At 60.6% G+C, this 53,600-nt stretch carries 56 protein-coding genes, 1 tRNA gene and 4 pseudogenes (1 of these 61 running past the window's edge); 35 read left to right on the top strand and 26 right to left on the bottom strand.

Annotated features, from left to right (window positions below):
• Positions 1-194, bottom strand: a pseudogene (locus GUY40_RS28375) (SDR family oxidoreductase) (its annotated part extends 25 nt beyond the left edge of the window); the annotation flags it as partial.
• A gap of 396 nt (positions 195-590) precedes the next feature.
• Here GUY40_RS28375 and GUY40_RS16985 point away from each other — a divergent pair.
• Positions 591-677, top strand: a tRNA-Leu gene (locus tag GUY40_RS16985).
• Between the two features lie 103 nt (positions 678-780).
• Here GUY40_RS16985 and GUY40_RS16980 read toward each other — a convergent pair.
• Entirely contained in the window at positions 781-1,071 is a 291-nt protein-coding gene (locus GUY40_RS16980; protein WP_166570067.1) for an addiction module antidote protein, read from the bottom strand.
• A gap of 1 nt (position 1,072) precedes the next feature.
• Entirely contained in the window at positions 1,073-1,372 is a 300-nt protein-coding gene (locus tag GUY40_RS16975; RefSeq protein ID WP_166570066.1) for a type II toxin-antitoxin system RelE/ParE family toxin, read from the bottom strand.
• A gap of 274 nt (positions 1,373-1,646) precedes the next feature.
• Between GUY40_RS16975 and GUY40_RS16970 the strand changes: the two genes are divergently transcribed.
• A complete protein-coding gene (locus GUY40_RS16970) occupies positions 1,647-2,207 on the top strand; it encodes a UPF0149 family protein (protein WP_166570065.1) in 561 nt (186 codons plus the stop codon).
• A 295-nt stretch (positions 2,208-2,502) separates the two neighbouring features.
• Here the strand turns inward: GUY40_RS16970 and GUY40_RS16965 are convergent, their stop codons facing one another.
• The 4 genes from GUY40_RS16965 to GUY40_RS16950 all read right to left on the bottom strand — a co-directional run bounded on the left by GUY40_RS16965 (position 2,503) and on the right by GUY40_RS16950 (position 4,487).
• Complete coding sequence (locus GUY40_RS16965) at positions 2,503-2,709, bottom strand: hypothetical protein (RefSeq protein WP_166570064.1); 207 nt, start codon at positions 2,707-2,709, stop codon at positions 2,503-2,505.
• Between the two features lie 33 nt (positions 2,710-2,742).
• The gene (locus GUY40_RS16960; protein WP_166570063.1) at positions 2,743-2,967 is read right to left on the bottom strand and encodes a hypothetical protein; all 225 of its coding nucleotides are present in this window, start codon (positions 2,965-2,967) and stop codon (positions 2,743-2,745) included.
• Between the two features lie 178 nt (positions 2,968-3,145).
• A complete protein-coding gene (locus tag GUY40_RS16955) occupies positions 3,146-3,349 on the bottom strand; it encodes a hypothetical protein (RefSeq protein ID WP_166570062.1) in 204 nt (67 codons plus the stop codon).
• A 118-nt stretch (positions 3,350-3,467) separates the two neighbouring features.
• Entirely contained in the window at positions 3,468-4,487 is a 1,020-nt protein-coding gene (locus GUY40_RS16950; RefSeq protein ID WP_166570061.1) for a branched-chain amino acid aminotransferase, read from the bottom strand.
• A gap of 221 nt (positions 4,488-4,708) precedes the next feature.
• Here GUY40_RS16950 and GUY40_RS16945 point away from each other — a divergent pair, with 221 nt between their 5' ends.
• The gene (locus GUY40_RS16945; RefSeq protein WP_166570060.1) at positions 4,709-4,930 is read left to right on the top strand and encodes a hypothetical protein; all 222 of its coding nucleotides are present in this window, start codon (positions 4,709-4,711) and stop codon (positions 4,928-4,930) included.
• A 17-nt stretch (positions 4,931-4,947) separates the two neighbouring features.
• Here the strand turns inward: GUY40_RS16945 and GUY40_RS16940 are convergent, their stop codons facing one another.
• Positions 4,948-5,220 carry a DUF6555 family protein gene (locus GUY40_RS16940; protein WP_166570059.1) on the bottom strand — a complete coding sequence of 91 codons (273 nt, stop codon included), beginning with the start codon at positions 5,218-5,220 and terminating at the stop codon, positions 4,948-4,950.
• Between the two features lie 142 nt (positions 5,221-5,362).
• Here GUY40_RS16940 and GUY40_RS16935 point away from each other — a divergent pair.
• From GUY40_RS16935 to GUY40_RS16920, 4 genes and pseudogenes are all read left to right on the top strand, one after another.
• Positions 5,363-5,584 (top strand): annotated as a pseudogene (locus tag GUY40_RS16935) (PAS domain S-box protein); the annotation flags it as partial.
• A 96-nt stretch (positions 5,585-5,680) separates the two neighbouring features.
• Positions 5,681-5,797: a hypothetical protein gene (locus GUY40_RS28835; RefSeq protein WP_371924838.1), complete on the top strand. Its 117-nt coding sequence runs from the start codon at positions 5,681-5,683 to the stop codon at positions 5,795-5,797.
• Positions 5,798-5,869: 72 nt separating this feature from the next.
• Positions 5,870-7,312 (top strand): ATPase domain-containing protein, encoded by a 1,443-nt coding sequence (locus tag GUY40_RS16925; protein ID WP_166570058.1) that lies wholly within the window; start codon positions 5,870-5,872, stop codon positions 7,310-7,312.
• 23 nt (positions 7,313-7,335) lie between these two features.
• Entirely contained in the window at positions 7,336-7,692 is a 357-nt protein-coding gene (locus GUY40_RS16920; RefSeq protein WP_166570057.1) for a response regulator transcription factor, read from the top strand.
• Between the two features lie 36 nt (positions 7,693-7,728).
• Here GUY40_RS16920 and csrA read toward each other — a convergent pair whose 3' ends face one another.
• The gene (gene csrA, locus GUY40_RS16915) at positions 7,729-7,926 is read right to left on the bottom strand and encodes a carbon storage regulator CsrA (protein ID WP_166570056.1); all 198 of its coding nucleotides are present in this window, start codon (positions 7,924-7,926) and stop codon (positions 7,729-7,731) included.
• Positions 7,927-8,120: 194 nt separating this feature from the next.
• A complete protein-coding gene (locus tag GUY40_RS16910) occupies positions 8,121-8,795 on the bottom strand; it encodes an HAD family phosphatase (RefSeq protein WP_166570055.1) in 675 nt (224 codons plus the stop codon).
• 142 nt (positions 8,796-8,937) lie between these two features.
• On the opposite strand from GUY40_RS16910, the gene lexA reads away from it, so the two are divergent.
• Genes lexA through GUY40_RS16890 form a run of 4 tightly spaced genes read left to right on the top strand, consistent with a single transcriptional unit; the run spans position 8,938 to position 14,666 of the window.
• Positions 8,938-9,555 carry a transcriptional repressor LexA gene (gene lexA / locus GUY40_RS16905; RefSeq protein ID WP_166570054.1) on the top strand — a complete coding sequence of 206 codons (618 nt, stop codon included), beginning with the start codon at positions 8,938-8,940 and terminating at the stop codon, positions 9,553-9,555.
• Complete coding sequence (imuA, locus tag GUY40_RS16900; RefSeq protein WP_166570053.1) at positions 9,555-10,172, top strand: translesion DNA synthesis-associated protein ImuA; 618 nt, start codon at positions 9,555-9,557, stop codon at positions 10,170-10,172. The genes lexA and imuA overlap by 1 nt, the downstream gene beginning before the upstream one ends.
• A 7-nt stretch (positions 10,173-10,179) precedes the next feature.
• Positions 10,180-11,595: a DNA polymerase Y family protein gene (locus tag GUY40_RS16895; RefSeq protein ID WP_166570052.1), complete on the top strand. Its 1,416-nt coding sequence runs from the start codon at positions 10,180-10,182 to the stop codon at positions 11,593-11,595.
• On the top strand, positions 11,592-14,666 hold the full coding sequence (locus tag GUY40_RS16890) for an error-prone DNA polymerase (protein WP_166570051.1): 3,075 nt from the start codon (positions 11,592-11,594) through the stop codon (positions 14,664-14,666). The genes GUY40_RS16895 and GUY40_RS16890 overlap by 4 nt, the downstream gene beginning before the upstream one ends.
• Here the strand turns inward: GUY40_RS16890 and GUY40_RS16885 are convergent, their stop codons facing one another.
• Together GUY40_RS16885 and GUY40_RS16880 are read right to left on the bottom strand one after the other, a co-directional pair.
• Positions 14,667-15,488: an aldo/keto reductase gene (locus GUY40_RS16885; RefSeq protein WP_166570050.1), complete on the bottom strand. Its 822-nt coding sequence runs from the start codon at positions 15,486-15,488 to the stop codon at positions 14,667-14,669. It lies immediately after the preceding gene.
• 26 nt (positions 15,489-15,514) lie between these two features.
• Positions 15,515-16,411, bottom strand: coding sequence for a LysR family transcriptional regulator (locus GUY40_RS16880; protein ID WP_166570049.1), 897 nt, complete (start codon positions 16,409-16,411; stop codon positions 15,515-15,517).
• Between the two features lie 120 nt (positions 16,412-16,531).
• On the opposite strand from GUY40_RS16880, the gene GUY40_RS16875 reads away from it, so the two are divergent.
• Together GUY40_RS16875 and GUY40_RS16870 are read left to right on the top strand one after the other, a co-directional pair.
• Entirely contained in the window at positions 16,532-17,230 is a 699-nt protein-coding gene (locus tag GUY40_RS16875) for a CoA transferase subunit A (protein WP_166570048.1), read from the top strand.
• A 32-nt stretch (positions 17,231-17,262) separates the two neighbouring features.
• Complete coding sequence (locus GUY40_RS16870) at positions 17,263-17,919, top strand: CoA transferase subunit B (protein WP_166570047.1); 657 nt, start codon at positions 17,263-17,265, stop codon at positions 17,917-17,919.
• 121 nt (positions 17,920-18,040) lie between these two features.
• Here GUY40_RS16870 and GUY40_RS16865 read toward each other — a convergent pair whose 3' ends face one another.
• On the bottom strand, positions 18,041-18,355 hold the full coding sequence (locus GUY40_RS16865) for a chorismate mutase (protein WP_166570046.1): 315 nt from the start codon (positions 18,353-18,355) through the stop codon (positions 18,041-18,043).
• A gap of 36 nt (positions 18,356-18,391) precedes the next feature.
• The gene (gene mobA / locus GUY40_RS16860; protein WP_166570045.1) at positions 18,392-18,979 is read right to left on the bottom strand and encodes a molybdenum cofactor guanylyltransferase MobA; all 588 of its coding nucleotides are present in this window, start codon (positions 18,977-18,979) and stop codon (positions 18,392-18,394) included.
• A gap of 116 nt (positions 18,980-19,095) precedes the next feature.
• Between mobA and GUY40_RS16855 the strand changes: the two genes are divergently transcribed.
• Positions 19,096-19,905 (top strand): AraC family transcriptional regulator, encoded by an 810-nt coding sequence (locus GUY40_RS16855; protein WP_166570044.1) that lies wholly within the window; start codon positions 19,096-19,098, stop codon positions 19,903-19,905.
• Here the strand turns inward: GUY40_RS16855 and GUY40_RS16850 are convergent.
• Positions 19,887-20,474 carry a LysE family translocator gene (locus tag GUY40_RS16850; protein WP_166570043.1) on the bottom strand — a complete coding sequence of 196 codons (588 nt, stop codon included), beginning with the start codon at positions 20,472-20,474 and terminating at the stop codon, positions 19,887-19,889. The genes GUY40_RS16855 and GUY40_RS16850 overlap by 19 nt on opposite strands.
• 270 nt (positions 20,475-20,744) lie before the next feature.
• Here GUY40_RS16850 and ilvA point away from each other — a divergent pair, with 270 nt between their 5' ends.
• Positions 20,745-22,316 (top strand): threonine ammonia-lyase, biosynthetic, encoded by a 1,572-nt coding sequence (gene ilvA / locus GUY40_RS16845; protein ID WP_166570042.1) that lies wholly within the window; start codon positions 20,745-20,747, stop codon positions 22,314-22,316.
• Positions 22,317-22,482: 166 nt separating this feature from the next.
• Positions 22,483-23,994 carry an MFS transporter gene (locus tag GUY40_RS16840; protein WP_166570041.1) on the top strand — a complete coding sequence of 504 codons (1,512 nt, stop codon included), beginning with the start codon at positions 22,483-22,485 and terminating at the stop codon, positions 23,992-23,994.
• Between the two features lie 314 nt (positions 23,995-24,308).
• Here GUY40_RS16840 and GUY40_RS16835 read toward each other — a convergent pair whose 3' ends face one another.
• The gene (locus tag GUY40_RS16835) at positions 24,309-25,661 is read right to left on the bottom strand and encodes a GntP family permease (protein WP_166570040.1); all 1,353 of its coding nucleotides are present in this window, start codon (positions 25,659-25,661) and stop codon (positions 24,309-24,311) included.
• 76 nt (positions 25,662-25,737) lie between these two features.
• Positions 25,738-26,274 (bottom strand): gluconokinase, encoded by a 537-nt coding sequence (locus tag GUY40_RS16830; RefSeq protein WP_166570039.1) that lies wholly within the window; start codon positions 26,272-26,274, stop codon positions 25,738-25,740.
• Positions 26,275-26,480: 206 nt separating this feature from the next.
• Here GUY40_RS16830 and GUY40_RS16825 point away from each other — a divergent pair, with 206 nt between their 5' ends.
• The 3 genes and pseudogenes from GUY40_RS16825 to GUY40_RS28825 all read left to right on the top strand — a co-directional run bounded on the left by GUY40_RS16825 (position 26,481) and on the right by GUY40_RS28825 (position 29,010).
• Positions 26,481-27,500, top strand: coding sequence for a LacI family DNA-binding transcriptional regulator (locus GUY40_RS16825; RefSeq protein WP_166570038.1), 1,020 nt, complete (start codon positions 26,481-26,483; stop codon positions 27,498-27,500).
• A gap of 190 nt (positions 27,501-27,690) precedes the next feature.
• Positions 27,691-28,473 (top strand): annotated as a pseudogene (locus GUY40_RS28830) (PAS domain-containing protein); the annotation flags it as partial.
• Positions 28,474-28,515: 42 nt separating this feature from the next.
• On the top strand, positions 28,516-29,010 hold the full coding sequence (locus GUY40_RS28825; protein WP_371924839.1) for a methyl-accepting chemotaxis protein: 495 nt from the start codon (positions 28,516-28,518) through the stop codon (positions 29,008-29,010).
• On the opposite strand, the gene GUY40_RS16815 is transcribed toward GUY40_RS28825, so the two are convergent.
• On the bottom strand, positions 28,985-29,278 hold the full coding sequence (locus GUY40_RS16815; RefSeq protein ID WP_166570036.1) for a hypothetical protein: 294 nt from the start codon (positions 29,276-29,278) through the stop codon (positions 28,985-28,987). The two genes, GUY40_RS28825 and GUY40_RS16815, sit on opposite strands and share 26 nt — an antisense overlap.
• A 246-nt stretch (positions 29,279-29,524) precedes the next feature.
• On the opposite strand from GUY40_RS16815, the gene GUY40_RS16810 reads away from it, so the two are divergent.
• Positions 29,525-29,932 (top strand): cytochrome c family protein, encoded by a 408-nt coding sequence (locus GUY40_RS16810; protein ID WP_166570035.1) that lies wholly within the window; start codon positions 29,525-29,527, stop codon positions 29,930-29,932.
• Positions 29,933-29,988: 56 nt separating this feature from the next.
• Positions 29,989-30,354: pseudogene (locus GUY40_RS28820) on the top strand (IS5/IS1182 family transposase); the annotation flags it as partial.
• 26 nt (positions 30,355-30,380) lie between these two features.
• Here the strand turns inward: GUY40_RS28820 and GUY40_RS16800 are convergent.
• The 6 genes from GUY40_RS16800 to glaH form a co-directional block, all read right to left on the bottom strand.
• Positions 30,381-31,757, bottom strand: coding sequence for an aspartate aminotransferase family protein (locus GUY40_RS16800; RefSeq protein WP_371924837.1), 1,377 nt, complete (start codon positions 31,755-31,757; stop codon positions 30,381-30,383).
• 62 nt (positions 31,758-31,819) lie between these two features.
• Positions 31,820-33,232, bottom strand: a complete 1,413-nt coding sequence (gene gabP, locus GUY40_RS16795; protein WP_166570034.1) for a GABA permease — start codon at positions 33,230-33,232, stop codon at positions 31,820-31,822.
• 110 nt (positions 33,233-33,342) lie between these two features.
• Positions 33,343-34,623 (bottom strand): 4-aminobutyrate--2-oxoglutarate transaminase, encoded by a 1,281-nt coding sequence (gabT, locus tag GUY40_RS16790; RefSeq protein WP_166570033.1) that lies wholly within the window; start codon positions 34,621-34,623, stop codon positions 33,343-33,345.
• A gap of 74 nt (positions 34,624-34,697) precedes the next feature.
• Entirely contained in the window at positions 34,698-36,146 is a 1,449-nt protein-coding gene (gene gabD, locus GUY40_RS16785; protein ID WP_166570032.1) for an NADP-dependent succinate-semialdehyde dehydrogenase, read from the bottom strand.
• A 13-nt stretch (positions 36,147-36,159) separates the two neighbouring features.
• Positions 36,160-37,428, bottom strand: a complete 1,269-nt coding sequence (lhgO, locus tag GUY40_RS16780) for an L-2-hydroxyglutarate oxidase (protein ID WP_166570085.1) — start codon at positions 37,426-37,428, stop codon at positions 36,160-36,162.
• Positions 37,429-37,523: 95 nt separating this feature from the next.
• Positions 37,524-38,501 carry a glutarate dioxygenase GlaH gene (glaH, locus tag GUY40_RS16775; RefSeq protein ID WP_166570031.1) on the bottom strand — a complete coding sequence of 326 codons (978 nt, stop codon included), beginning with the start codon at positions 38,499-38,501 and terminating at the stop codon, positions 37,524-37,526.
• A 194-nt stretch (positions 38,502-38,695) separates the two neighbouring features.
• Here glaH and csiR point away from each other — a divergent pair, with 194 nt between their 5' ends.
• The 3 genes from csiR to GUY40_RS16760 all read left to right on the top strand — a co-directional run bounded on the left by csiR (position 38,696) and on the right by GUY40_RS16760 (position 41,238).
• A complete protein-coding gene (csiR, locus tag GUY40_RS16770; protein ID WP_166570030.1) occupies positions 38,696-39,394 on the top strand; it encodes a DNA-binding transcriptional regulator CsiR in 699 nt (232 codons plus the stop codon).
• Positions 39,395-39,650: 256 nt separating this feature from the next.
• Positions 39,651-39,854 (top strand): 4-oxalocrotonate tautomerase, encoded by a 204-nt coding sequence (locus tag GUY40_RS16765; protein ID WP_166570029.1) that lies wholly within the window; start codon positions 39,651-39,653, stop codon positions 39,852-39,854.
• Positions 39,855-39,927: 73 nt separating this feature from the next.
• Positions 39,928-41,238, top strand: coding sequence for an FAD-binding oxidoreductase (locus tag GUY40_RS16760; protein WP_166570028.1), 1,311 nt, complete (start codon positions 39,928-39,930; stop codon positions 41,236-41,238).
• 8 nt (positions 41,239-41,246) lie between these two features.
• On the opposite strand, the gene GUY40_RS16755 is transcribed toward GUY40_RS16760, so the two are convergent.
• Positions 41,247-41,912 carry a GntR family transcriptional regulator gene (locus GUY40_RS16755; RefSeq protein ID WP_166570027.1) on the bottom strand — a complete coding sequence of 222 codons (666 nt, stop codon included), beginning with the start codon at positions 41,910-41,912 and terminating at the stop codon, positions 41,247-41,249.
• A 153-nt stretch (positions 41,913-42,065) separates the two neighbouring features.
• Between GUY40_RS16755 and proC the strand changes: the two genes are divergently transcribed.
• The 7 genes from proC (at position 42,066) to GUY40_RS16720 (ending at position 49,077) form a co-directional block, all read left to right on the top strand.
• A complete protein-coding gene (gene proC / locus GUY40_RS16750) occupies positions 42,066-42,860 on the top strand; it encodes a pyrroline-5-carboxylate reductase (RefSeq protein WP_166570026.1) in 795 nt (264 codons plus the stop codon).
• A 111-nt stretch (positions 42,861-42,971) separates the two neighbouring features.
• Complete coding sequence (gene dctA / locus GUY40_RS16745; protein WP_166570025.1) at positions 42,972-44,291, top strand: C4-dicarboxylate transporter DctA; 1,320 nt, start codon at positions 42,972-42,974, stop codon at positions 44,289-44,291.
• Positions 44,292-44,384: 93 nt separating this feature from the next.
• Positions 44,385-45,233, top strand: a complete 849-nt coding sequence (locus tag GUY40_RS16740; RefSeq protein WP_166570024.1) for a VOC family protein — start codon at positions 44,385-44,387, stop codon at positions 45,231-45,233.
• 360 nt (positions 45,234-45,593) lie between these two features.
• Positions 45,594-45,893 (top strand): DUF1778 domain-containing protein, encoded by a 300-nt coding sequence (locus GUY40_RS16735; RefSeq protein WP_166570023.1) that lies wholly within the window; start codon positions 45,594-45,596, stop codon positions 45,891-45,893.
• Positions 45,851-46,369, top strand: a complete 519-nt coding sequence (locus GUY40_RS16730) for a GNAT family N-acetyltransferase (RefSeq protein ID WP_166570022.1) — start codon at positions 45,851-45,853, stop codon at positions 46,367-46,369. The genes GUY40_RS16735 and GUY40_RS16730 overlap by 43 nt, the downstream gene beginning before the upstream one ends.
• 534 nt (positions 46,370-46,903) lie before the next feature.
• Positions 46,904-48,577 carry a nitrite/sulfite reductase gene (locus GUY40_RS16725; protein ID WP_166570021.1) on the top strand — a complete coding sequence of 558 codons (1,674 nt, stop codon included), beginning with the start codon at positions 46,904-46,906 and terminating at the stop codon, positions 48,575-48,577.
• Entirely contained in the window at positions 48,574-49,077 is a 504-nt protein-coding gene (locus tag GUY40_RS16720) for a DUF934 domain-containing protein (RefSeq protein ID WP_166570020.1), read from the top strand. The genes GUY40_RS16725 and GUY40_RS16720 overlap by 4 nt, the downstream gene beginning before the upstream one ends.
• A gap of 62 nt (positions 49,078-49,139) precedes the next feature.
• Here GUY40_RS16720 and GUY40_RS16715 read toward each other — a convergent pair whose 3' ends face one another.
• The gene (locus GUY40_RS16715) at positions 49,140-50,438 is read right to left on the bottom strand and encodes a cytochrome P450 (protein ID WP_166570019.1); all 1,299 of its coding nucleotides are present in this window, start codon (positions 50,436-50,438) and stop codon (positions 49,140-49,142) included.
• Positions 50,439-50,681: 243 nt separating this feature from the next.
• Between GUY40_RS16715 and GUY40_RS16710 the strand changes: the two genes are divergently transcribed.
• The 4 genes from GUY40_RS16710 to GUY40_RS16695 all read left to right on the top strand — a co-directional run bounded on the left by GUY40_RS16710 (position 50,682) and on the right by GUY40_RS16695 (position 53,405).
• The gene (locus GUY40_RS16710) at positions 50,682-52,046 is read left to right on the top strand and encodes an aminotransferase class III-fold pyridoxal phosphate-dependent enzyme (RefSeq protein ID WP_166570018.1); all 1,365 of its coding nucleotides are present in this window, start codon (positions 50,682-50,684) and stop codon (positions 52,044-52,046) included.
• A 51-nt stretch (positions 52,047-52,097) separates the two neighbouring features.
• Entirely contained in the window at positions 52,098-52,730 is a 633-nt protein-coding gene (locus GUY40_RS16705; RefSeq protein ID WP_166570017.1) for a malonic semialdehyde reductase, read from the top strand.
• A 74-nt stretch (positions 52,731-52,804) separates the two neighbouring features.
• Positions 52,805-53,113 carry a hypothetical protein gene (locus GUY40_RS16700; protein ID WP_166570016.1) on the top strand — a complete coding sequence of 103 codons (309 nt, stop codon included), beginning with the start codon at positions 52,805-52,807 and terminating at the stop codon, positions 53,111-53,113.
• A gap of 10 nt (positions 53,114-53,123) precedes the next feature.
• On the top strand, positions 53,124-53,405 hold the full coding sequence (locus GUY40_RS16695) for a DUF2218 domain-containing protein (protein ID WP_166570015.1): 282 nt from the start codon (positions 53,124-53,126) through the stop codon (positions 53,403-53,405).
• The last annotated feature ends 195 nt before the right edge of the window (positions 53,406-53,600 follow it).

The raw sequence follows: 53,600 nt of genomic DNA, 5'->3' as shown, positions 1-53,600 counted from the left end.
GCGTAACGCGATCCCGAGATATAGCTGGACTCGTCCGAGCCCAGCAGCACATAAATCGGCGCCACCTCCACTGGTTGGCCTGGCCGACCCAGTGGTGCGTTGACCCCAAAGTTTTTCACGGTTTCTTCCGGCATGGTCGACACGATCAGCGGCGTCCAGATCGGCCCGGGCGCCACGCTGTTAACCCGTATGGGGTAGAGCTCCATTTTAATCTGGATGCCCGGTACCCGTTGGGCCCGGGAGGGGGGCGGTGGTTTGGGGTAGTCGGTCATGGTGCTGCTCCCAACGTGGAGGATGAAAACAAAAGCCTGTTGGGAAGTGGACTCGAGCTAGTCGAGCAGAGTTCAGGTAGATGTGTCATGGCTCGCAGATCCTGCGGGCTTGAGCTACACGCGATTGATTTTCAAGGAATTTATTTCAATGTCTGAGCGGGGTTGGGGGAGGCGCGATAGCAGATTTGGGCTTGATTCATGGCGTTCATCTGTATATATTCGAGCGCTTGTCACGCGCACGGCGGATCTTCCTAATCGTTATTAGGAGTGATCGCCACATTCATCGCAGAATGCGTCTGACCGCTGTACAGCGCTACCGCCCGAATGGCGAAACTGGTAGACGCATGGGACTTAAAATCCCCCGCTCGTAAGGGCGTGCCGGTTCGATTCCGGCTTCGGGCACCATACATATCAAGGGCTTGCGTGAGGTTTCTCATGCAGGCCCTTTGTGTTTTTGGGGCAATTTATCGAGCAGAGTGCGCTTCTCAGGTGCGCCCTCGATACCCGCTCAACTGTGCGCCACGGCCGCGTGCAATTCGATACCCATCGCCCGCATCACCTTGACAACCGTATCGAAGCGAGGCTTGGCTCCAGGTGCGAATGCTTTGTACAGGCTGGCCCGACCCAAGCCAGAATCTTTGGCTATTTGCGCCATTCCACGCGCTTTGGCTACATGGCCAACTGCACGAATCAGCTCGTCGGTGTCTCCATCAGCCAGAACCTGGGATAGATACTCGCTCACGGCTTCGTCGTTATCGAGTAGCGCCGCCATGTCGAACGGAATAAGGGTATCAGGCATTTCAAACTTCCTTCGCCATCGTTTTCGCCTGCCGGATATCGGCAGACTGTGTGGATTTGTCACCGCCGACGAGCAAAACGATGATCAAGCCGTCGCGCATGGTGAAATAGATGCGGTAGCCAGCGCCCACATCCACGCGCATTTCAGACACGCCTCCACCCACGGTCTTTATATCTCCCAGATTGCCGATCGAGGCTCTGTCAATTCGTCTAGCTATCGCAATCCTGGCTCGCAAGTCACGGACTGATGCGTGCCATTGGGTAAAGATCCTTGTTTGCTGGATGATGTAGGTATCATGCATGAGTGTATCCAATCGGAGACTTAATGCAATCCTGCACCATCGTTGCACTTAGCAGGCATCAGCCTCCCGCGTCGCGGAGTAGCTCTCCTTTTCTAATTTCAGGCGAGAAAAATCAAAAGATAGCTGGGGCGCCCAAGTCGGGCCCCTCATGCGCCGTTTGCCTGTCCATCGTCTCTTGGTCATTGCCGCCACTGGATAAAAGCGCCATCCTTCCCGCCTTTTTCAAGCGCACTCCAAGCTTTCGCGCTGCGCCCAGCAAGCCAAGGAACATTCCATGCAAAACTCCCCGCTCGATGCCTACGATTTTGAGATCATCGAAGACACGCTGCTCAGATACGGCGACGATCACTCCGTTCTCAATCCTTCCGAGCTTGATGGTTACTTCACTGCGCTGGTGTCCGGCCCTGCGCCGGTGGATATTGCGGATTGGTTTCCAGGCATTTGGGGTGGGCAGAATCCTGAGTGGGAGAGCTCAGAAGAATGCGAACAGTTCATCGACTTGACGGTTCGTCACATGAACGCGCTTGCCATCCAGTTGGCCGATGATGCGCGCGGTTTCAAGGCGTTTTTCGAGCAGACCGATTACCAGGGGCAGGTGCTTGCCCTGGCTGAAGAGTGGTGTTTCGGTTACCTGCGTGGTGTCGCGGTGGGCAACTGGCCAGAGCTTCCGGCTCCCCAGGCCGCCGAACTGGAAGCGATCGCTTGTTGCGCCGAGCAAGACAACTTCGAACTCCCGGCTGATCTGGATGTGGCACGGCATAGCCAGAGCGTCGCGGCGATCGAGCCGGCGGCTCGTGCCTTGTATGCGTATTGGGTGACGCAGCGCCAAGGGTGAGCGGTTTCGCTGTTCTGATCTGTAGTTTTATTCGTTATCTGAATCTGTTTCCAGAACAGCCACCCTCCGACAATGACTCACAGTTAAGTGATCATCACGTAGGAGGCCCAATGGCCAAGCTTGCGATTTTCCTGTTTGGATTTATTTCGTTAACCATCCTGATTGGTGCCTTGGCGACAATCTCTCCGGTTTAGGGGGGCTCCCCCTGAAGGCTCGCTGTGGCTCATTTTGGCGATAACGGCAAGACCCGTTTGCAGGAGCGGCTTGCGCCGCGAACGGCCGTATGGCGGCCCCGTCATTCATTCATCAACTCCGCAATACCGCGCGTGATGTGCTCCAGATTGCCGTCTATCTTGGTCAGGGCTTCTCGCACGTTCTGCGCTACGTCAACGGAGCCGCGCTGCTCGACCCACAGCGACAGTTCTTCGACTGCCGCTGCAATGGCCAGCTGGTTCTCGTTGAGCTTGAACAGCAAGGAGGGGATGAGCTCGTTGGTCGGCATGACATTCTCCTCCTGCGAGGGCTGGCAAGCGCGTTATCGGAAGCGGGGCAATGGTCGCTCGACATTCAGCGAAGTCAGGGTTTTTTTCACCAGCACTTCGTCCGCCTCGACCGCCTTGAGGCTGTCACGGATCTTGCCGGCCACGGGCACGTCGCCCTGTCGGTCGATCCAGTCGGCAATTTCCTTGCAGGCAGATGCCAGCCGATCCTGGCGGTGATTGATCAGTGAAAGCAGGGTGGTGAGTTCTTTATCGGCCATTTGGAATTCCTCCGTTTAGCGAGGAAAGTGTAGCAGCAGGTTATCAATGTGCTTGTGGAACTGCTGAAGCGTTCCTATGCCGATGCTTTGGTGCAGACCAGTGGCAACAATCCCGAGCGCAAAAATGCCTGGCAACGCTGGCGGGTCAGTATTTGAAGGAGTTCAAGGCTCAGCTGCCTTAGGGTTTATCGTCGGGAGTGGGCTTGTCAGGCCAGGCGAGCTCATCATCCAGCGCTCGCTGGCGATTACCGAGAGAACTGACGCATTCGTGCAGCAGTTCTTCACACAGCGGTTCGCCGAGGGCGTTTGCCTCCTGCAACCCTTCATCGACCAGTTCGTCGCGCGGTTCGTGGACCGAATCCTCAGGATCATCCCAGCTCATCAGCGGGCTCCAGTGATGGACGGATCCATCACTGTAACCGCAACCTCTATCAATCGGGATGAGAGCCGATTGCCGGTCGATTGGCCAAATGCCCTGGAAGAGCATCTGGCCCATCAGGTCAGACCTTGACGATCCAGCCTTCTGGCGCTTCAACATCGCCTTTCTGGATACCGGTCAGTTCGTTGTACAGCCGCTGGGTGACTGGGCCCACTTCGGTCTCGCTGTAGAACACGTTCAGCTTGTCCTGGTACTCGATACCGCCAATTGGGGTGATGACCGCGGCAGTGCCGCAGGCGCCGGCTTCCTTGAAGTCGCCCAGCTTATCGATATACACATCGCCTTCGACCACTTCCAGGCCCAGGCGCGATTTGGCCAGCTCGATCAGCGACAGGCGGGTAATGCCTGGCAGGACCGACGGAGACTTCGGCGTCACGAACTTGTCGTCTTTAGTGATCGCGAAGAAGTTGGCCGAACCGACTTCCTCGATCTTGGTGTGGGTCAGCGGATCCAGGTAGATGCAGTCGGCGAAGCCTTTTTCCTTGGCTTTCTTGCCCGGCAGCAGGCTGGCGGCGTAGTTGCCACCGACCTTGGCGGCACCGGTGCCCTGCGGCGCGGCGCGGTCGTAGGTGGAGATCAGGAACTTGTGCGGTTTCATGCCGCCTTTGAAGTAGGCGCCCACCGGGATGCAGAAAACCGAGAAGATGAACTCGGGTGCCGTGCGCACGCCGATGTTGTCACCCACGCCAATGACGAACGGGCGCAGGTACAGGGCGCCGCCAGTGCCGTAAGGCGGGATGAATCGCTCGTTGGCCTTGACCACTTCTTTACAGGCTTCGATGAACTGCTCGATCGACACACCCGGCATCAGCAGGCGGTCGCAGCTGCGCTGCATGCGCAGGGCGTTCTGGTCCGGGCGGAACAGGTTGATCGAACCGTCCTTGCAGCGGTAGGCCTTCAGGCCCTCGAAGCATTGCTGACCGTAGTGCAGGGCGGTCGAGCCTTCGCTGATGTGCAGCTGATTGTCATCGGTGAGCGCACCTTTTTCCCACTCACCGTTGCGCCAGTGGGCAAGGTAGCGTTTGTCGGTCTTGATGTAGTCGAATCCCAACGTGTCCCAATTAATGCTTTCGTTACCCATGACATCCTCGATCAATTGACATCGCCTGGCGCTCCAGACGTCTTGTTCGCCAAGAAAGCATGATCATACCTGCAAGCCTTGCCCAATTTGCACCCCTTTTATCGTCGTAGTGCAGGCGAAGGTGGCGCTCAGTCATTCAAATTCGGATTTGTACTACAGAAACCCCGACTAAGATGAGGTAAATCTGAGTCCAACGCAGCTGAAAGACACAGGGCACGCGCATGCAAGTCATCCTCAAGTTCATCCGTTCGGGCCAACTCAGAACCCTGCATTGCAGCAGTATTGAGGATGCCTTTTTTGTCTATGACGACTTGGGTGCCGCCCAGACCCTGGTCGATGCCGAGCTTCTGTGCCCGCAAAAAGGAACACGTGCCCGGATTACGCCGGGGGCGTGCAGACAGGCGATCGCTCAAGAGCTGGCCATTGGCCTTGAGTGGGGTTGATGGGCCTGGCTGCAAGCTCACGGTTGCCGTTTGTCGCTTAAATCCATGGCTGCAAATTCATCGGTGTCGCTTAAACGCCAACGCACGTCCTCCACGCCAAACTTCTCTGCGCACGGCCGCGTGGTCTTTTTGACCTTCTCCCGGCCATAGCGGCCAATCCTGCCAATACCCGCATCGCAAGCAGCCCAATGCCAGGCCTCGTTGTTGTCCATGGCTTCGGCGCGGATGATGAATGACTTGGGCGCACCGTGCAGCCGATAGTCAATCACATAGAGTTTTGCGTTAATCATGAATCGGTCATCCCTCCCGGTAGTCTTCAAGTGAGTCGCCGGGGGAGAAAAAATTCAGTTGGATTGGCTGACAGAGGGCACGGGTTTAGTCTTATGCTTGCTTTTATCAGCTCGCGCGGCGCTCGCTCCAGATGGAGTTTCAATGGAACAGTCCAGCCGGTCTCCGCTTGATTCGCTGCATGAAAGCCCTTATGAGCAGCTGGTCCAGACCGTCGTGGACTACGCCATTTACATGCTCAATCCAAAGGGCGAAGTGATCTCCTGGAATGCCGGTGCCGAGCGCATCAAGGGTTACCGCGCCGAGGAAATCATCGGTCAGCACTTTTCAGTGTTCTTTACCCCTGAAGACCGGGCACAGAAGCGATAACGGCCGCGGCATCGACGCCACGACCTTGCCGCGGATCTTCGAGCCGTTTTCACGACCAAGAGTTTTGGCAAGGGCACGGGCACGGGCCTGGGGTTGAGTCAGGTATATGGTTTTGCCAAGCAAAGCAATGGCTGCATCAATGTTCAAACGGTACCTGGGAAAGGAACCCGCATGACCTTGTGTCTTCCTGCATGGAGCGACGGCGGTTAACTTGCGGCGTGATGCGGACAAGGGTTCGATCACTGCCAGACCCATCAACACATTCATCAAGGCAGGCCAACTTTGGAACAGCTAAAGCGTGTTCGAAGCGGGATCGAAGGGCTCGATTCGCTGCTCAAGGGAGGGCTGGTGGTCGGCGCTTCCTACATTATTCAAGGCCGCCCGGGGTCGGGCAAAACCATTCTGGCCAACCAATTGGCATTCAACCATGTGAAGGAAGGCGGGCGTGTGCTGGTTGCGACCATGCTGGCCGAATCCCATGAGCGGTTGTTCCAGTTTCTATCGACGCTGAACTTTTTCGATGCCTCGTGCGTCGGTAACGAAATCCAGTTCGTCAGCGCCTTCGATACCCTGGAGCAGGAAGGCCTTGATGAGGTGGTCAAGCTGCTGCGCGGGGAGATCAGCCGGCACAAGGCCAGTGTGCTGATTGTCGATGGGCTGCTCAACGCCCGCTCCAAGGCGGAATCTGCGCTCGATACCAAGAAATTCATCGCCCAATTGCAGGGGCATGCCGCCTTTGCCGGTTGCACGGTGCTGTTTCTCACCAGTTCGCGGCTGGAGGACGGCAGCCCGGAACACACCATGGTCGATGGTGTGATCGAACTGGGCGAAGAGTTGGTCGGCAACCGTTCGATACGCCGCATACATCTGCGCAAGACCCGTGGCAGCGCAGCCTTGTCGGGCCTGCACGAGTGCGAGATCACGGATCATGGCCTGGTCGTGCACCCGCGTCTTGAGAGTCTGTTCAGCCATCCCTCGCGGCCCGACAATTCGGATATGAGCCGTACCACCAGCGGCATTGCCACGCTGGATCTGCTGATCGGGGGTGGCCTGGCACGCTCGTCGGTGTCATTGGTGATGGGGCCATCAGGGATTGGCAAAACATCGCTGGGCATCAGCTTTCTGGCTGCCTCGACCGTGGCGGAGCCTGGCCTGCATTTCGGCTTTTATGAATCACCCACTCGCCTGCAGATCAAGGCCAAGGCCTTGGGCCATGACTTTGAAAGCCTGCAAAAAAGTGGGGCGCTGCACGTTGCCTGGCAGCCGACGACTGAAGGACTTCTCGACGGCCTTGGGATTCGCCTGCTCAAGCGGGTGGACGAGCACCGGATCAAGCGGGTGATGATCGACAGCTTGGGTGCGCTGGCGCGCATTACCACCAGTCCGGCGCGCCTGAACGAGTTTTTCAGTGCCCTGACCGGTGAGCTTCGCGCCCGTGGGGTGACTGTATTTGCCACCTGGGAGATGCGCGATATTTTCGGCTCGGAAATCAATGCGCCGGCACCGGGCCTGTCCAGCATTGTCGACAATTTGTTTTTAATGCGCTTTGTCGAATATGAATCTGAACTTAAACGCCTGCTGTCCATCCTTAAGATAAGGGACAGCCTTTACGATCCAGCATTAGTAGAGGTCGTCATCAACGATCATGGAATTGATCTGAAGAAGGCGTTCAAGCATGCAACCGCCGTTTTGTCCGGCACTCCCGATCCCGCCAGCAAGCCTTGACGCTTTTGACCGGGCCGCCTGAGATGAGCACCATTCTGATAATCGACGATGAATACCTCATTGCAGAGATTCTCGGCATGGCGTTGGAGGATGAGGGCTATGAGGTGGTCAAGGCGGCGAATGGGGCCAAAGGTCTTGAGCTTATCGAGCAGGCGCAACCGCATCTGGTGATCACTGACTACATGATGCCGGTGATGAACGGTCTGGAGTTCGCGCAAAAGCTTCGGCAAAGTGACCAGCGCGTGCCGATCATTTTGATGAGCGGGGCTCAAGCCAACCAGTTCCGCGATGATCCGCTCTTTGCGGCTGTGTTCGACAAACCCTTCAGAACTGAAGATATCATCGCCACGGTGCGCAGTTTCATCCAACCTGCAGCGTGATCTGGCCTACCGCTGGCAGGCCATTACGGTCTTTCATTATTGCTGGCTGTGATCCTTTTCCGGGGGCGGGCTGCCGGCCTGAATACGTTTGTAGATTTCCTCGCGATGGACCTGAACATCCTTTGGCGCGTCGATGCCGATTCTCACCTGCATCCCTTTGACCCCCAGAATGGTGATCTTGATGTCATCGTTGATGACAATGCTTTCTCCAACCTTGCGGGTGAGTATCAGCATGAATAACTCCTTGAGTGCTTGACGAACCTGGCCAGTCGCTCCTTGCGGATATCAACCTGGCAGGTCCCTGGATTCCGGATAGCATCCGTCTTTCTCTTCATTAAAGACGCATCCTGAAACTTTTAATTCCCGCCGATGCAAATAGCACAAACAAGCCCTGACATTTTTTCCAGTGTGGCACGCTTGACGGGCTTTTAGAAAGTGTGGCTGCTCTGGGGCGCCATTCGCTCGATCAATTGCCACAGGCGCTCATCGTTGAAGTCATCGACTACCAGCTTTGCACCGGCCTCTATCAACACCGGGTGTGACTGACTGGTAGCGATGCCGACGGTGAAAATCCCGGCGCCGCTGGCGGCCCGGACACCGGGGATCGAGTCCTCGAAAGCCAATGCCTGATGGGCTTGCGCCTGAAGGTGTGCAAGGCCGGTCAGATAAGGCAGCGGGTCGGGTTTGGCGCGTGGCAGTTCTTCGGCCACCAGCACGCTTTTGAAACGACCGGTCAGGCCCAGGGCGGCAAGCATGTGGTTGGCATTGGCGCGCGGGGCGTTGGTGACCACGGCCATGCCCAGTTGGCGGCTGTCGGCGAAGTCGAGCAAGCGCAGCAAACCCTGGACCGGCTGCAGGGTCGGCGACAGGGCGCGGAACAGCGCTTCCTTGCGATCGGCAAAGGCCTGATGGTGTTCAACGTCGCGATCCGGAAACAGATAGCGACACAGCTCGGCATTGGCGCGCCCGCTGACATGCTGGTCGAACTCGTCTTCAGTGAATACCCGGCCTTCTTCGAGCAACAGCTGTTGCATGGCCAGCAAGTGGATCCTGTCGGTATCGGTCAAGGTGCCGTCGAGGTCGAACAGCAAGGCATTGAGCATGAGGGAGTCCGTGATGTGGGCGAAAAAACGACGATCATAGCGAAATTTTTCTGACTGCTGCGATGGGGCATGAGTCTGTCGGTCCTACGGGATGGTCGTCTGACCAGGGGGGGCTAGCCATATGTTCTCCAGAAGAGTACAAATGTACTCCATGACGACCTTATCTCCCCGCCGTAGTGCCATCCTGACCTTTATCCGCGACCGCATCGCGCAACAGGGCCAACCGCCGAGCCTGGCTGAAATCGCCGAGGCCTTTGGCTATGCCTCGCGCAGCGTCGCGCGCAAACACATCCAGGCCCTGATCGAGGCCGGTTTTATCGAGGTAACACCGAATCAGGCCCGTGGCATTCGCCTGGTGCGCTCGTTGCAACGCGCCGAGCCGCTGGACATTCCGGTGCTTGGGCAAGTGGCCGCCGGTGCACCGATCGGGCCTGATGCCCAGGTGCATGAACGCCTGCTGCTGGACCCGCACCTGTTCAACCGCTCTCCCGACTACCTGCTGCGCGTACGCGGCGACTCGATGATCGAAGACGGTATTTTCGACGGTGACCTGGTGGGCATCCTGCGCCAGCCCGAGGCCCGCGAGGGGCAAATCATCGTCGCGCGCCTGGACGGTGAAGTGACCATCAAGCGCTTCGAGCGCATCAAGGGCGGTTACCGCCTGCTGCCGCGCAACCCGGCGTACTCGCCGATTGAAGTCGGCCCGGACCGCGACTTCGTGATCGAAGGCGTGTACTGCGGCCTGGTGAGGCGCGACTGATGGGCGCTGTGGTCAGCCTCGATGGCCTGCTGGATGAGCGCCGGGTCTGGAAGGGCCGTGCGCCGGTCCGGCCTGTGGGCGTGCACCCGACCGGGCATGCGGCCCTGGATGCCGTCTTGCCCAGCGGTGGCTGGCCAGCGGCAGCCCTGACCGAACTGCTGTTGGCCGCCGATGGCTGCGGCGAGCTGCAACTGTTGTGGCCAAGCCTCGCCCGACTGACCGCCAGCAGCGAGCGGGTGGTGCTGATTGCGCCGCCGCATATTCCCTATCCACCGGCCTGGCAGGGAGCCGGTATCGACCTGCGCTGGTTATCCGTGATCGACGCCAGCGAGCGCGACACGCTCTGGGCGGCCGAGCAGTGCCTGCGCTCAGGCAGTTGTGGCGCGGTCCTGTGCTGGCTGCCCAAGGCCGATGACCGGGCGCTGCGGCGCTTGCAGGTGGCGGCCCAAACCGGGCAGACCCTGGCCTTCGCCTGCCGCCCGCAGCAGGCAGCATTGAACCCTTCTCCAGCGGCCTTGCGCCTGGCCATCGATGCTCAGCCTGCGCAGTGGCGGGTGCTCAAGTGCCGAGGTGGCCTGGCCCCCGCGATGCCGATCCCGTTCAGCGGGCGAGGGTGATGCGGTCATGTTGTGGGCTTGTATCCTGCTGCCGCAATTGGCACTTGAAGGCGTGTTGCGCCATCGCACCGATCCACAGGCGCCACTGGTGCTTCTCAGTGGGCCGCCCCAGCGCCGCATTCTGCAAGCCGTCAACCCGGCGGCGCGGGCTTTGGGCTTGCGTCGTGGTCAGGCACTGACGACCGCCCAGGCGCTGGCAGGCGACTTTGCCTGTGTCGATGAAGACTCGGCGGCGGTCGAGCAGCTGCAGCAATTTCTTGCCGCCTGGGCCTATCGCTTCAGCTCGAACGTCAGCTTGCACTATCCGCGCGTGTTACTGCTGGAGGTGGGCTCGAGCCTGAGCCTGTTCGGCCCTTGGCCACAATTCGAGGCGCGCTTGCGCCAGGAGCTGACTGCGCTGGGCTTCAGCCACCGTATCGTGCTGGCCAGCAACCCCATCGCGGCGCGCATGCTCGCCAATGTCCACGATGGCCTGGCCGCGACCGATGCCGAACAGACCCGTCAGGCCCTCGGGCAGATGCCGCTGGAGCGCATCGGCCTGCCGCCGGAGGCCGCTACCGCACTGGCGCGCATGGGCTTGCGCAGCGTGCGCGAAGTGTTGGCCTTGCCCCGCGACAGCCTGGCCCGGCGCTTCTCGGCCAGTGTGCAACTGCACCTGGACCGGTTGTTGGGGCTGCGCGCCGTGGCGCTGGCCTGCTACACACCGCCGGATCGCTTCGACGTGCGCCTTGAACTGAATTTCGATGTCGAATCCCATCAGGCCCTGCTGTTTCCCTTGCGGCGTTTGACGGCTGACTTGTCAGCCTTTCTGGCCGGTCGCGATGGCGGGGTGCAGCGTTTTACCTTGCACCTGGAGCATGCTCAGGCGCAGGACACCTGCGTGGTGGTTGGTCTGTTGGCTGTCGAGCGGGAGGCGGCGATGCTGTTCGAGCTGGCCCGTGGGCGGCTGGAACAGGTGCGCATCCCCGAGCCGGTGCGCACTGTGCGGCTGGTTGCCGATGAGCTGCCCGCCTTCGTGCCGCTGCGGGGCGAGTTGTTCGCGGCCAGGCCCCAGCAGACTCAACCCTGGGAGCAGTTGCGCGAGCGCTTGCGGGCCCGGCTGGGCGATGAGGCGGTGCGTGGCCTGCAGGCGCGTGCCGACCACCGCCCCGAATGTGCCTGGCAGGCCGGCACACTCAGCCCGGTCGCCATTGCGCTGCCGGGTGTGCCGCGCCCCGGCTGGCTGCTGGCCGAGCCCTGTGCGTTGGAAACCCCTGTGCTGCGGGTCTTGGCCGGGCCTGAGCGTATCGAGTCCGGTTGGTGGGACGGCGCTGACGTGCGCCGCGATTATTATCTGATCGAAACCGTCCAGGGCCAACGGGGCTGGGCGTACCGGGCGGTGGGTGAGGGCGGGCCGCTGATCCTGCAAGGGTGGTTTGCATGAGCCAGGGCTATGCCGAGTTGCACTGCCTCTCCAACTTCAGTTTCCAGCGCGGCGCCTCCAGTGCCCGGGAATTGTTCGAGCGTGCTCGCCAGCAGGGCTACGAAGCGCTGGCGATAACCGACGAGTGCACCCTGGCCGGTATCGTCCGGGCCTGGCAGGCGGCCAGGGAGGTGGGGTTGCCACTGATCGTAGGCAGTGAAATGCGCCTGGACGATGGGCCGAAAATCGTCCTGCTGGCAGAAAGCCTTGCCGGGTATCAGGCTCTGTGCAGGCTTATCACTCTGGGGCGGCGTCGCGCGCCCAAGGGTGAATACAGTCTGCGCCGTGAAGACTTCAGCGGCCCGCTGGAGGGGCTGCTGGCGCTGTGGGTCCCGGACGATGACGATAGCCCGTCAGCCGGCCAGTGGCTGCGCGAGGTGTTCGACCAGCGCTTGTGGCTGGCCGTGCAGTTGCACTGCGGGCCGGATGACCGCCAGCGGCTCGCACGCCTGCTGGGGCTGGCGACGGCGCTGGCCATTCCGGCGGTGGCCTGCGGCGATGTGCACATGCACGCCCGGGGTCGGCGGGCACTGCAAGACAGCATGACCGCGATTCGGCATCACACCACCGTGGCCGAGGCCGGCCACCGCCTGTTCGCCAACGGTGAGCGCCACTTGCGGCCCTTGCCGCAGTTAACGCAGCTGTACCCGCCCGAGCTGCTCGAGGCATCGCTGCAGATTGCCCGGCGCTGCCAGTTCGACCTGGGCCAGTTGCGTTACCAGTATCCCCGCGAGCTGGTGCCAGCCGGGCACAGCGCGGCGTCGTGGCTGCGTGAAATGACCGAGCAGGGCATTCGCTGGCGCTGGCCGCAGGGTATCGAAGCGGCCCCGCGTCAGATGATCGAGCGCGAGCTGGCGCTGATTACCGAGCTTGGCTATGAAAGCTACTTTCTGACCGTCCACGACATCGTCCGCTTCGCCCGCGAGCGCGGGATCCTGTGCCAGGGGCGCGGCTCGGCGGCCAACTCGGCCGTGTGTTTCGCCTTAGGGATTACCGAGATCGACCCGGCACGCATGAACATGCTGTTCGAGCGCTTTATTTCCCGCGAGCGCAACGAGCCGCCCGATATCGACGTCGACTTCGAGCACGAGCGCCGTGAAGAGGTGCTGCAATACATCTTCAGCCGTTACGGCCGTCACCGCGCGGCACTCACGGCAGTGGCCAGCACCTACCATGCGGCTGGTGCGGTACGCGATATTGCCCGGGTGCTGGGCCTGCCGGTGGAGCAGATCAACGCCCTGGCCGACTGCTGCGGGCGCTGGAGCGACCGGGTGCCCAGCGCCGACTACTTGCGCGAAAACGGCTTCGACCCGGCCAGCCCGCTCCTGCGTCGGGTGCTGGCCCTGACCGCCGAGCTGATCGGCTTTCCGCGTCACCTGTCCCAGCACCCGGGCGGCTTCGTGATTTCCGAGCAGCCGCTGGACACTCTGGTGCCGGTGGAAAATGCCGCGATGCAAGATCGCACCGTGATCCAGTGGGACAAGGACGACCTGGATACGGTCGGCTTGCTCAAGGTCGATATCCTCGCCCTGGGCATGCTCAGTGCCCTGCGCCGTTGCTTCGACCTGCTGCGCCGCTACCGGGGTCACGACTTGACCATCGCCACGATCCCCCTGGAAGACCCGCAGACCTACCGCATGATCGGCCGGGCCGACACCGTTGGGGTATTCCAGATCGAGTCGCGGGCGCAGATGGCGATGCTGCCCCGGCTCAAACCGAAGACGTTCTATGACCTGGTGATCGAAGTCGCGATCGTGCGCCCCGGTCCCATACAAGGCGACATGGTTCACCCTTATCTGCGTCGGCGCAACAATGAGGAACCCATCGTCTACCCCTCGCCGGAGCTGAAGAAAGTCTTCGAGCGCACCCTGGGTGTGCCACTGTTCCAGGAGCAGGTGATGGAGCTGGCCATTGTCGCCGCGGGTTATTCCCCCGGCGAAGCCGATCAACTGCGCCGGGCCATGGCCGCCTGGAAACGCCACGGGGGCCTGGAGTCTCACCAGCAGCGGTTGACCGAAGGCATGCTCGCGCGTGGTTACAGCGCTGAATTTGCCGCACGTATTTTCGAGCAGATCAAGGGCTTCGGCAGCTATGGCTTCCCCGAGTCCCACGCCGCCAGTTTTGCCCTGCTGACCTACGCCAGTTGCTGGCTCAAGTGCCATGAACCAGCCGCGTACGCCTGTGCCCTGATCAACAGCTGGCCAATGGGCTTTTACAGCCCTGACCAGATCCTGCAGGACGCCCGGCGCCACCAGATCGACATTCGCCCGGTTGATGTGCGTTACAGCGATTGGGATTGCACGCTCGAGCCCGCGGCCGGGCAGTTCGCCATTCGCCTGGGGTTGCGGCAGATTCGTGGCTTTCGTGAGGACGATGGCCAGCGTATCGAGCAGGCGCGCGAGCAGGGCGCCTTTACCCAGGTCGCGGACCTGAGCCTGCGTGCCGGCCTCGACAGCCGCACCCGCGAATTGCTCGCCGATGCCGGGGCGTTGAAGGGCCTGGTGGGGCACCGTTTTCAGGCGCGCTGGGAGGTGGCGGCGGTGCAAGCGCAGTTGCCTTTGTTTGCCGGTTGCGATGAGCCGCCGCAAGTCCCGGTGCCATTGCCGCAGCCCAGCGTTGGCGAAGACCTTTACGCGGATTACGCGACCCTGGGCACCACTCTTGGGCCGCACCCTTTGGCGTTACTGCGGGGAAAACTCGATGGGCTGGGCTGTCGCAGTTCAAGGGCGCTGGATGAGGCGGAGCCTGGCGACACGGTCAGCGTCGCGGGATTGGTGACTGGCCGTCAGCGTCCGCAGACGGCCAGCGGAGTGACCTTCGTCACCCTCGAAGACGAGCACGGTATGGTCAATGTGGTGGTCTGGCGCGACCTTGCCGAACGCCAACGGCGGGTGCTGGTCGGCGCCCGATTGCTGCAGGTGTTCGGCAAGCTGGAGTGCGAAGGCAGCGTGCGACACCTGATCGCTCGCCGCCTGCACGACCTGACCCCGCTGCTCGACGGCCTGGACGTGCGCAGCCGGGATTTTCGCTGATCAGACCATCGCCAGCGGCTGCTTGTGGGTGGGTGGGGCAAAGGCTCGGTCGATGGCCAGCAGGTCGTCGGCACTCAAGACCAGATCGGCGGCTGCCGCGTTGAGCTGCACATGGCTGGGCTCGACCGCCTTGGGAATGGCGATCACGCCTTGATGCCGTGTGACCCAGGCCAGGCTGACCTGGGCGGCGGTGGCATCATGGCGCTCGGCAATTTCGTTGAGCACCGGGTGCCTGAGCAAGCGCCCGGCCTGAGCGATCGGGCAGTACGCCATAAGCGGCAGTTGCTGCCGTTGGCACCAGGGCAGCAGGTCGAATTCGATGCCACGGGCCTGCGGGTTGTAGAGCACCTGATTGGTCGCGCAGGCCGGCGCATCCAGCTCAATCAAATCGTCCACATCAAAGTTGGAGACGCCCCAGCGGCCGATCTTGCCGGCTTCACGCAAACGCTCGAAGGCTTCGACGGTTTCTTCCAGCGGATACTGGCCGCGCCAATGCAGCAAATACAGGTCGATAGACTCGGTGCCCAGGCGCTGCAAACTGCGCTCGCAGGCGGCCGCAATGCCCTTGCGGCTGGCGTTGTGGGGGTAGACCTTGCTCACCAGATAGACCTGATCACGGCGGCCGGCGATGGCCTGGCCGACCACGGTTTCTGCGCCACCCTCGGCATACATCTCGGCGCTGTCGATCAGTGTCAGGCCAAGGTCAATGCCCAGGCGCAGGGCATCGGCCTCGCGCTTGCCCTGGTCAGGGTGCTCGCCCATATACCAGGTACCCTGGCCGATGACCGGCACCTGGCGGTTGCCCACTTGCACAGTACGCATACTGACTCCTCTTGTTTTGATCGGGCTTACAGCTGCGGGTAATCCTTGCCGTATTCCAGCAGCACTTCAAGCAACGCTTGCGCCGCGGCCGAGAGTTTGTGGTCGGCCAACAGGGTGACGCCGATCCGCCGCTGCACGGTAGGCTCCACCAATCGCACGCAATGCGCGCCGAGCTCCTGCATCTGGCGGATACACAGCGACGGCACGGCACTCACCCCCAAGCCATTGGCAACCATGCGCCCGACCGTTGACAGCTGATGGCTTTCAAAGGCCACCGCCAGCCCGCCATGCCCGGCCAGCACCTGCTGCTCCAGCAGCAGCCGTACCGCCGAGGGACGTTGCAAGGTGATGAAATCTTCTTCGAGCAGCTGATGCCAGGTCACTTCCTGTTGCGCCGCCAACGGTGAGTTGACTGGCACCACGGCCACAAAGCGGTCCATGTACAGCGGCTTGAAGATCAGCGGCTCGCTGGTTTCCGGTTCAAAGCCGATGCCCAGTTCAACGCGCCGGTGGCGTACCAGTTCCAGCACCTGCTCGTTGATCACGTCATGCACGGCCACGTTGACCCGCGGGTAGCGATCACGAAACACCTTCAGCGCCGCCGGCAACAGGTTACTGGCAAAGGCCGGCATCGCAGCGATTGCGACTTTGCCCAGTTGCAGGGTGAAGCGTTGGCGCAGCAATTCTTCGGTGTTGTCCCAATCGGCGAGCAGCTGGCGGGCCAGCGGCAACAGTGTTTCGCCCTCGGGAGTAAGGCTGACGCTGCGCGTGGTGCGATGGAGGAGGGGGCCGCCCAAGTGTTCCTCCAGCGCCTTGATGGTCAGGCTCAAGGCCGGTTGCGAGACATGCAGGCGTTCGCCGGCCTGGGCGAAACTCAAGCACTTGGCTACGGTTACAAAGGCACGCAGCTGTTTGACATTCATTGGAATATCCAATCAATCCATCAAAAAAACAAAATTAACAAATTACTGCGCAGGGGTGAAGATGCGTTCAACGCTCAACGACACTGCGTCGACCCCTACAACTACAAAAGGCGGATCAGCATGGCCGGACTCGACAAGCGAGTTGCAACCTACGAAGAAGCCCTTGCGGGCCTCACCGACAACATGACCGTACTGTCCGGTGGTTTTGGACTGTGTGGCATCCCGGAAAACCTCATTGCCGAAATCAAGCGCCGTGGCGTCAAAGGCCTGACGGTGGTTTCGAACAACTGTGGCGTCGACGGCTTCGGCCTGGGCGTACTGCTCGAAGACCGGCAGATCCACAAGATGATCGCCTCCTATGTCGGCGAGAACGCCCTGTTCGAACGCCAGTTGCTCAGCGGCGAGCTGGAAGTGGAGCTGACCCCGCAAGGCACCCTGGCCGAAAAAATGCGCGCCGGCGGCGCCGGCATCCCGGCCTTCTACACCGCCACCGGCTACGGCACGCCAGTGGCCGAAGGCAAGGAAGTGCGCGAGTTCCACGGCCGCAAGTACATTCTTGAAGAGGCCATCACTGGCGACTTCGCCATCGTCAAAGGCTGGAAGGCCGACCACTACGGCAACGTGGTCTATCGCAACACTGCCCAGAACTTCAACCCGCTGGCGGCCACGGCCGGCAAGATCACCGTGGTTGAGGTCGAGGAAATCGTCGAGCCGGGCGTCCTGCTGCCGAGCGAGATTCACACGCCGGGCATCTACGTGGACCGGGTGATCGTCGGGAAATTCGAGAAGCGCATCGAAAAACGCACGATCAAGGCCTGAACCCTTCCCGCGAATAACAAGAGACCCTGACTATGGCACTTTCCCGCGAACAAATGGCACAGCGCGTCGCCCGTGAACTCAAGGACGGCTACTACGTGAACCTGGGCATCGGCATTCCGACCCTGGTCGCCAACTACGTCCCGGCCGACATCGACGTGATGCTGCAATCGGAAAACGGCCTGCTCGGCATGGGCGAGTTCCCGACCGAAACGGAACTGGACGCCGACATGATCAACGCCGGCAAACAAACCGTGACCGCCCGCCGTGGCGCGTCGATCTTCAACTCGGCCGATTCCTTCGCCATGATCCGTGGCGGCCATGTCGACCTGACCGTGCTGGGCGCCTTTGAAGTGGACGTGGAGGGCAACATCGCCTCCTGGATGATCCCTGGCAAGCTGGTCAAGGGCATGGGCGGGGCGATGGACCTGGTGGCCGGTGCCGACAACATCATCGTCACCATGACCCACGCCTCCAAGGACGGCGAGTCCAAGCTGCTGCCACGCTGCAGCCTGCCGCTCACCGGTGCCGGATGTATCCGCAAGGTGCTGACCGACCTGGCTTACCTGGAAATTGAAAACGGTGCTTTCATCCTGCGCGAAACCGCACCGGGCGTGAGCATCGAGGAAGTGGTGGCCAAGACCGCCGGCAAGCTGATCGTGCCGGACGATGTCGTGGAAATGACCTTCTAACGATCGCTACAGTTTTCGGCCTCATCGCGGCTTGCACCGCTTCCCTGATCAGCCACGCACTGATCAGGGAAGCGGTGTGGGTCGCGATGGGGCCGTTTCGTTGCCCTGGCACCCATGGCGCTTAGCGCGGCTGCGAGGCCGCGCCAAGCGCCGCATGTTCGGCGCGTTCGATTTCAATGAAGGCCTCGATCATGGCCCGGTAGACCCGCTCGGTCACACCGGGGTTGGCGCCCAGCTCCAGCGAGAAGGCCTTGACCTTGCTGATCACCTGCTCGACCCGTTGGGGCGCCTGAACCTCTTCAGCGGTTTTCTTGAAGCGTGCCGCTTGCTTGGCATAGCCGCCGCGGCTGGCGATCAACGCCACCAGTTCCTTGTCGATCTGATCAATGTGCGCACGCACTTCGGCGATGCTGTTGCAGTGCTTGGCAGAGTTCATGGCAGGTCCTTCTTCGCTTGGGATTGACTCTTGATCCTAGCAGCCCAGTAAATCCGGACTGTTGAAATTGCTCAGGCGTGGGTCGCAGGTGTCGCATTCCAGCGCTTGCAAGTCTTGGCTGAGCAAGGCTCGCAGCAGACTGCGCTCGCCCTGTTGCCAGGCGTTTTCCAGGGCCGACAGCAAGGTTTTGGGAATCAGGCTGAACATCGGTTGCCACTGGCCGTCCTGGCGGACCATGGCGGGTTTGGCGGGTGAGCCCGCAGTCCCGACCAGCGCTTCAAGCAAGGCCCGATCGATCCGGGGGGCATCGCAGGCCAGTATCAGCACCGCATTATGTCGGGCCTGGCGCAACCCAGCCAGCACGCCAGCCAAAGGGCCGGGATAGCCAGGCTCCTGATCTTCCACCAAGTGGTCGGCGTAGTGGCGATAGTGGTCCTGATTGCGGTTGCAGGAAATGATCAGATCGTCGCTCAGCGGGCGGACCACTTCATGCACATAAGCGATCAGCGGGCGTTCGCGCCAGTGCACCAGACCCTTGTCACGGCCACCCATGCGCTGGCCGCGGCCGCCGGCCAGTAGCAGGATGGAGCAGGGTGGGGAGAGAAATGCTTTGTCAGTGTTCATGGGCCCATCACCACAACTAATCTTTGCCAGGTCCAACGCGATCTTTTGGTAGGAGCAGGGCTTGCCCTGCTCCTACCACACTTGCGCTCAGGCCTGCAGGCAGGTATTAAACCCCCATGTCTACCCACTCGCAATTCTGGCGTGACCCGGCAGTGCCTTTCATCGAAGCCCGTGGCGTCGAGGATGGGCGCAAGGTCTGCTATTCCCGGCATTCCCATCAAAGCTTTTCCATTGGTGCAATCACCGCCGGGCGCAGCACTTACCTCAACGGTGAGGGATGCCATCAGATCGAAGCCGGCACCGTGGTGATGATGAACCCGGGCGCGGTCCATGCCTGCAATCCGATTGCCGATCAGCCCTGGTCATACTGCATGCTCTATGTCGATACGCCGTGGCTGGCTCAATTACAGAACGCCCAAGCGCTGTTCCAGCCATTTACCTGTACGCATACACGCCAGGCTGAAATCTTCGAAGGCGTTGTGTCGTTGTACGCGGTGTTGACCGACGCCTGGCGAACAGCCGAGCAAAAAAGCCAGGCTGCAATCGCGTTCTTCACCGACCTGCACCAGCGACTGGAAACGCTCGCACCCGCAACAAGCGAGGCCAATCACAAACTTGAACGCGCGGCCGCATTCATTCGTGAACACTGCACCGACACGCTCAAGCTGGAAGACATCTGTCGCGCGGCCGACCTGTCGGCGTCCTACCTGATTCGCGCTTTTCGCCAGCAGTACGGGCTGACGCCTCACGGTTATCTGATCGACCAGCGCATCCAGTTCGCTCGCGCGCAACTGCGCCGTGGCCAATTGATCGCTGACGTCGCCCTGCAAGCCGGGTTTGCCGATCAGGCGCATTTGCAGCGGGCGTTCAAGCAGCACCTGGCAGCCACCCCGGGCCATTATCGCGGTCAGGCCAGAAGCAGGTAAAACGCGCAGGCAGCCAGCAGCAGGGCCAGGCTCCGGTTGAGCAGGCGCAGGCCTTTGGCATTGTCCATCAGGCGTCGGATAAAGGTCCCGGCCCAGGCCCAACTGGCAATCGACAGCCAGCACACCACCAGATAAATCAACGCGAACTGCCACACCCGCAGGGTTTCGCCGTTACTCGCAAAGGCACCCATGCCCGCCACGCAAGCCAGCCAGGCCTTGGGGTTAAGCCATTGCATCGTGGCGCCGTAGAGCATCGACGGCGGCTTGACCTGGCCGTCGGCATTCAAACGACCGTCATCACTGGCCAGCTTCCAGGCCATGTACAGCAGGAACAGCACGCCGGCCCATTGAATGGCCCGCGTCAGCCAGGGCCAATACACCAGCACTTCGTGCAGCCCCAGGCCGATCAATACCAGCAGCAAGGTAAACCCCAGCGTCGCTCCGGTGACGTGGCGAAGACTGGCCGGCAAACCATGCCGGGCACCGCTGCTCAAGGCGACAATATTGACCGGGCCGGGTGAAATGGAGGAGGCGAGCGCGAAAGCGGCCATCGATAGCATCAGACTCATGGAGACCTCATGTCGGAGAAGGTGAGGCCCCACGTTAGAGCGCTGCGTCTGGGCGGTATTGAAGAAAATGCCCCTATTTAGTGTTTGACTTGCTCAGGCTCACTGGGATAGTTTCCTAGCCATGACGACATACTCGCACCTGCCACAGCACAGCATTATTACCGCCATTATTCGATTGGCGGGCTAGCTGGCAGCTGCACCGAACCCGCCCTGGAGGCGGGTTTCTTCTCTCTCTCCTGGGCATTTTTTCTAAAGGACCAGGAGCGCTTCATGACCACCTTCCAGGCTTGCCCCCCTACCGACACATCGGCACCATCGCCGGCCCTGTCGCTGTCCCATTACGTTCGCAAGATTCTCGCCGCGCCCGTCTATGACGTTGCCCTGCAAACCCCGCTGCAGCCAGCCAATGCCTTGTCGGCGGCGCTGGGCAATCAGGTGCTGCTCAAGCGCGAAGACCTGCAGCCGACCTTCTCCTTCAAGATTCGCGGTGCCTACACCCGCCTGGCGGCGTTGGATGCCAAGCAGCGCGCCCGTGGCGTGATCACCGCGTCCGCCGGCAACCACGCCCAGGGCGTGGCTTTGGCGGCAGCCAAACTGGGCATGGTCGCCACCATCGTGATGCCGACCACCACGCCGGAGCTCAAAGTCTCGGGCGTACGCTCGCGGGGCGGCAACGTGGTGCTGCACGGTGACAGCTTCCCGCAATCGCTGGCCCATGCACTGCGCCTGGCCGATGAGCAGGGCGCGACCTTCGTGCCGCCCTACGACGATCCGGATGTCATCGCGGGGCAGGGCACTGTGGCCATGGAGATCCTCCGTCAACAACCGGGTGAGCTTGACGCCATCTTCGTCCCCGTCGGCGGCGGCGGCCTGATCGCCGGCATCGCCGCCTACGTGAAGTACCTGCGCCCGGAGGTCAAAGTGATCGGCGTCGAGCCGCGCGACTCCAACTGCCTGCAAGCCGCGATGGCCGCCGGTGAGCGCGTGGTGTTACCACAAGTCGGCACCTTCGCCGACGGCGTGGCGGTGGCGCAGATCGGCGCGCATTGCTTCGATATCTGCCGTCATCACGTAGACGCCGTGATCACCGTCAGCAGCGACGAACTGTGCGCGGCCATCAAGGACATCTACGACGACACCCGCTCGATCACCGAGCCGTCGGGTGCCCTGGCGGTGGCCGGGATCAAGAAATACGTGGCCCAGACCGGTGCCCGGGGCCAGACCCTGGTGGCCATCGACTCCGGCGCCAACGTCAACTTCGACCGCCTGCGTCATGTGGCCGAGCGTGCAGAGCTGGGCGAGCAGCGCGAGGCGATCATCGCCGTGACCATCCCCGAGCAGCCTGGCAGCTTCAAGGCCTTCTGCCAGGCGCTGGGCAAGCGCCAGATCACCGAATTCAACTACCGCCTGCACCCGGGCAAGGACGCGCAACTGTTCGTCGGCGTACAAACCCACCCACTGACCGACCCGCGCGAGCAGCTGCTGGCCAACTTGAGCGATCAAGGCTACGCGGTGCTCGACCTGACCGAAAACGAACTGGCCAAGTTGCACATCCGCCACACCGTGGGCGGGCACGCGGTGCCTGCTGCCGAAGAGCTGGTGCTGCGCTTCGAGTTTCCCGAGCGCCCGGGCGCGTTGCTGAACTTTCTTGAACGGTTGGGTGAGCGTTGGAACATCAGCATGTTCCACTACCGCAACCATGGCGCGGCGGACGGGCGTGTATTCGCTGCCCTGCAGGTGCCTGCGGATGAGCGTGGGTTGGTGCCGGCGGTGCTGGAGAGCATGGGGTATCGGTGGTGGGATGAGACTCAGAACCCGGCGTATCGGTTGTTTTTGGGGTGACGCGACTGCGGTTCCTCCTGGATGCCACTTGTATTCTTCGCGGGCTTGCCCGCGAAGGGTTCAAATGCATCTGATATGAATTGCAACGATTGAGCTACATCAAAAAGCCCCATTTCCCACCCTCGCAACGGCACAATCGACCGCCTCGAAGAACAAGGAGTTCACGATGCAGTCGATCAAGCAACCCCCAGACTCCGCCAAAGCCGATACCCGCCACTGGCTCGGCCTTTCCCTCCTCATGCTGCCAGTCCTGCTGATCACCATCGACAACACCATCCTCGGTTTCGCCTTGCCCAAAATCGCTGAAGCCCTGGCGCCCAGCGCCAGTCAGCAACTGTGGATGATCGATGCCTATTCGCTGGTGCTGGCGGCCTTGCTGGTGACCATGGGCGGCATCGGTGACCGGGTGGGTCATCGCTTCATGTTGCTGATGGGTGCGTTGGGTTTTGCGGTGTTTTCGGTGTTGACGGCGATGGCGACCACGCCTGAGCAGTTGATCGGTGGGCGGGCGTTGATGGGGGTGTTCGGGGCAATGCTGATGCCTTCGACGCTGGCCTTGCTTGGGACGCTGTTTCAGGATCGCGAGCAGCGGCGCGTGGCGGTGGCGGTCTGGGCGACGTGCCTGACGGTGGGCTCGGCGCTGGGGCCGCTGATTGGCGGGGTGCTGTTGCAGTTCTTCAACTGGCCTTCGATCTTTTGGCTGGCGGTTCCGGTGCTGGTGCCGTTGTTGCTGTTCGGGCCAGTGTTGTTGCCGGAGTCGGATAGGGCGCTTTCAGGAAGAATTGATCTCTACAGCATCGTGTTGTCGATGCTGGCGCTGACAGGGATTGTTTTTGCGATCAAGCATGTGGCGGCTGTTGGCGTGGACTCCATCAGCGCCATCGGGTTGCTGATTGGGATGGTGGCGGGGGCGGTTTTTGTACGTCGACAATTGCGTCTTGAAGTTCCGCTGCTGGACCTGGCGCTGCTGCGCAACGGCACCTTCAGTGGCGCCGTGTTGGTCAACCTGCTGAGCCTGGCGCTGCTGGTCGGCTTTGTGTTTTTTGCCACCCAACAGCTGCAGATCGTGCTTGGCTTGGCGCCACTGACGGCGAGCCTGGCGCTGGTGCCGGGGCAGGTGCTGGCGATTGTGGTGGGCATGGCCATTGTGCCGATTGCTCAGCGTGTGTCGGCGCATCGGCTCATCCCGGTATTGTTGGGGTTTGCTGGCGCAGCGTTCCTGCTGGTGGCACTGGCAGGCGGTGGTATCGCGACCCTGGTGATCGCTTTCGCACTGCTGAATATCGGCGTCGGTGCGATTGCTTCGGTGTCCACCGACCTGGTGTTGTCGGCTGCGCCACCGAGCAAGGCGGGTGCGGCCTCGGCGATCAGCGAGACGGCTTATGAGGTGGGGGTGGTGTTCGGTACTACGGTGTTGGGCGGGGTGCTGGCGGCCGTTTACCGAAACGTGCTGGAGTTGCCCGCTGAGTTGACCGGCGAACAGGCATGGCTTGCCAGTGAAACTCTGGCCGGTGCTGGCGTAGTCGCGACCAGTCTCGGTGAGCTTGGCACTGCGCTGACCGCCGCTGCACATACGGCCTTCGGTGTGGCGATCAATCAAGTGAGCTGGCTGGCGGTGGCATTGAGTGTGATTGCCATCGGCCTGGCCTGGCGTACGTTCAAGGCGGGTAGGAGCTGAGCTTGCTCGCGATGCAGACGCTGCGGTATGTCAGGTACACCGCTATCGCAAGCAAGCTTTGCTCCTACACAGGTGTAGGCTGCAGCTGCAGACGTTGAGCGGGGACCGTAGGAGCTGAGCTTGCTCGCGATGCAGGCGCTGCGGTGTATCAGGTACACCGCTATCGCAAGCAAGCTTTGCTACACAGGTGTAGGCCGCAGCTGCAGACGTTGAGCGGGGACTGTAGGAGCTGAGCTTGCTCGCGATGCAGGCGCTGCGGTGTATCAGGTACACCGCTATCGCGAGCAAGCTCGGCTCCTACAGGGAGGGTAGTGTCAGACGAATATCGACAACAACATGATGAAGATGAGGGCGACAATCGAGAGGATGGTCTCCATCATCGACCAGGTCTTGAATGTCTCGGCCACGGTCATGTTGAAGTACTGCTTCACCAGCCAGAAACCGGCGTCGTTGACGTGGGACAGGATCAGCGAACCGGCACCGGTAGCCAGCACCAGCAGCTCGCGGTTGACGCCAGGGACCATGCCGATCACCGGGGCGACGATGCCGGCGCCGGTGATGGTGGCAACGGTGGCGGAGCCGGTGGCAATCCGGATCACCGCGGCGACCAGCCAGGCCAGCAGGATTGGCGAAACCTCGGCGTGCACGGCCATCTGGCCGATCACGTTACCGACACCGGTATCCACCAGCATCTGCTTGAAACCACCGCCGGCACCGACGATCAGTACGATGGCGGCGGTCGGCGCCAGGCTCTGGTCGAGCATCTTCATGATCTGCTGACGGTTGAAGCCGCGCGCCGAACCGAAGGTGTAGAACGCCAGCAAGAGGGCGGCGAGCAGGGCGCTGATCGGGTGGCCGATCAAGTCCATCCAGTGACGGAAGATATGCTCGGGGGCGAACGCCACGTCGGCAAAGGTCTTGAGCAACATCAGGAACACCGGCAGCAGCACGGTGAGCAGGGTGATGCTGAAGCTCGGCAGATTGCGGTTGTCCGACTCCTTGGCGATCTGGTCCATCAACTCTTGGGACGGGTTGCCGGGGATGTACTTGGAGATGAAGTTACCGAACAGCGGGCCGGCAATGACAGCGGTCGGCAGGCCTACGATCAGGCCGTAGAAAATCGTTTTGCCGATATCGGCACCAAACACGCCAATGGCCAGCAGCGGCCCCGGGTGCGGCGGCACCAGGCCGTGGACCACGGAAAGGCCGGCGAGCAACGGGATACCGATCTTGATCAGCGACACACCGGTGCGGCGGGCGACGATAAACACCAGCGGGATCAGCAGCACGAAGCCGATTTCGAAGAACAGCGGAATGCCCACCAGGAAGGCGGAAAACATCATGGCCCAGTGCACGTTCTTTTTACCGAACGAGCGAATCAGGGTCTGGGCAATCTGGTCGGCCCCCCCGGAGTCGGCCATCAGCTTGCCAAGCATGGTACCCAGCGCCAGCACAATACCGACAAAGCCAAGCACGCTACCGAAGCCGTCCTGGAAGGATTTCATGACCTTGACTACCGGCATGCCCGAAGTCAGGCCGAGAAAACCGGCTGCCAGGATCAGGGCGACAAAGGGGTGGACTTTGAACCGGGTGATCAGCAGCACGAGGCCGACAATAGTCACCAGTGCATCGAGAAGCAGGTAGGTATCAGTGGCTAAACCAAACATGGGCTCAGTGCCTCGAGTTGTTGTTGTGTGCGGTACGGTAAAAGGTAGCGCTGTCTTTAGTGGGCCGAGTGAAGGTTCACGCGGTACGAGAGAGGCTGATGTCTTGGCTGTGCAGCCAGTCATCGACCTGTTCTGCCAGGGTCAGAACAGGCTGTGTGGCATCGAGCGCCAGGGTCAGGACTTCACCCACCGGCGATTCCAGCGCGGCGAACTGGCTCTCGATCAGGCTGGCCGGCATGAAGTGACCGGGGCGGGCGGTGACCCGGCGTTCGGCTTCTTGCGGGGACAGTTCGAGGAAGACAAAACCCAGGTTCGGCACCGCCGCGCGCAGCGTTTCGCGGTAACGGCGCTTGAGGGCCGAGCAGGTGAGAATCGGGCGCTCGCCGTTGGCCACGGTAGCGCTGAGTTCTTCGCCCAGGCGCACCAGCCAGCCGGCGCGATCATCATCGTCCAGTGGGATACCGGCGCTCATCTTGGCGATATTGGCAGCAGGGTGAAACGCGTCGCCTTCTATCAGGCGGCCGCCACTGTGGTTGGCAATGGCTTCGCCGATGCAGCTTTTGCCACATCCGGCTACACCCATCACGACCAAGGCGGGGAGAGGGGAATTCATCGTTACCTCCTGCGGGAAAGACAGCGCTATCTTAGTCGAATGAATTCGACCGCCGCAGGCGCTGCACCCTCGTGTTATTGGTCTTGTCTGAGCAGTTTGAAGCGCTCTCATAAGGCCTGGAAACAAATGGCGATTGCTCCCAGCTCGAGACAGCGCTACCTTAGTGCCGGTTCCCCATTCTTGGCAAGTCGAAAATAATCATATCCATGACCCGCATTGGCTCTCGAACTACCGGTCGTCCCACGCTGGCGGAAGTTGCGCGACTTTCCGGAGTGTCTCCCATCACGGCCTCCCGGGCCCTGCGCGGTGTCGCCACCGTGGCGCCGGAGCTGGTCAAAAAGGTTCAGGAAGCCGCCTCGGCCCTGGGCTATGTCGCCAACCCTGCAGCTCGCGCGCTGGCGTCGGCAAAAAGCCAGTCGGTTGTCGTATTGATCCCGTCGCTGTCCAACCAGCTGTTTATCGACACACTCGAAGCCATCCATGAGGTCATGCGTCCGCGTGGCCTGGAAGTGTTGATCGGCAACTTTCATTACGATGTCGACGTTGAAGAAAACCTCATCCGCAACTACCTGGCCTACCAGCCGGGGGGCATTCTGCTGACTGGCTTTGACCGCACCGAAGGTTCGCGGCGCATGCTGGCGGCCAGCGGTGTGCCGTGCGTTCACATGATGGAGCTGGATTCGACGCCAGGTGTCACCTCGGTGGGTTTCTCCCAGATCCAGGCGGGCGCCGTGGCCGCCCAGCATCTGCTGGAGCGAGGGCGGCGGCGCCTGGCGTTTGTCGCCGCGCAACTGGACCCGCGGGTGATGCAGCGCGGCGAAGGCTTTCGTCGCACCTTGCGTGAGGCCGGCGTTTACGATGAGGCGCTGGAGTGCCTGACACCGGCACCCTCGTCGATTGGCATGGGCGGCGAGCTGTTCAGTGATTTGATGCGTCGCCACCCGGACGTCGACGGGATTTTCTTCTGCAACGATGACCTGGCCCAAGGTGCGATTCTTGAAGCTTTGCGCCAGGGCATCGCGGTGCCGGGGCAGGTGTCGATGATCGGCTTCAACGACTTGCCCGCTTCGGCGCATATGGTGCCGCGCCTGACGTCAATCCGTACTCCGCGAGCGGCTATCGGTCGGCGTGCGGCACAGATGCTTCTCGCGCGCATGGACGGCAAGCCCGACCACGGCCTGACCCAGGATCTGGGTTTCGAACTGATGGTGCGCGAAAGTACTTGAAGCCAGGCCATGATGATATCAATGTGCTTGCACTCGCAGCGCGGCTGGCTATGATCAGCGTTGCAATTTCTGTAATTGCTTAATGAGGGGGTAGCCCCACACAGTTGTCTGTGCGTGGAATTTGCGGTTTGTGGTTCAAGTTTCTTGATGCCTCCGTTAAATAATAAAGTCGCGCAAGGATGGTCTGCCCATGTTTAACTCCCACCGCAAAACCGACCGGGCAGAGATTGCCCGTTGCACGGCCGCTTTGCTCGTCACCGAAGCAAAGCTGGCCGCGATCGGTCGCTCCATGGCCATGATCGAGTTCAGCCCCGACGGCATCATTCTGGATGCCAACGACAATTTTTGCCGGACCATGGGCTATTCCGCCGATGAAGTTCGTGGCAAGCACCATCGACTGTTCTGCGAAGAAAAATTCAGCAAGACCCCTGAATATGCACGCTTTTGGCAAAATCTTGCCCGAGGGGAGGCGCTCAGCGGCACCTTCGCGCGGGTCGACAAGCAGGGCCGCCACGTCTGGCTCGAAGCCAGTTACATGCCGGTGCTCAATGCCGAACAGCGAGTGGTCAGCGTGATCAAGGTGGCCAGCAACATCACCGAACGCGTCAATCGTGAGCACGAAAGTAAAAGCCTGATCGACGCCATCAGCCGCTCCATGGCCACCGTGGAATTCACTCCGCAAGGGAATGTCATCAGCGCCAACGAAAACTTTCTCCATACCATGGGCTATTCGCTCAATGAGGTCGTGGGCCGTAACCACAGCCTGTTCTGCCATCGCAGCGAAGCCGAGAGTGCGGCGTACAAGGACTTCTGGGTGTCCTTGAACCGGGGGGAATTTCACTCCCGCCGGTTTGAGCGGGTCAACAAACAAGGGCAAGTGGTGTTTCTGGAAGCCTCCTACAACCCGATTTTCGATGCCACGGGCCGCTTGTACAAAGTGGTCAAGTTCGCCACCGACATCACCACTCAAGTCATCACCCAACAGAGCGCCGCCGATGCCGCCCACGCCACCTCAGTGCAGAACGATGCCTGTGCGCAGAGGGGCTCGCATGTGGTCCAGCAAACGGTGCATGTGATCGAGGAAATTTCTCAGGAGCTGAACGAGGCGGCGCGCAGTATCGATGCGGTCAGCCAGCAGTCGCAGGTGATTGGCAAAATCGTTCAGACCATCCGTGGCATCGCCGACCAGACCAACCTGCTGGCTCTCAACGCCGCAATCGAGGCGGCGCGGGCAGGGGAGCATGGGCGTGGTTTTGCAGTGGTCGCCGATGAGGTGCGCAGCCTGGCGGCGCGCACCAGCCAGGCGACCCTGGAGATTGTCGAAGTGGTGCGGCAAAACCACGACCTGTCGCTCAGCGCGGTCGCGAGTATGCAGTCAAGCCTCAGCCGTACCGGGCTTGGCGTGGAACTGGCGAACGAAGCCGGCGAGGTGATCCTGGAAATCCAGCAGGGCTCACGCCATGTGGTCGATGCGATCAGTCAGATCAATTCGACCTTGCAGCTGCACTGATCCCTGTCGGGGGATGCGTTTCGAACAGTGCTTGCCCCCGATCCAACTGTTGGTCTACCAGCCACTTGCCGTGGGCGATAGACGCTCGTTGGGCATTTTCCAGTTCCGATAAAAACGCCACTTTCAACGGCAACGGCAGGCGTCGGGTGGTATGGCCATCGGGGCTGGTGATCAGGCAACCGCCAGCCCAGGGCGTTGGAATGCCGGGATGCTCTTCGACGTTGGCGGTAATGGTGTAGTTGCGGTGGACACAGTGAAGGGAGTTCATGAGGAAAAACCTCGCTGTTGAGAGTGGCCTTCTGTCTGGCCTGAGGGTTCAATCAGATCGTCAAAGCGTTCCAGGATTCCTTCGAATCAGTTCGGTATATCACAGCCATCGCGGCCTGCTGCGCCAGCCGACGAACGCTTGCTGTGCAACTGGCAGTCAGGACAATGCATCTGGCAGGCAGCAAAAAACACCCATATGGGTGTTGCGGAGAAAATCCCGACGTCAGTCATCATCGGGTAGTTCCCTATGTTCAGCTCTATTGTTTGCCACCGCGCGCCTGCGCTTGTCGGTATCACTTTGTTCTCATTGCTCGGCAGCGCGGCACTGCACGCCGCGCAGTGTGCACCGGCCCAAGTGGAAAAGGGGCAACAAGTGTTTGCCGGTGAATGTGGGGTTTGCCATAGCCTCAAGGCCGGTGAAAACCTCGTGGGTCCAAACCTGCATCAGCTCTATGGGCGAGCCAGTGGCTCTGTGGCAGGTTTCACCTATTCCCAGGCGATGAAAACTCGCACGGTGAAATGGGACGCCGATAATCTGGACCCGTTTATCGCCCAACCCCAGGCCGCCGTGCCTGGCACGTATATGCCTTACGCGGGATTGGCCAGTGCGCCGGACCGCCAGGCGGTGGGGTGCTTCCTTGGGACCCAAGGCTAGGCTATTGATCGGTGCTCATTGGCCAGCAGCGAGGGGGGCATATTCAACCGTCTAGGAGCGCCAGTAAACATAGGGCCTTGTCCTGGGCGCATGCCAACAAGATCGAAGGGCAGTTGCGTCAGGAAGTCCAGCAGTTGTTGGCGCTGGCCGAGAACAGCGACCGTGCCACCGTGCCCGATGGCATGGATGTGCCGGCCGAGATTGCCCGGCGTGAAGATCGACTCAGTGCGATTGCCCAGGCCAAGGCCAGGATCGAGCAACGCGCGGCTGAGCGGCACGCCGTCGAAAAGTGCGCCCTGACGGCAGCCCCCCAGAGGCTCAGGCGCGCAAACACGCCGCTCCAGTACCGCGCCAATCAACTCGTGGGGAAAGGCGCGGCGCCTCGTCAAAAAATGCCTTGCTCCGGTTCTGCAGTCTCCCTCTTGCCGTGGTCAAGTCCGACAGGCTCCTAGCGGCTAGCGTTGAACCAGCGCTGGGTATCCTCAAGGGAGCGGGCGAAACGCTCGAGGATCAAACGGATCTCGGCTTCACTGGAGATCAGCGGTGGGCAGAAGGCAATGGCATCGCCCATGTTGCGGGTAATCATGCCGTGGAACTGGGCGCGGCCGGCCAGGTAGCGGCCGAGCTTGCCCACTACGTCGAATGGCGCCTTGGTCTCACGGTCGGCCACCAGCTCGACGGCGGCGATCAGGCCCACGCCACGCACTTCACCCACCAGCGGATGGCTGGCGAATTCACGCAGGCCGGCCTGGAGGATTTCGCCCTTGGCGGCGGCGTGCTGCACCAGTTTGTCTTCTTCAATGATCTTGAGGTTTTCCAGGGCCACGGCGGCGGCAACCGGGTGGCCGCTGCCGGTGAAGCCATGGCCCAGGGTGCCCAGGCTGTGGCTGTGGTCGGCGATACCCTGGTACAGCTCATCGTTGATCAGGATGGCCGAGATCGGCTGGTAGGAGGACGACAGCTGCTTGGACAGCACCATCACGTCCGGGCGGATGCCGAAGGTCTGGCAGCCGAACATATTGCCAGTACGGCCAAAGCCGCAGATCACTTCGTCGGCCACGACCAGTACGTCGTGCTTGCGGCACACGGCCTGGATTTTGTCCCAGTAGGTGCGTGGCGGCACGATCACGCCTCCGGCGCCCATCAGCGGTTCGGCATAGAAGGCCGCGACGGTTTCGGCGCCTTCCTTGAGGATCAGGCTTTCCAGCTCGGCGGCCAGGCGGTCGGCGAATTGTTCTTCGCTTTCACCGGGCAGGGCATGGCGGTAGTGGTGCGGGTTGCCGACATGGTGGAAGCCCGCCAGTGGTACATCGAAGCCGCGCTGGTTGGCCGGGATGCCGGTCAGGCTGGCACTGACGATGGTGATGCCATGGTAGCCGTTGACGCGGCTGATGAACTTCTTCTTGGCCGGCTTGCCGATGGCGTTGTTGCGATACCAGATCAGCTTGACCACGGTGTCGTTGGCTTCGGAGCCGGAGTTGGTGAAGAACACCTTGCTCATGGGTACCGGTGCCATGGCAATCAGCTTGTCCGCCAGCTCGATGCTCGGGGCATGGGCCTTGTGGCTGAACAGGTGGTAGAAGGGCAGCTGGCGCAGTTGCTGTTCGGCGGCCTTGATCAGGCGCTCGTTGGAAAAGCCCAGCGCGGCACTCCACAGGCCCGACATGGCCTCGATGTACTGTTTGCCCTGGTCGTCATAGACGTGAATGCCCTCGCCCCGCTCGATGATCAGTGGGCCGACTTCTTCGTGCACGCGGGCGTCGGTGTAGGGGTGCAATTGGTGTTGCTTGTCTTTTTCGGCCAGCGACAGATCTTTGCTCATCATGAGGATCTCTTCAAAAAGGGAAGGGCTTTAAATGGGAAGGGGCTTGCGCCCCTTCATTGGCATCAACGTCCGGTCGATACCGGAATTCCGCCTTGGGCGGTCATGCGGGCGCGGGCCTTGGCATGGCGACGGCTCACCAGCAGGCCGGAGAACACCACCAGCACGCTCAACACGGCGGTGGCGACCACTTCCAGCTGATGGTCGGGACGGAACAACATCACCACCAGGACCATGGAAATGAACAGGATCACCGCCCAGGTCAACCACGGGAACAACCACATGCGGTAGCCCAATTGCTTGCCTTCGGCGATCAGTTTCTTGCGCAAGCGCAGCTGGGACACGGCGATCACCAGGTACACCAACAGAGCGATGGTGCCGGAGCTGGCCATCAGGAAACCGAACACCTTGGACGGCACCATGTAGTTGGCGATCACGGTCAGGAACGCAGCACCGGTCGACAGCAACACCGCATAGATCGGTGTACCGCTGCTGGTGGTGTAGTTCGCACAGGCCGGGGCTTCGCCGCGCTTGCTCAGGGAGAAGAGCATGCGCGAGGCGGTATACAGCGACGAGTTCAGGCAGCTGGTGACCGAGGTCAGCACCACCACGTCGATCAGCATCTTGGCGTTCGGCACGCCGAGGATTTCCAGCACGGTCACGTACGAGCCTTCGGTGGCCAGGCGTGGATCGTTCCAGGGCACCAGGGCAACGACGATAAAGATCGAGAGGATGTAGAACAGCGCGATACGCCAGATCACCGAGTTGGTGGCCCTGGAGATCTGCTTCTCGGCGGCGTCCGATTCGGCCGCCGCGATGGTCACCACTTCCGCGCCCAAAAACGAGAACATGGTGATGAGCATGGCGCTGATCACGGCACCGAAGCCATTGGGCATGAAGCCGCCGTTGTCCCACAGGCGCGAGACGCCGCTGACGCCGGTGTCGGGCAGCAGCCCCATGATGGCGCAAATACCCAGGGTGATGAAACCGACGATGGCCAGTACCTTGACCAGGGCCAGCCAGAACTCGAACTCACCGTAGTTCTTCACGCTGAACAGGTTGGTGGCCGTCAGCAGCAGGGTAATGACCAGCGACAGCACCCAGATCTCCAGTTGCGGAATCCAGGAGTTGATGATGGTGGCGGCGATGTTGGCTTCGATCGGAATGATCAAGACCCAGAACCACCAGTACATCCAGCCGATACTGAAACCGGCCCATTTGCCGATGGCACGGTCTGCGTACGTGGAAAAGGAGCCGGTGTCGGGCGATGCCACGGCCATTTCGGCCAGCATGCGCATGACCAGAATCACCAGGATGCCGGCGAAAATGTACGCCAGCACGGCAGCGGGCCCCGCCTCTGCGATAGCGCGACCGGAGCCGACGAACAGGCCTGCACCGATGACGCCGGCAATCGAGAGCATGGTGACGTGACGGGATTTGAGCCCGTGACTGAGGTTGTTATTGTGCTTGTTATTCATGGTCTTACCTTTCTCAAGCAGCGTCCTTGCCGAAGCGAAAACAGGGCGGCCCTGGTACGCGGATAGCGGGGCCACCATGGTCAGCTCATTGCAGTGACAGACGGCGAGCCTTACGCCAGTTCGTCGAAGCACTCGCCGATGATGCGCAAGCCACGCTGAAGATCGGCGTCGCTGACGGTCAGCGGCACGAGGATGCGCAGGACGTTGTAGTAGGTACCGCACGACAGCAGGATCAGGCCCTTGTCGCGGGCGCGAGCGACGATCTTGCCGGTCAATTCGGCGGCCGGTTTGTTGGCATCGCCGCCTTCGCACAGTTCCACGGCGACCATGGCGCCGAGATTGCGCACTTCCAGGACGTTGCTGTGTTTTTCGCCGATCTGGCGCAGGCCGCTGCTCAGGATTTCGCCAACCGTTTTGGCGCGATCGAGCAACTGCTCTTCTTCGAAGGCTTCGATCACCGCCAGGGCAGCGGCGCATGAAACGGGGCTGCCGGCATATGTGCCACCCAGGCCACCCGGGGCCACGGCGTCCATGATCTCGGCCTTGCCGGCCACACCTGCGAGCGGGAAGCCGCCGGCGATGGATTTGGCGAAGGTGGTCAGGTCGGCAGCAATGCCCATCTGTTCCATGGCGAAGAAGGTGCCAGTACGGCCGGCACCGGTTTGCACTTCGTCGGCGATCAGGACGATGCCGTGCTCGTCGCACAGGGCGCGCAGGCGCTGCATGAAGTCCTTCGGCGCGACGGTAAAGCCGCCTTCGCCTTGCACCGGCTCAAGGATGATCGCGGCGATGTCGCTGGCCTGTGCGTCGTTCTTGAAGATGCGCTCGATGCTGGCGATGGCGTCGTCGGTGCTGATGCCATGCAGTGCATTAGGGTACAGGGCGCGGAAGATGCCGCCGGGCATCAGGCCCATGCCGGCGGAGTAGGGCACCACTTTGCCAGTCAGCGACAGGGTGTAGTGGGTGCGGCCATGGTAGGCACCGGTAAACGCGATCACGCCGGTGCGGCCAGTGTGGGCGCGGGCGATCTTGATGGCGTTTTCCACGGCTTCGGCGCCGGTGGTGACCAGCAGGGTCTTCTTGGCGAAGTCGCCGGGGACCAGTTTGTTGAGCTTTTCGCACAGCTCGACGTACGGCGCGTAGGCGAAGACGTGGAAGCAGGTGTGGGTCAGCTTGGCTTGTTGCGCTTGCACGGCCGCCATGACTTTAGGGTGAAGGTGGCCGGTATTGAGCACGGCAATGCCGCCGGCAAAATCGAGGTACTCGCGACCTTCGACATCCCAGACGGTGGCGTTTTCAGCTCGGTCGGCGAAGATCTGGTGGATCTGGCCAACGCCACGAGGAATGGCGTCCATACGACGTTGCTGCAGGGATTGGTTGGTATCGCTCATGCTTGCCTTGCCTCATGGGCCGCAACAGCAGCGGCCTTGTTAATGAAAAAAAGCTGTGTTTCAAACGCGAAATATCAAATGCCGATGCACAGATATTTGATTTCCAGGTAGTCCTCGATGCCGTACTTGGAGCCTTCGCGGCCCAGGCCCGAGGCCTTGATGCCACCGAACGGCGCTACTTCGTTGGAGATGATCCCGGTGTTGACGCCGACGATGCCGTACTCCAGCGCTTCGCCCACACGGAACACTCGGCTCAGGTCGCGGGCATAGAAGTAGGAGGCCAGGCCGAATTCGGTGTCGTTGGCCATGGCGATCACATCGGCTTCATCCTTGAAGCGGAACAGCGGTGCCAGCGGGCCGAAGGTTTCTTCCTTGGCGACGGCGGCGTTGCGCGGTACATCGACCAGCACGGTCGGCTCGAAGAAGGTCCCGCCCAGGGCGTGCGGCTTGCCGCCGGCCACCACGCGAGCGCCTTTGCTCACGGCGTCGTCGATGTGTTCCTGGACCTTGGCCATGGCCTTGGCGTCGATCAGGGGGCCGGTGGTGATGCCGTTTTCCAGGCCGTTGCCGATGTTCAACCTGGCCACGGCGACCTTGAGTTTTTCGACGAAGGCGTCGTACACGCCGTCCTGGATGTACAGGCGGTTGGCGCAGACGCAGGTCTGGCCGTTGTTGCGATACTTGGAGACCAGTGCGCCATCGACGGCGGCGTCCAGGTCGGCGTCATCGAACACGATGAAGGGTGCGTTACCGCCCAGCTCCAGCGAGACCTTCTTGATGTCCTTGGCGCACTCGACCATCAGCTGGCGGCCGATTTCGGTGGAGCCGGTGAAGGTCAGCTTGCGCACGATCGGGTTGCCGGTCAGCTCTGCGCCGACTTCGCCGGCACTGCCGGTGACCACGCTGAACACGCCTTTGGGAATGCCGGCGCGCTCGGCCAGTTCCGCCAGGGCCAGGGCCGAGTAGGGCGTTTGCGAGGCCGGCTTGAGGACCATGGTGCAACCGGCGGCCAAGGCTGGGCCGGCCTTGCGGGTGATCATCGCCGAAGGGAAGTTCCACGGGGTGATGGCCGCGGTCACACCGATCGGCTGCTTGAGCACCATCAGGCGCTTATCGACCTGGTGACCGGGGATCATGTCGCCATAAACGCGCTTGGCTTCTTCGCCGAACCACTCCAGGAAGGAGGCGGCGTAAGCGATTTCGCCACGGGACTCGGTCAGCGGCTTGCCTTGTTCGAGGGTCATCAGGCGGGCCAGGTCTTCCTGGTTGTCCATCATCAGCTCGAACCACTTGCGCAGCTTGTTGGCGCGCTCCTTGGCGGTCAGGGCACGCCAGGCCGGCAGCGCCTTATCGGCGGCTTCGATGGCGCGACGGGTCTCGGCTGCGCCCATTTTCGGCACGCCGCCGATGATCTCGCCGGTGGCCGGGTTGTTGACCTTGAGGGTCTGGCCGTTGTCGGCGTCTACCCAGGCACCGTCGATGTAGGCTTGTTGGCGGAACAGTTGCGGATCGTTGAGTTGCACGCGAAATTCCTTCTTATCGAGTTGCGACGGAAGCCGCCAGAGGGGCGGGCCGAGCGGAGTTGACGGGTTTCACAAAAGTGGCGCCGGACTTGGCCAGTTGCTCACGGACCTTGTCGACGATGTGCGCACCGATCGGGATGGCCGAGGTGGCGGCAGGCGACGGGGCGTTGCAGACGCTGACGCTGCGGGCGGTGTTGACGAACAGGAAGTCGTCGATCAGCTTGCCGTCCAGCGACACGGCCTGGGCGCGCACACCGGCCGGGTAGGCGGTGAGGTCGCTCTTGTTGATGCTCGGGCAGTACTTCTGTACCTGCTTGAGGTAGCCGCCCTTGAACAGCGAGTTCTTCATCTCGATCAGGCCCGGGCGCAGGTTCTTCATCAGTACCTTGAGAATGCCCGGGGTGGTCAGGGTTTCGAACATGTCCGACAGCGAGATATCGGTCTTGCGATAGCCTTCGCGCTTCATCGCCAGCACCGCGTTGGGGCCTACGGTGACGGTGCCGTCGATCATGCGGGTCAGGTGCACGCCCAAAAACGGCATGGACGGATCCGGGATCGGGTAGATCAGGTGGTTGACGATCTGGTTGTGCTGCTTGGGCAGCAGGTAGTACTCGCCGCGGAACGGGCAGATGATGAAGTTCGGCTGGATCCCGAGCATGCGCACCACGCGGTCGGCCATCAGGCCCGAGCAGGTGATCAGGAAGCGCCCGTGGTGCTCCTGGTTGCCGGTGCGTACCACGACTTCATCGGGGCGCTCGTCGATGGCGAGCACTTCGCTGTTGTAGCGGATCTCGCCACCGGCGGCCTCGAATTCACGGCCCATGGCCGTGGTGACCTGGGCGTAGTTCACGATGCCGCTTGAAGGCACGAAGATACCGCCCAGGCCAACGATGTTCGGCTCGCGCTCGCGCAATTCGGCGGCCGATAGCCAGTCACGCTTGATGCCATTGGCCTCGGTGCGGTCCCACAGCGCGCTCATGCGCTGCATTTCCAGTTCGTTGGTGGCGACCAGCAGCTTGCCGCACTCGTCGTAACGGATGCTGTGCTTGTCGCAGAAGGCCTTGGTGGCCTTGTTGCCTTCCAGGCAGAACCGCGCCTTCAGGCTGCCGGGGGTGTAGTAGACGCCGGCATGGATCACGCCGCTGTTGTGGCCGGTCTGGTGCCTGGCCGGGCCGGACTCTTTTTCCAGCAGGAGGATTTTGGCGTCCGGGTAAACCTGGGTCAGTTGCATGGCCGTGGACATGCCCACAATGCCACCACCGATGATGATGAAGTCGTACACAGCCATTAGCTTGCACCCACAGAAATGATGTTTTTTATTTGGGAACGACGAGGGCCACACGCGGTGGCCCTGGTCATTTCAGTGCATGGCGAGCATTACTGGCCGCGCTGGTACAGGGTTTTCTGGAAGCTGATGTAGCCGCGCTGGCGCATCAGCTCGCGACGCAGGCCCTCGTGGGCGGTGAAGCGGTCACGGCCGTGCAGCCAGAACATGTTGTTGACCAGCACGAAGCTGCCGACCGGTACCGGTACCGATACCTTGTTCTCGCTGCCTTCCAGGGATTCGCTCATCGAGTTCAGCCAGATGCCTTCCTCGAAGTCCTTGGGCTGCACGAACTGGTCGATGTAGCGCATGGTCGGGCGGCCTTCGGCGTCGTTGTCGAACACCGCGTGGAATACGTCTTCACGCACGTTTTTGCTTGGTGGTGCGGTGAAGCGCATTTCACGACGGGCCAGCGGGTGAGTGTAGTACTGGTGCAGGTCTTCCCAGTCGTCCAGGTGCAGCAGCAGGGTGTTGCCGCCTTCCATGTTCTGCTCGTCGATCTTCATCATCAGCACGTAGTCGGTGCGTTCCTGGACGAAGGTGCCGTCGTTGTGCAGTTCCATGACCCGGTGTGGCTGGCGCAGGTAGCTGTCGGAGTTGTCGGTGTTGACCACCACGAAGCGGGCGTAGAACTGGCCGCTCATGGCGTCGAAGTTGGAACGACCGATCAGGTGCGCCACGGCCGAGGAGAACTTGACCATGTCATCGGCCTGGGACACGTCGTCCAGACCTTCAGGGGTAATCAGCAGGCCGCCGGTGGCGCGGTCCAGGATGGTGTTGACCAGGATCGGGCGCAGGGTGCCTTCGCACAGTTCATCGAGGATCTGGCCAACGCGAAAACGCAGGAACGACTTGTACTCCAGTGCCTGGACCGGCCATTGGGCCACCGCCTTGACGAACGCATCGACGGTTTCCCTGGCGAATTTCAGTTCCAGCAGGCGCGGCGACTGGCTGGAGGGGGTGAGGGTGAAGCCCTTGCTCTGCGATGGCAGCGGCATCACAAGGTCCTGAATCTGAGTAAAGGCGTTCATGGCGGCGATTCCTGGGCAGAAGGTAGTGATTAACGCCTTCCAGCAGAGGTCTGGAGGCACGGGGCAAAATATCGCCATAAAATTAAAATGTCTACATTTTTATATTTAGGCGACAAAACACCGTTTGGTCTAAAGTTTTTCGTCTGATAGATGTTTGGGTATGATTAGGCTTTGGCGAGTTTAGGAGCAGCACCTTGGATAGCCTCACCCCCAGGCATAACGCTGCATTCAGTGGGTATGAGCGGCTCAAGCGGGACATCATCCGTGGCGTGTTCAAGCCCGGTGAAAAACTCCTCATGAGCGGGCTCAAGGAGCGCTATGACCTGGGCGTCGGACCGCTGCGCGAAGCACTGTCGCAACTGGTGGCAGAGCACCTGGTGGTGGCCATCAGTCAGAAAGGCTACCGGGTCGCTCCGATGTCCTTGCAGGAAATGCAGGACATCTATGACGCTCGCGCCAACCTTGAAGCGATGATTGTGGGCCTGGCCATCGAGCGTGGCGACGACGCCTGGGAGGCTCAGATCCTGGCGCAGTCTCATACGCTATCAAAGGTGATGGACGTGACAACCCGCGAGAAGGTGCTTGACGTCTGGGATGAGCGGCACAAGGCTTTCCACAGTGCCATTGCGCTCGGCTGCGGCTCCAAGCATTTACTCCAGGCGCGTACTTACCTGTTCGACCAGGCCGAGCGCTACCGCCATCTGTGGCTGACTCAAACGGTGTTCTCTGAAGAAGCGCTGGAGCTCAAGCGCAAGGAACATGCCGCGCTGGTCGAAGCCATTCTTGCGCGCGATACCGTTCGAGCGACAACCATGATGCGCACCCACCTGATGACCCCCGTGCCGATCATCGTCGAGGTGATGCAGCGCGACGAGTGGGCGAAGCTTGCCTGATACCTGTTCAGGGCTGAGACGGCGACCTGCCTGCATAAAATCTGAGACGCCACACTCGGCCACATAAAGTATACGATTGATGTTTTTGTAATACTCAGTATGATGGTGCAACCTCGGGACTACCCCTGAGTCCGTATCGGTAGCCACCCCGTGATCCGAGCTAAGGTGGCGTCCTTGAGGTGCGATCAAAATGGTATACGAAAACTAGTATTTGGATATTGTGGCTGTTGGTAACCCCTGGTCGAGGAGATTGGTAATGCCTACCGTACGCGTCGAATTAAGCCCTGGTCGCAGTCATGAACAGAAGATCAGTTACGTTGAGCAGGTTACTCGACTGACTGCAGAGGTGCTCCACTGTCCAGTTGAGAGCGTGGACGTAGTGTTCGTCGAGATTCCCTCCCATGACTGGGCTCGCGCAGGGAAATTTTTTGGGCAACCCCCCACTGGGCAGCACCAGTAACGCGTTGCAATCGTCACAACTTTTTCGGATTGCGCCGGGGCTCGCGGAGCCTCGATTTGCTGAGGTTTGAGTCATGAGTAGTCGCCGCCAGGCATCGCTGCTGGGTGAATCCCTGAGGATGCCATCGTCCCTCTGGTCTGCCACGGCTATAGCCGGGCCAACGCTGAAGCCGCTGGAGCGCAGCGAGACGGCCGATGTCATCATCGTTGGCGCGGGCTATACAGGCCTTAGTGCTGCTATCCACCTTGCCGAGGCCGGACTCTCCTGTGTCGTGCTCGATGCTGCCGAGCCTGGTTGGGGGGCTTCTGGACGCAATAACGGGCAGGTTATCGCGGGTTTGAAGCAGGACCCTGAAGTCATCGAGCGGCTGTATCCGGGCGAGCAGGGGAGAAAGCTGGTGCAGTTCGGCAGCGAGGCGCCCACCCAAGTGTGGGAGCTCATCAAGCGCCATGGCATTGACTGTGCAGCCAATCATCGCGGATGGATTCAGCCGGCGTTCACTCGCACCGGTTTTGCCACCGTCAAGGCCCGCTGTGAAGCTTGGCGTCAACGCGGCATTCACACCCGTATGCTCGAGGGGAATGAGCTGCACATACTGCTCGGGACCAACCAGTACAGCCTCGGTTGGCTGGATCCGCGAGGCGGCTCTGTGCAGCCGCTCAGCTATGCCCGTGGCCTGGCTCAGGTGGCGATCAATCTTGGCGTGAAGATCTACGCCCCGTCCAAGGTTGAAAGTCTGCGCAGTAAAGACGATCAATGGATCGCCGAAACCGGCCAGGCGCGAGTGACCGGCAAGCATGTGCTGGTCGCGACGGGAGCCTACGCGGAGCGCCTGGTGCCCAAGCTAAGGACTTCGTTCGTGCCAGTGCGTACTGCACAGGTCGCCACCCGCCCTCTGCCTGATGCGATGCGCAAGGTGATTCTTCCCAAGGGACATGTCTCGTCCGATACGCGGCAACTGCTCACTTCATTCCGTCTATCGCCAGATGGCCGCCTGGTGATGGGAGGCTCCGGTGCGACGGCCGGCCTCGATCATTCGGCGATCGTGCCTTACCTGCACAAGGCCGGTGAGGAATTATTCGGACATCTTGGGCGACTGGAGTGGGACTTCCAGTGGAGCGGGTATTTTGCCGTGACGACGGATCACTTGCCGCACGTGCATGAGCCTGAGCGAAACCTGCACATCTCGGTGGGCTGCAACGGCCGAGGCATTGCCGTTTCGACCTCATTGGGCATTCAGCTGGCCAAGCGGATCCTGGGGATGGCGGCGGCGGAGCTTCCAGTGCCGGTATCGTCAATCGGCACCGTGAAGTTCCATGTGTTTCGTGGCCTTGGCGTCAAGGCCGCGACCGTCTGCAAGCGGCTTCAGGACTACTTGGGATGAGCCAGGGGTCAGGCAACGCTTTCGCGAATCGAGTGGCGGAAGTAGCCCTGGACTTCACGTTGAGTTTGCTCAATGTGCCTGCGCAGCAGTGCGACCGCCTGAGCGGTGTCTCCCTGCTCGCAGGCATCGAGGATCTGGATATGTTCTTGATGAGATCGTGTGTGCCCCGCAACGCCCGATACCCTCAAGCGCAGCATGCGCCCCATGTGGTCTTGCACGGAGCGGATCATCGCCACCAGGCGCGGACGATTGGCGGGAGCGTAAAGGCAGGCGTGGAAGCTCATGTTCAGGTCGCTCCAGTCTTCCTGCGTCATCGCTTGATCATAAGCCGAAAGCAGCTGGCGGGCCTTGCTGATGTCAGAAGAGGCCATGTTCGGCACCGCCAGCTCGAGGGCACGACATTCAAGGGCAAGACGCATGTCGAGCATTTCGAGGTAGTCCCCCATGGTCAGTGTGGCGACGGTTGCACCGGAGTTGGGGGTCAGGATGACCAATCCTTCGGACTCCAGGCGCGAGAGCGCTTCTCGGACCGGAATCTTCGACACGCCGATCGCCTGCGCGATTTCGTCCTGACGGATAGGCGCCCCCTCCGCAAGAACCCCGGCGGTAATGCGCCGCTTGATTTCGTCATAAGCCTTTTGGGCGGCGGTCACGGTTTTTTTTGCAGGTGGCATACCTTGAAATCCTGATAGGTCGCCTGCGCTCAGGCGGTTGTTTCGCACAAGCTCAAAAGTATACCAAATCCCTATTTTTAATACCGCGGGCTGCGGCCGGCGGTAATGCCAGCCTGATGTCCATCGGCTGACCAACAACAAGAGGTAGATGAGATGAATGTATTGTTTCTGGGCTACGGGAAAATGGGCAGTGCGCTGGGAGAGGCCTGGTTGTCCAACGGCTTGGTAAAGCGTCTTGTAGCGGTCGACCCGGGACGTCCCCAGGGCGTGAAAGCCGAGGTGCTTGGAAGCGCTGCTGAACTGGATGAGACTTCGGCGTTCGATCTGATTGTTGTGGCCGTCAAGCCAGCCTTGGCACGCGAGGCTATTGTCGCTCTGCCACAGCCCTCTCTGGACGGTGCCATCGTTGTTTCGATCATGGCCGGTGTTACCTGTGCCGAGTTGAGTGCCGCCGCCGGTCTTCGCGCGGCGGTTGTCCGCGCCATGCCCAATACCCCCGTGATGGTGAACCAGGGCTGCACCGGGCTTTTCAGCGCCACGCTCGAAGACCCGGCCCGTCGCAAGAGTCTGCAGACCCTGTTCGAGGCAGTGGGTATCGCTGTCTGGCTTGAGCGGGAAGCGCAACTGGATGCGGTCACGGCCATCAGTGGTAGTGGCCCCGCCTATTACCATCTTTTCAGCGAGGCACTTGCCGATGCAGGTATCGCGCTGGGCTTGCCGGCTGAATTGGCCCGTAAGCTCGCGGCCCAGACCGCACGCGGAGCGGCGGAACTTCAAGTCCAGCCGCAAGCGGACTTCATTACCCTTCGTCAGACAGTGACATCGCCGAACGGCACCACAGCAGCTGCAATTGCCGAGTTCGAAACCGAAGAAAAACTACGCCAATTGGTGAAGAAGGCTGCGCAAGCCGCCCGTGATCGCTCAATTGAACTATCGCAGCCCTCTTGAACGTGCACCTGAGTCGCCACAAACGAATGGACGGCGCCCAATAAAAACGGATCGAAAAACAACAATCCTCAACTGCCCTGACATTCTCTAAGTGGCAAATAGGAGTACAAAATGATAACGACGCACGACGCTGATCGCCTGCGCAATCCCGCACAAACCCCTGCGCGCAGAAAGTTGCCGCTGTATCGCAACATGGCATTCCAAATGCTGCTGGCCCTTGTGGCTGGCGGTTTGATTGGCGTGATATATCCCGAGATCGCCAGCCAGCTCAGCCCACTCTCGGCGGCGTTCATGAAGATGATCAAGGCGCTGGTCGGCCTGGTTATCTTTCTGACCATCGTTCAAGGCATTGCTAACATCGGCAAGGGTTCAAACGTTGGCAGGCTCGGTCTTCGTGCAATCATCTACTTTGAAGTGCTGACCACTCTGGCAATGATTGTGGGACTGGTCGTATCGAAGGTGTTTACTCCGGGCGCGGGCATGAACATCGATTACCACTCGCTCAATGCCAGTGCGATTTCATCCTTTGTTTCCACCGCAGAACACCGCACCACGGTGAGCTGGTTGCTATCGATCATTCCGGACACCTTCGTGTCGGCATTCACCAACGGTAATTTGTTGCCGATCCTGTTGATGGCCGTCATGTTCGGTGTGGCGCTGCTGCGAATGGGCGAGCGCGCCGCCATGGTTGTCGACTTGATGGACAAGGTTTCCGAAGCGGTATTCGGTATGGTCGGCATGGTCATGAAGTTAGCGCCGTTGGCAGTGTTCGGTGCTATCGGTTACACCATCGGTAACTACGGTCTGTCCTCGATGGTGCCATTGGCCAAGTTCCTTCTGCTGTTCTATCTCTGCTGCGTCATGTTTGTCATCGTCGTGCTCGGTGCCGTTTGCCTGTATACGCGAGTCAGTCTTTGGCAGCTGATCAAATACTTGCGAGTGGAGATCTTGCTGGCGTTCGGTACCGCCTCTTCCGAGGCCGTACTCCCGAATATCATGAAGAAGCTGGTTGATGCCGGTGTTAAAAAACACGTGGCAGGCTTCGTGATACCGGCGGGGTTCTCATTCAACCTGGACGGTTCGTCCATGTACTTCGTGATGGCGATCATGTTCGTCGCCCAAGCCTGCAATGTTCCACTGACCCTGACTCAAGAGCTGAGCATGATCCTGATCTTCATGGTCACCTCCAAAGGGATCGCTGGTGTAGCCGGTGCCGGATTCGTGACGCTGGCAGCCACCCTGCAGATGTTCCCGGAAGTACCTCTGGCCGGCATTGTGCTTTTGCTCGGTATCGACCGTTTCATGGATGCCATGCGTACGGTGACCAACATTATCGGTAACGCTGTGGCCACATTGACGTTGGCCAAGATGGAAAAGGCACTGGACTACAGCGCGCTGAACAAGGCGTTCGGTTCGCAGAGCGGGAACTGACCGTGCGGGGGCTACTGGAGGTGGCCCCTTATTGAATCCTGGGCATCAAACGCCCTTGAAAAACTTGCAAAACGAAACTTGAAAGGAAAGACCATGACTGCAAAAGTCGGACGCGTCGACCATCCCGTGGTAGCGGTTAACGACCTCAAAACTACTCGAGCCCAATATCAAAAACTAGGCTTCGTCGTACCACCCAGCGGCAAGCATCAAGAGTGGGGCACCGAGAACCTGTGCATTATGTTTGCTGACGATTATCTGGAAATTCGCGGTATCGGTGACCCGGAAAAGTTTCTTGCGGGTGTCGACAAGTTCCTCGCCAAAGGCGAGGGGCTGTACAGCGTAGCTTTCAATGCCAAGTCCGCCGATGAGAGCTACAAGGCGGGCATCGAATCCGCTCTAGGCATCGAACCGCCAAAGCATTTGAACCGCAAGTTGGTACTTGAAGACAAAGTTCTGGACCTGCACTTTCGCACCGTGATGCTCGACCACAGCCTTTTTCCTGGCCTGACTCATGCCAACCTCTGCGAGCATCTGACGGCTGACACGCTACGCCAGCCTGGTTGGCTCGATCATCCCAACGGTGTGCAGGCCTTCGGCCGTCTCGTTGGCGTGGTGAGCGACTTCGATGCTGCTGAAGACGCCTATAACAGCCTGCTCGGTGCCGAGAACGTCCGTCGCGAAACCGACCGGATCTGGCTCAATTTTGGTGAGGGTGCTGACGTCGAGTTAATCACCCCGGTGGAAGCCGAACAGCGCGGTGATGCAAATCCAGCACGGGGAGACGCCTATCTGGCATCCGCCACCTTGCTGGTGAAGAATATCGATGAAACGGCCAAGGTGTTTTCTGCCAATGGCATTCGCTTTGAACCGGTAGCCGACGGGACGCTGCGAGTCGATCCTGCTGATGCGTGTGGAGCGCATTTGTATTTCAAGCAGGATTGAAGGGTTCGCCTCGGCTCCGGATGAGGTTTGTCCGGAGCTTTTTGCCAACGGCTGTTCCCGATCGCGATTGGCTCTGAGCCTGGCTGCACGGCGCTTGATTCACGTGACGGAGGCCCCAGTTTGATGAAATGGACCGCTTATCAGTTGCCGTGTAGCTAAAAGCGTTACGTGTATGCGTTAGCTACACGGTTCGTCTATGATTTGTCCGGGGCACCATGACCCTGCCACTTCGGTGGAAAAATCCATGAGTCCGCAACCCACAAGGAATCCACCATGAACAACCAACAGTGCACCTACGCAGCAAGACAAGTCTAAGGAGGCAATCCCACAACAACACTAAACAGTAACAAGGACCATCAAATGACCAGAGAAGCAGCTAGCGCGACTCCAGAAAAATCCAAGGCCGTCCCGATCAATATGCGGGTCGACTTCAAAAAACGTGACTTGATCGATGTGGCGGCAGCCCTGTCGGGAAGCGATCGAACCAGTTTTATCTTGGATGCTGCTTGCAAAAAGGCAGAGGAAGTCATCCTGGATCAACGCCTTTTCGTCCTCGCGGACAATGACTATGACGCCTTCGAACAAGCCTTACAGTCGAGCTCTATAGGGAATAACGAATGTCTACGCCGTCTGTTAGAAAGGCCGAATCGCTGGAGTTAACGGCTCCCGAAAAGCTGAATGAGTCCCATGATCTCAGTGCCTTCGATTGTGGTGATGACTCGATCAACGAATACCTGACGAAAAGGGCCGCCAAGGCCCAGAGTGCCAAGCACGCGACCGTATTCGTAACATGCATCAGGGGCAGTAAGACTGTCGTCGGTTATTACACGCTTTCAAGCGGCATGATTATGCGCGCAGGGGTTGTGCCCAGAAAGGCGCAGCGCAATTCGCCCGACCAGCACCCGATTACGATTTTAGGGCGCATGGGAGTATGCAAAACGGCACAGCGAACTGGCTTGTCGCGCGATTTACTCAGAGATGCCATCGTCCGTTCGATTAATGCCTCAAACGAAATCGGTTCAACGGCCCTTGTCGTCCACCCGCTAAATGAGCAACTGGCGCAGTTTTACGAGAAGGCTGGGTTTATCCGCAGTCCCTGTCTGTCCGCAATCACGATGATGCTTCCCCTTCAGTGAGTGACGACTCGACAGCGAGATTTTTCGGGCTTTTTTTATCTGTAATTCGCTAGCCTGCGAAACCTGTAGGAGTTTGTTCTATGAGAGCGGGCTGTCAGTCGTGACTCAGGTCCGTGGGAGCAGGCATTCCCCGAAACTGAACTGTACGCCTGTGGGAGCAGAGCTTGCTCGCGATGCAGGCACTGCGGTGTATCATATGCAACGCGGTGATGCCATCGCGGGCGCGCCCCCACAAAATCAAAAACGCCCCGCGCTGGAGCGACAGGAAAGGAGATCGGTGTGGGAGCAGAGCTTGCTAGCGATGAGGCCTGCACAAGCGACAAAAAACTTGCCGGGGTAGACGCAGCTATTGGCGGCCCATTCTGAGACCAGGTCGGTACCGCCGCGGCGGTCCCTCGTCACGACGCCTTGTCCTGGAATCTGATCCGGTTTTCCAGCAAATACCTGAATCTGTTATCCGTGCCCGTGACCACGCATAGTGGCCCGCATCGAACTTGCCCCGTTTAGAGGGCGAGGTACTGATGAGGACCCCAGATGTACCAATATGATGATTACGACCGAGCGCTGGTTCAGGAGCGTGTGGCGCAGTTTCGTGATCAGGTCGAGCGCTTCCAGGCCGGGGAACTGAGCGACGAGGAATTTTTGCCGCTGCGCCTGCAAAATGGCCTGTACCTCCAAAAGCATGCCTATATGTTGCGTGTCGCCATTCCCTACGGCACGCTCTCGGCCAGGCAGTTGAAAACGCTGGCGCGCATCGCTCGCGATTACGACCGCGGCTACGGTCATTTCACCACGCGGCAGAACCTGCAGTACAACTGGATCGAGTTGTCGCAGGTGCCGCAGATCCTGCAGCTTTTGGCCGACGTGGATATGCATGCGATCCAGACCTCCGGCAACTGCGTGCGCAATATCACCACCGAAGCCTTTGCCGGTGTTGCCGCCGATGAGGTGCTGGACGCGCGACCGTTGGCGGAGATTCTCCGCCAGTGGTCGACCATCAACCCCGAGTTCCTGTACTTGCCGCGCAAGTTCAAGATCGCCATCTGTTCGGCGCAACAGGATCGCGCGGCGATCATGATGCATGACATCGGCCTGTATCTGTACCTCGACGAGGCGGGGAACAAGCGCCTGCGGGTGATGGTCGGCGGTGGCCTGGGTCGTACGCCGATCCTGTCGCAGCAGATTCGTGAAGACTTGCCGTGGGAGCACCTGCTGTCTTATGTCGAAGCGGTGCTGCGGGTCTACAACCGCCATGGCCGGCGCGACAACAAGTACAAGGCGCGCATCAAGATCCTGGTCAAGGCCCTGGGGATCGACGCCTTCGCCGCCGAGGTCGAACAGGAGTGGCTGCACATCAAGGATGGCCCGGCCCGGTTGACCGAGGCCGAATACCAGCGGGTCGCTCGCTCGTTCGTGCGCCCGGACTATGAATCGCTGAGCACTGTGAACCTGGAGCTATCGAGCCAGTTGATGGCCAGTCCCGCCTTCGCCCGCTGGGTGGCGCGCAATACCCAGGCGCACAAGAGGGCGGGGTATGTCAGCGTCGTGCTGTCGACCAAACCGGGCCCTGAAACGCCACCGGGGGATTTGACCTGCGAGCAGATGGAGGCGGTTGCCGATTGGGCTGTGCGGTTCGGCTTCGGCGAGATTCGTATTGCCCATGAGCAGAATCTGATACTGCCGGATATCCGCAAATCTGATCTGTTTGCACTGTGGCGCCTGGCCGAAGACCAGGGGCTGGGCCATGCCAACGCCGGGTTGCTGACCGACATCATTGCCTGCCCCGGTGGTGACTTTTGTGCCTTGGCCAATGCCCGTTCGCTGCCCATCACCGCCGCCATCCAGGCGCGGTTCAATGACCTGGACTTCCTGCACGACCTGGGCGACTTCAGCCTGAACATTTCCGGCTGCATGAATGCCTGCGGCCATCACCACATCGGCAATATCGGCATCCTGGGCGTCGACAAGAACGGCATGGAGTGGTACCAGATCACGCTGGGCGGCGCGCAGGGCAAGGCGGCGGCGCTGGGCAAGGTCATCGGGCCGTCGTTCAGCGCGCAACAGGTTCCCCAGGTGATCGAGCGGATCGTCGATACCTTCGTCGACTACCGCGAGGCCGATGAGAACTTCATACAGACGTTCGCCCGAATTGGCATCGAGCCGTTCAAGGAACGGGTCTATCCCAGGCACGAAGAGGTGTCGGCATGAACAACCTCGTAAAGCTCGCAGAGGGTCGCGGTGCTTATGTGGCGGATGATCACTGGACGCTGATCCGTGATCTTGAAGGTGATCTGCCGAGCAGCCCGCTGATCCTGCCCCTGGCTCGCTGGCATCAACACGGACAGGCCTGCGCCGCGGGGCAAATGAGTCTGCATGGCCTGTGGCTCGGCCCTGACGATGAACTGGAGAGCCTTGAGCCGTGGCTGGACGTTTTACCCCTGATCGCTTTGGACTTTCCCGATTTTCGCGATGGGCGTGCCTACAGTCAGGCTTACCTGCTGCGCACCCGCCTGGGATGGCGGGGCGAGTTGCGAGCAATCGGCGATGTGTTGCGCGATCAACTCAGCCATATGCGCCAATGCGGCTTCAACAGTTTCGCCGTGCGTGCAGACAAATCTGCCGAGGACGCGCTCAAGGGGCTGGCCGGCATGAGCGTGCTTTACGGCCGCTCGGCCATCGAGCCCCGCCCCCTGTTCCGGCGTCGTTAGTCGGGTACCCCCAAAGCGTTCAATGGTCCGAGCCACAATACCCATCTGCCGGTGGCGCTCGATCAGCCGCTGATACCTGCCCGCGAGTGATCCAGCAGTAAATGGACTTCTTGCGGGCAGCGGAACTGGTAGCTCAGCTCGGGGGTGATGACAGACTTTTGCTCATCCAGAGCAATGCCGCTGAACCGCGACAACATGCGCTGTACCACAATGGCACCCACCGCTCGTGCCAACGGCTCACCCACGCAGCGGTGCACTCCACGGCCCAGGGTAAGGATTTCGTGCGCCGGGTGCTTGCGCTCCAGGGAAAACGATTCCGGGCTTGGGAATTGCGCCGGGTCGCGATTGGCCGCCGCCATGGCGACGATCATGATTGAACCTGCGGGGATAAGATGATCGCCGACTTGGGTCTCGATCTCGCAGTGGCGGAACAGCCACGGCAGCGGCGGGTTGAGGCGCAGGGTTTCGTCGATGAAATGCTCGATGAGCTCAGGCTGGGCGCGCAGCTTCTGTTGAAGTTCGGGGCGACGTGCAAGCTCGGTCAACAGGTAGGCGAGAAAAGCCCCCACGGCATGATCGCCACCGAACATGATGCCCTGCAAATGGATCGACAAGGCGTTGACGTCCAGTGCGCCATCCTGCTCCACCTGAGTGCGGGCCAGGGATGAGATGTAGTCGTTGCCGGGTTCGGCGAAGCGCTGTTCCAGCATTCTGCGATTGAGCGCAAACAGATCGGCGAAGGCCTGGGCTTTGTCCGCTTTCTGTTCGTCGGTGATATTCGGGTCGACATCGGTCGTGGCGATGGCGAGGGAAACGCGCCGCAGAATGGGCACGGCTTCTTCCGGCAATTCAAGAATGATCTTGAGGATATCGACCGGAAGAATGTCACTGAACTCACGACGGAAATCGCAGGTGTTCTGCTCGCCGAGTTGATCGAGCAGTTCGTCCGTTCTGGCCTCGATCAGCGGGCGCCAAGCGTTGACGCGTGAGCGGGAGATCAACTCCATCGACCATTTGCGCTTGATCCGGTGATCGTCGCCACCGGCGAAGAAGATCACCGACTTTTCATGGAAACTCGGCACTTCCGGAAATGGCAGGGGCACGGCACTCTTGTCGAAGCCAGGCATCGCACCGGCCAGATCCGAGCCGAATTCCCGTTGATGGGACAGAATGAACGCACACTCCCGCTGCCCGGTGACCAGATACATGGGCCGGCCCAGTTCGTTGGGCTTGTCGAAACGCAACACCGGGTCCTTGTTGCGGGCCTGAGCCATGAACGCAAAGGGGCAACGCACTGTTTCCTTTGAAATGGGCCATTGACTCATCTCTTCAGTGACGCAGTCCTCTTCAACTTCAAGCATGTCATTTCTCCGAGCGTGGACGGTGGCAAATTCGTTCAGAAGCGCTGAGCGCTCACTGTACCTGGGTGTCATGGTCGCCCGGATCGCGGCACCAATCACTACCCCTGCGAGGTGACGTGGTTGCCCGCGCGATGGCTCACCCGTTGAGGGTAGATACGCCGCACAGGGTCTTTCTTAGAGTGGTGTTCAAGGAGGCGTCTTTTGTAGAGCGCTTCGCATTCGAAATGCCATCTGGAGTAGATCATGAACAGCAGCAACAACGCCTGGCTCAAAGAACACAATACAGTGCACCTGATGCACCCCATGCAAGACCCCAAGAGCCTGAAGGATAACCTTCCGGTCATTATCGAGTCGGGTGAGGGCGTGCATATCACCGACGTCGACGGCCGCCGCTTTCTTGATCTGCAGGGTGGCTTGTGGTGCGTGAACGTGGGCTACGGACGCAAGGAAATCGTCGATGCAGTGTCTGAGCAAATGCAGAAGCTGGCGTACTACTCGCTGTTTCCCGGCAGTACCAACCCGGCGGCCATCGCGCTGTCGCAGAAGCTGATCGAGATCACCGCGCCTGAAGGCATGGTCAAGGTTTCGTTCGGCCTGGGCGGCTCCGACGCGGTCGAAAGTGCGCTGAAGATCGCGCGCCAATACTGGAAGCTCGAAGGCCAGTCGGACAAGTACAAGTTCATTTCGCTTTACAACGGTTACCACGGCTTGAACTTCGGTGGCATGTCCGCCTGTGGCGGGGTGGCCTGGCGCAGCAGCTACGAGCCATTGATGCCCGGCTTCATTCAGGTCGAAGGCCCGCACCTGTACCGCAACCCTTTCACCCAGGACCCTGAAGAGCTGGTCGAAATCTGTGCGCAACTCATGGAGCGGCAGATCGAGATCCAGGGCGCCCATACCATCGCCGCCATTATCGCCGAGCCGATTCAGGGGGCCGGCGGTGTGATTGTGCCGCCGGCCAGCTACTGGCCGCGGCTGCGCCAGATCGCCGACAAGTACAACATCCTGTTGATCGCCGATGAAGTCATCACCGGGCTGGGTCGCAGCGGTTCGCTGTTCGGCGCTCGTGGCTGGGGCGTCAAGCCCGACATCATGTGTCTGGCCAAGGGCATCTCCAGCGGCTATGTGCCGCTCAGCGCGACCCTGATCAACCAGCGTGTGGCCAGTGCGTGGGAGCGCGATGCCGGCTTTACCTCCGTATACATGCACGGCTACACCTATTCCGGTCACCCGGTTTCCTGCGCCGCGGGCCTGGCCGCAATCGACATCGTCCTGCGCGAGAACCTGGCCGAAAACGCCGCGGTGGTGGGCGAGTACTTCCGCGAGCGCTTGCTGGAGCTCAAGGGCAAGCACCGCGCCATCGGCGATGTGCGGGGCAAGGGCCTGATGATCGCCATCGAACTGGTCAAGGATCGCCAGACCAAAGAGCCGTTCGGGCCCGATGAAGCCTACCCGCTGGCCATCTCCGAGGGCTGCGTCAACAGCGGCGTGATGCTGCGCACCATCGTCAACAAGCTGATCATTTCGCCGCCATTGACCTTTACCAAAGACAACGTTGACGAAGTGATCGAAGTGCTCGACCGCACGTTCATTGCCAACCCCTGGTAACGGCTTGCAAGGCGTTGCACCCGAATCGAGATGAAGGTTGAAGGAGCTGCGATGAAGTCGATATGGGATACGGCTGGCGGGATTCGCCTGGCGATCAAGGCGCTGGATGACGCCGGGCTCGATTTATTGTTTCGTCAGGCGCGTACCCACAATGGCTGGAAGCCAAGGGCCGTCGAGCGCTCCACCCTGGAGCAGCTGTGGGAGCTGGTACGCTTTGCGCCCACGGCGGTGAACGGGATGCCGGCGCGATTTGTCTTCGTGACCAGCAGCGAGGGCAAGCAGCGGCTCAAGCCGTGCTTGAGCCCGGGTAATGTGGACAAGGTCATGGCGGCTCCGGTCACGGTGATCATCGGCTATGACACGGCGTTCTGGGAGCTGTTGCCGATCTTGTTTCCACATGCCGACGATGTCGGCGCCCTGTTCAGTGAAAATGCCGAACTGGCCGAAGTCACGGCGTTTCGAAACAGCAGCCTGCAGGGCGCCTGGCTGATGCTGGCCGCCCGTGCCCTGGGGCTCGATTGCGGGCCCATGTCCGGTTTTGACAGCGAGCGCCTGGACCGGAACTTTTTTGCCGACACGACCATTCGCAGCAACTTCCTCTGCAATCTGGGCTATGGCGACGTCAAGAAGCTCTACCCACGATTGCCCAGGCTCTCGTTCGAGGATGCCTGTACTTTCGCCTGATTCATCGCAACGCCCGCACCTCTGGTCCAAGACGTGCGGGCGTTGCGCTTTCTATCATCTTCAGAGGAATCGACATGGCTTTGGTCTTCGGCCGCATTCGTATCACCCAGCCATTTGCGCATTGGCATCAGGCGTTTGTCGCACATGGGCCGGCCCGCCGCGCCCATGGGATTGAAGACGTGCTGTGCGCGCCGGTCATTGGCAGCCAGGAAGTCATTTATGTGGTGCGTACCGACAACCCGCGTCTGGTCCACGACATGAGCTGGTCGGAGCTGGCTCGGCCTCATATCGAGGCTTCGGGGCATGTGCTGGGTAGCGAGGTTTACACCGTTTGTGAAGAAATTACCGGTTTCGTGACGGACGAAACACAGGACCTTACTTGAAGGAGTTGCCATGTTCACCAGTCATTCGATCATTGCCACCGACAACGCTCAACGCTGCCTGAACCGGCTGTGCCGGCACTGGGCGCACAAGTTTGCCGTTGAGCTTGAGAGCGACACCGGCCACATCTTTTTCGACCCGGCGCAGTGCTGGCTCAGCAAGGTTGAAGGTGGCCTGCAGGTACGCCTGCAGACCCCGCACGAAGCAGAACTGAATGAATTGGAGGAGGTAGTGGCCGAGCACCTGCAGCGGATGTCCGCCGAAGAGCAGTTGGTGATTGAGTGGGTTCGCTGACCGTGCGGACGAACCTTCTGAACCGGGCTTGCCCCAATGCCAGTCAGTTAAGGAATAGAACGACGCAACCCTTGTAGGAGCGGACCTGGCCGCGATGGGCCGCGCAGCGGCCCCGGCGATTCTGAAATCACCTGCACTTACTAGCTCAATCGCCGATGCCAATGGCCTCAGGGGCCGCTGCGCGGCCCATCGCGG

It is taken from the genome of Pseudomonas sp. R5(2019), from assembly GCF_009905435.1.
GTDB lineage: Bacteria > Pseudomonadota > Gammaproteobacteria > Pseudomonadales > Pseudomonadaceae > Aquipseudomonas.
The sequence above is the reverse complement of the archived record's forward strand: the minus strand, read 5'-3'. Positions and strand labels throughout refer to the sequence as shown.

What these genes read in the sequence shown, in the direction of transcription:
- glaH (WP_166570031.1), bottom strand. Translation starts at nt 38,501, where the DNA reads ATGAACGCCTTTACTCAGATTCAGGACCTTGTGATGCCGCTGCCATCG.
- GUY40_RS16830 (WP_166570039.1), bottom strand. Translation starts at nt 26,274, where the DNA reads ATGAATTCCCCTCTCCCCGCCTTGGTCGTGATGGGTGTAGCCGGATGT.
- proC (WP_166570026.1), top strand. Translation starts at nt 42,066, where the DNA reads ATGAATGTATTGTTTCTGGGCTACGGGAAAATGGGCAGTGCGCTGGGA.
- GUY40_RS16720 (WP_166570020.1), top strand. Translation starts at nt 48,574, where the DNA reads ATGAACAACCTCGTAAAGCTCGCAGAGGGTCGCGGTGCTTATGTGGCG.
- GUY40_RS16740 (WP_166570024.1), top strand. Translation starts at nt 44,385, where the DNA reads ATGACTGCAAAAGTCGGACGCGTCGACCATCCCGTGGTAGCGGTTAAC.
- GUY40_RS16840 (WP_166570041.1), top strand. Translation starts at nt 22,483, where the DNA reads ATGCAGTCGATCAAGCAACCCCCAGACTCCGCCAAAGCCGATACCCGC.
- GUY40_RS16710 (WP_166570018.1), top strand. Translation starts at nt 50,682, where the DNA reads ATGAACAGCAGCAACAACGCCTGGCTCAAAGAACACAATACAGTGCAC.
- GUY40_RS16705 (WP_166570017.1), top strand. Translation starts at nt 52,098, where the DNA reads ATGAAGTCGATATGGGATACGGCTGGCGGGATTCGCCTGGCGATCAAG.
- GUY40_RS16910 (WP_166570055.1), bottom strand. Translation starts at nt 8,795, where the DNA reads ATGCTCAATGCCTTGCTGTTCGACCTCGACGGCACCTTGACCGATACC.
- GUY40_RS16965 (WP_166570064.1), bottom strand. Translation starts at nt 2,709, where the DNA reads ATGCCGACCAACGAGCTCATCCCCTCCTTGCTGTTCAAGCTCAACGAG.
- GUY40_RS16960 (WP_166570063.1), bottom strand. Translation starts at nt 2,967, where the DNA reads ATGGCCGATAAAGAACTCACCACCCTGCTTTCACTGATCAATCACCGC.
- GUY40_RS16715 (WP_166570019.1), bottom strand. Translation starts at nt 50,438, where the DNA reads ATGCTTGAAGTTGAAGAGGACTGCGTCACTGAAGAGATGAGTCAATGG.
- GUY40_RS16835 (WP_166570040.1), bottom strand. Translation starts at nt 25,661, where the DNA reads ATGTTTGGTTTAGCCACTGATACCTACCTGCTTCTCGATGCACTGGTG.
- lexA (WP_166570054.1), top strand. Translation starts at nt 8,938, where the DNA reads ATGTACTCCATGACGACCTTATCTCCCCGCCGTAGTGCCATCCTGACC.
- GUY40_RS16890 (WP_166570051.1), top strand. Translation starts at nt 11,592, where the DNA reads ATGAGCCAGGGCTATGCCGAGTTGCACTGCCTCTCCAACTTCAGTTTC.
- GUY40_RS16700 (WP_166570016.1), top strand. Translation starts at nt 52,805, where the DNA reads ATGGCTTTGGTCTTCGGCCGCATTCGTATCACCCAGCCATTTGCGCAT.
- GUY40_RS16725 (WP_166570021.1), top strand. Translation starts at nt 46,904, where the DNA reads ATGTACCAATATGATGATTACGACCGAGCGCTGGTTCAGGAGCGTGTG.
- GUY40_RS16970 (WP_166570065.1), top strand. Translation starts at nt 1,647, where the DNA reads ATGCAAAACTCCCCGCTCGATGCCTACGATTTTGAGATCATCGAAGAC.
- GUY40_RS16940 (WP_166570059.1), bottom strand. Translation starts at nt 5,220, where the DNA reads ATGATTAACGCAAAACTCTATGTGATTGACTATCGGCTGCACGGTGCG.
- GUY40_RS16885 (WP_166570050.1), bottom strand. Translation starts at nt 15,488, where the DNA reads ATGCGTACTGTGCAAGTGGGCAACCGCCAGGTGCCGGTCATCGGCCAG.
- GUY40_RS16825 (WP_166570038.1), top strand. Translation starts at nt 26,481, where the DNA reads ATGACCCGCATTGGCTCTCGAACTACCGGTCGTCCCACGCTGGCGGAA.
- GUY40_RS16815 (WP_166570036.1), bottom strand. Translation starts at nt 29,278, where the DNA reads ATGAACTCCCTTCACTGTGTCCACCGCAACTACACCATTACCGCCAAC.
- imuA (WP_166570053.1), top strand. Translation starts at nt 9,555, where the DNA reads ATGGGCGCTGTGGTCAGCCTCGATGGCCTGCTGGATGAGCGCCGGGTC.
- GUY40_RS16950 (WP_166570061.1), bottom strand. Translation starts at nt 4,487, where the DNA reads ATGGGTAACGAAAGCATTAATTGGGACACGTTGGGATTCGACTACATC.
- GUY40_RS16920 (WP_166570057.1), top strand. Translation starts at nt 7,336, where the DNA reads ATGAGCACCATTCTGATAATCGACGATGAATACCTCATTGCAGAGATT.
- GUY40_RS16880 (WP_166570049.1), bottom strand. Translation starts at nt 16,411, where the DNA reads ATGAATGTCAAACAGCTGCGTGCCTTTGTAACCGTAGCCAAGTGCTTG.
- GUY40_RS16760 (WP_166570028.1), top strand. Translation starts at nt 39,928, where the DNA reads ATGAGTAGTCGCCGCCAGGCATCGCTGCTGGGTGAATCCCTGAGGATG.
- GUY40_RS16850 (WP_166570043.1), bottom strand. Translation starts at nt 20,474, where the DNA reads ATGAGTCTGATGCTATCGATGGCCGCTTTCGCGCTCGCCTCCTCCATT.
- gabT (WP_166570033.1), bottom strand. Translation starts at nt 34,623, where the DNA reads ATGAGCGATACCAACCAATCCCTGCAGCAACGTCGTATGGACGCCATT.
- GUY40_RS16810 (WP_166570035.1), top strand. Translation starts at nt 29,525, where the DNA reads ATGTTCAGCTCTATTGTTTGCCACCGCGCGCCTGCGCTTGTCGGTATC.
- mobA (WP_166570045.1), bottom strand. Translation starts at nt 18,979, where the DNA reads ATGAACACTGACAAAGCATTTCTCTCCCCACCCTGCTCCATCCTGCTA.
- GUY40_RS16870 (WP_166570047.1), top strand. Translation starts at nt 17,263, where the DNA reads ATGGCACTTTCCCGCGAACAAATGGCACAGCGCGTCGCCCGTGAACTC.
- GUY40_RS16875 (WP_166570048.1), top strand. Translation starts at nt 16,532, where the DNA reads ATGGCCGGACTCGACAAGCGAGTTGCAACCTACGAAGAAGCCCTTGCG.
- gabP (WP_166570034.1), bottom strand. Translation starts at nt 33,232, where the DNA reads ATGAATAACAAGCACAATAACAACCTCAGTCACGGGCTCAAATCCCGT.
- GUY40_RS16945 (WP_166570060.1), top strand. Translation starts at nt 4,709, where the DNA reads ATGCAAGTCATCCTCAAGTTCATCCGTTCGGGCCAACTCAGAACCCTG.
- dctA (WP_166570025.1), top strand. Translation starts at nt 42,972, where the DNA reads ATGATAACGACGCACGACGCTGATCGCCTGCGCAATCCCGCACAAACC.
- GUY40_RS16695 (WP_166570015.1), top strand. Translation starts at nt 53,124, where the DNA reads ATGTTCACCAGTCATTCGATCATTGCCACCGACAACGCTCAACGCTGC.
- ilvA (WP_166570042.1), top strand. Translation starts at nt 20,745, where the DNA reads ATGACCACCTTCCAGGCTTGCCCCCCTACCGACACATCGGCACCATCG.
- GUY40_RS16865 (WP_166570046.1), bottom strand. Translation starts at nt 18,355, where the DNA reads ATGAACTCTGCCAAGCACTGCAACAGCATCGCCGAAGTGCGTGCGCAC.
- GUY40_RS16730 (WP_166570022.1), top strand. Translation starts at nt 45,851, where the DNA reads ATGTCTACGCCGTCTGTTAGAAAGGCCGAATCGCTGGAGTTAACGGCT.
- GUY40_RS16955 (WP_166570062.1), bottom strand. Translation starts at nt 3,349, where the DNA reads ATGAGCTGGGATGATCCTGAGGATTCGGTCCACGAACCGCGCGACGAA.
- GUY40_RS16765 (WP_166570029.1), top strand. Translation starts at nt 39,651, where the DNA reads ATGCCTACCGTACGCGTCGAATTAAGCCCTGGTCGCAGTCATGAACAG.
- GUY40_RS16735 (WP_166570023.1), top strand. Translation starts at nt 45,594, where the DNA reads ATGACCAGAGAAGCAGCTAGCGCGACTCCAGAAAAATCCAAGGCCGTC.
- GUY40_RS16895 (WP_166570052.1), top strand. Translation starts at nt 10,180, where the DNA reads ATGTTGTGGGCTTGTATCCTGCTGCCGCAATTGGCACTTGAAGGCGTG.
- GUY40_RS16980 (WP_166570067.1), bottom strand. Translation starts at nt 1,071, where the DNA reads ATGCCTGATACCCTTATTCCGTTCGACATGGCGGCGCTACTCGATAAC.
- GUY40_RS16855 (WP_166570044.1), top strand. Translation starts at nt 19,096, where the DNA reads ATGTCTACCCACTCGCAATTCTGGCGTGACCCGGCAGTGCCTTTCATC.
- GUY40_RS16800 (WP_371924837.1), bottom strand. Translation starts at nt 31,757, where the DNA reads ATGATGAGCAAAGATCTGTCGCTGGCCGAAAAAGACAAGCAACACCAA.
- GUY40_RS16975 (WP_166570066.1), bottom strand. Translation starts at nt 1,372, where the DNA reads ATGCATGATACCTACATCATCCAGCAAACAAGGATCTTTACCCAATGG.
- csrA (WP_166570056.1), bottom strand. Translation starts at nt 7,926, where the DNA reads ATGCTGATACTCACCCGCAAGGTTGGAGAAAGCATTGTCATCAACGAT.
- GUY40_RS16755 (WP_166570027.1), bottom strand. Translation starts at nt 41,912, where the DNA reads ATGCCACCTGCAAAAAAAACCGTGACCGCCGCCCAAAAGGCTTATGAC.